The sequence below is a fragment of the Bacteroides mediterraneensis genome, assembly GCF_025993685.1.
Lineage (GTDB): Bacteria > Bacteroidota > Bacteroidia > Bacteroidales > Bacteroidaceae > Phocaeicola > Phocaeicola mediterraneensis_A.
This window is the reverse complement of sequence record NZ_DAJPEN010000001.1, coordinates 1,095,759-1,153,429: the sequence shown is the minus strand read 5'-3', so window position 1 is coordinate 1,153,429 and position 57,671 is coordinate 1,095,759. Positions and strand designations below refer to the sequence as shown.

Annotated in this window: 48 protein-coding genes, 2 tRNA genes and 3 rRNA genes (2 of these 53 cut by a window edge); 21 read left to right on the top strand and 32 right to left on the bottom strand. The window is 48.0% G+C overall.

Annotation, left to right across the window (positions count from 1 at the left end; genetic code table 11):
* The 8 genes from OIM59_RS04560 to OIM59_RS04525 all read right to left on the bottom strand — a co-directional run.
* Positions 1-342, bottom strand: the 5' end (the start) of a protein-coding gene (locus OIM59_RS04560) for a V-type ATP synthase subunit A (RefSeq protein ID WP_303895375.1). Its footprint begins 1,416 nt before the window's first position; the window shows 342 of its 1,758 coding nt (coding positions 1-342); it begins with the start codon at positions 340-342; its stop codon lies off the left edge, out of view.
* A 15-nt stretch (positions 343-357) separates the two neighbouring features.
* Complete coding sequence (locus OIM59_RS04555) at positions 358-1,197, bottom strand: DUF2764 family protein (protein WP_299169966.1); 840 nt, start codon at positions 1,195-1,197, stop codon at positions 358-360.
* A 9-nt stretch (positions 1,198-1,206) separates the two neighbouring features.
* On the bottom strand, positions 1,207-1,797 hold the full coding sequence (locus OIM59_RS04550) for a hypothetical protein (RefSeq protein ID WP_299169964.1): 591 nt from the start codon (positions 1,795-1,797) through the stop codon (positions 1,207-1,209).
* 217 nt (positions 1,798-2,014) lie between these two features.
* Positions 2,015-2,125, bottom strand: a 5S ribosomal RNA gene (gene rrf / locus OIM59_RS04545).
* A 161-nt stretch (positions 2,126-2,286) separates the two neighbouring features.
* A 23S ribosomal RNA gene (locus OIM59_RS04540) occupies positions 2,287-5,168 on the bottom strand.
* A gap of 149 nt (positions 5,169-5,317) precedes the next feature.
* Positions 5,318-5,391, bottom strand: a tRNA-Ala gene (locus OIM59_RS04535).
* Positions 5,392-5,475: 84 nt separating this feature from the next.
* Positions 5,476-5,549: transfer RNA gene (locus tag OIM59_RS04530), tRNA-Ile, on the bottom strand.
* 152 nt (positions 5,550-5,701) lie between these two features.
* A 16S ribosomal RNA gene (locus OIM59_RS04525) occupies positions 5,702-7,228 on the bottom strand.
* Together the 16S, 23S and 5S rRNA genes with 2 tRNA genes alongside form the textbook arrangement of a ribosomal RNA operon.
* A gap of 1,034 nt (positions 7,229-8,262) precedes the next feature.
* Here OIM59_RS04525 and OIM59_RS04520 point away from each other — a divergent pair.
* From OIM59_RS04520 to rpiB, 9 genes are all read left to right on the top strand, one after another.
* Complete coding sequence (locus tag OIM59_RS04520; RefSeq protein ID WP_299170957.1) at positions 8,263-9,105, top strand: OmpA family protein; 843 nt, start codon at positions 8,263-8,265, stop codon at positions 9,103-9,105.
* Between the two features lie 421 nt (positions 9,106-9,526).
* Positions 9,527-11,272 carry a sodium:solute symporter gene (locus OIM59_RS04515; RefSeq protein WP_072542935.1) on the top strand — a complete coding sequence of 582 codons (1,746 nt, stop codon included), beginning with the start codon at positions 9,527-9,529 and terminating at the stop codon, positions 11,270-11,272.
* Positions 11,273-11,452: 180 nt separating this feature from the next.
* A complete protein-coding gene (locus OIM59_RS04510) occupies positions 11,453-12,610 on the top strand; it encodes an aldose epimerase family protein (protein WP_303895367.1) in 1,158 nt (385 codons plus the stop codon).
* 50 nt (positions 12,611-12,660) lie between these two features.
* On the top strand, positions 12,661-13,338 hold the full coding sequence (locus OIM59_RS04505; protein ID WP_299170962.1) for an NUDIX domain-containing protein: 678 nt from the start codon (positions 12,661-12,663) through the stop codon (positions 13,336-13,338).
* 4 nt (positions 13,339-13,342) lie between these two features.
* Positions 13,343-14,032 (top strand): L-ribulose-5-phosphate 4-epimerase, encoded by a 690-nt coding sequence (locus tag OIM59_RS04500; protein WP_303895363.1) that lies wholly within the window; start codon positions 13,343-13,345, stop codon positions 14,030-14,032.
* 38 nt (positions 14,033-14,070) lie between these two features.
* Entirely contained in the window at positions 14,071-15,597 is a 1,527-nt protein-coding gene (araA, locus tag OIM59_RS04495) for an L-arabinose isomerase (protein ID WP_303895360.1), read from the top strand.
* Positions 15,598-15,703: 106 nt separating this feature from the next.
* Positions 15,704-17,302, top strand: a complete 1,599-nt coding sequence (locus OIM59_RS04490) for a xylulokinase (RefSeq protein ID WP_299170968.1) — start codon at positions 15,704-15,706, stop codon at positions 17,300-17,302.
* Positions 17,303-17,438: 136 nt separating this feature from the next.
* Positions 17,439-19,454: a transketolase gene (locus tag OIM59_RS04485; protein ID WP_299170970.1), complete on the top strand. Its 2,016-nt coding sequence runs from the start codon at positions 17,439-17,441 to the stop codon at positions 19,452-19,454.
* Positions 19,454-19,888: a ribose 5-phosphate isomerase B gene (gene rpiB, locus OIM59_RS04480; RefSeq protein WP_022352623.1), complete on the top strand. Its 435-nt coding sequence runs from the start codon at positions 19,454-19,456 to the stop codon at positions 19,886-19,888. Before OIM59_RS04485 ends, rpiB begins: the two co-directional genes overlap by 1 nt.
* Before the next feature lie 88 nt (positions 19,889-19,976).
* On the opposite strand, the gene OIM59_RS04475 is transcribed toward rpiB, so the two are convergent.
* Positions 19,977-20,750: an arginase family protein gene (locus OIM59_RS04475; protein ID WP_303895355.1), complete on the bottom strand. Its 774-nt coding sequence runs from the start codon at positions 20,748-20,750 to the stop codon at positions 19,977-19,979.
* A gap of 204 nt (positions 20,751-20,954) precedes the next feature.
* On the opposite strand from OIM59_RS04475, the gene OIM59_RS04470 reads away from it, so the two are divergent.
* A complete protein-coding gene (locus OIM59_RS04470; RefSeq protein WP_303895352.1) occupies positions 20,955-21,995 on the top strand; it encodes a DUF4468 domain-containing protein in 1,041 nt (346 codons plus the stop codon).
* A 138-nt stretch (positions 21,996-22,133) separates the two neighbouring features.
* On the opposite strand, the gene OIM59_RS04465 is transcribed toward OIM59_RS04470, so the two are convergent.
* Positions 22,134-24,428: a bifunctional dihydroorotate dehydrogenase B NAD binding subunit/NADPH-dependent glutamate synthase gene (locus tag OIM59_RS04465; protein WP_303895349.1), complete on the bottom strand. Its 2,295-nt coding sequence runs from the start codon at positions 24,426-24,428 to the stop codon at positions 22,134-22,136.
* A gap of 352 nt (positions 24,429-24,780) precedes the next feature.
* Between OIM59_RS04465 and OIM59_RS04460 the strand changes: the two genes are divergently transcribed.
* The 10 genes from OIM59_RS04460 (at position 24,781) to OIM59_RS04415 (ending at position 33,202) form a co-directional block, all read left to right on the top strand.
* On the top strand, positions 24,781-25,059 hold the full coding sequence (locus OIM59_RS04460; RefSeq protein WP_072542945.1) for a tol-pal system YbgF family protein: 279 nt from the start codon (positions 24,781-24,783) through the stop codon (positions 25,057-25,059).
* 14 nt (positions 25,060-25,073) lie between these two features.
* Positions 25,074-25,304: a 4Fe-4S binding protein gene (locus tag OIM59_RS04455; RefSeq protein ID WP_022354230.1), complete on the top strand. Its 231-nt coding sequence runs from the start codon at positions 25,074-25,076 to the stop codon at positions 25,302-25,304.
* A 30-nt stretch (positions 25,305-25,334) separates the two neighbouring features.
* Positions 25,335-26,414 (top strand): 3-methyl-2-oxobutanoate dehydrogenase subunit VorB, encoded by a 1,080-nt coding sequence (locus OIM59_RS04450; protein ID WP_072542946.1) that lies wholly within the window; start codon positions 25,335-25,337, stop codon positions 26,412-26,414.
* Between the two features lie 45 nt (positions 26,415-26,459).
* A complete protein-coding gene (locus OIM59_RS04445; RefSeq protein ID WP_262483167.1) occupies positions 26,460-26,588 on the top strand; it encodes a hypothetical protein in 129 nt (42 codons plus the stop codon).
* A 21-nt stretch (positions 26,589-26,609) separates the two neighbouring features.
* Positions 26,610-27,383 carry a thiamine pyrophosphate-dependent enzyme gene (locus tag OIM59_RS04440; RefSeq protein ID WP_072542947.1) on the top strand — a complete coding sequence of 258 codons (774 nt, stop codon included), beginning with the start codon at positions 26,610-26,612 and terminating at the stop codon, positions 27,381-27,383.
* A gap of 14 nt (positions 27,384-27,397) precedes the next feature.
* Positions 27,398-27,940: a 2-oxoacid:acceptor oxidoreductase family protein gene (locus OIM59_RS04435; RefSeq protein ID WP_148329728.1), complete on the top strand. Its 543-nt coding sequence runs from the start codon at positions 27,398-27,400 to the stop codon at positions 27,938-27,940.
* Between the two features lie 173 nt (positions 27,941-28,113).
* Complete coding sequence (locus OIM59_RS04430; protein ID WP_299170988.1) at positions 28,114-30,201, top strand: putative porin; 2,088 nt, start codon at positions 28,114-28,116, stop codon at positions 30,199-30,201.
* Between the two features lie 5 nt (positions 30,202-30,206).
* Positions 30,207-31,025 (top strand): transporter substrate-binding domain-containing protein, encoded by an 819-nt coding sequence (locus OIM59_RS04425; RefSeq protein ID WP_299170990.1) that lies wholly within the window; start codon positions 30,207-30,209, stop codon positions 31,023-31,025.
* A gap of 11 nt (positions 31,026-31,036) precedes the next feature.
* Positions 31,037-32,026 carry a Gfo/Idh/MocA family protein gene (locus OIM59_RS04420; protein ID WP_072542950.1) on the top strand — a complete coding sequence of 330 codons (990 nt, stop codon included), beginning with the start codon at positions 31,037-31,039 and terminating at the stop codon, positions 32,024-32,026.
* Between the two features lie 15 nt (positions 32,027-32,041).
* Positions 32,042-33,202 (top strand): DUF4421 domain-containing protein, encoded by a 1,161-nt coding sequence (locus OIM59_RS04415; RefSeq protein WP_299170994.1) that lies wholly within the window; start codon positions 32,042-32,044, stop codon positions 33,200-33,202.
* Between the two features lie 65 nt (positions 33,203-33,267).
* On the opposite strand, the gene OIM59_RS04410 is transcribed toward OIM59_RS04415, so the two are convergent.
* The 18 genes from OIM59_RS04410 to OIM59_RS04325 form a co-directional block, all read right to left on the bottom strand.
* Entirely contained in the window at positions 33,268-34,869 is a 1,602-nt protein-coding gene (locus OIM59_RS04410) for a hypothetical protein (RefSeq protein WP_299170996.1), read from the bottom strand.
* Positions 34,870-34,894: 25 nt separating this feature from the next.
* Positions 34,895-36,124: a hypothetical protein gene (locus OIM59_RS04405; protein ID WP_299171111.1), complete on the bottom strand. Its 1,230-nt coding sequence runs from the start codon at positions 36,122-36,124 to the stop codon at positions 34,895-34,897.
* 135 nt (positions 36,125-36,259) lie between these two features.
* Entirely contained in the window at positions 36,260-37,129 is an 870-nt protein-coding gene (locus OIM59_RS04400; protein WP_299170999.1) for a DMT family transporter, read from the bottom strand.
* A gap of 10 nt (positions 37,130-37,139) precedes the next feature.
* Positions 37,140-37,790, bottom strand: a complete 651-nt coding sequence (bioD, locus tag OIM59_RS04395; RefSeq protein WP_299171001.1) for a dethiobiotin synthase — start codon at positions 37,788-37,790, stop codon at positions 37,140-37,142.
* Between the two features lie 21 nt (positions 37,791-37,811).
* A complete protein-coding gene (gene bioC / locus OIM59_RS04390) occupies positions 37,812-38,561 on the bottom strand; it encodes a malonyl-ACP O-methyltransferase BioC (protein ID WP_299171004.1) in 750 nt (249 codons plus the stop codon).
* Entirely contained in the window at positions 38,546-39,214 is a 669-nt protein-coding gene (locus OIM59_RS04385) for a DUF452 family protein (RefSeq protein WP_299171007.1), read from the bottom strand. Before OIM59_RS04385 ends, bioC begins: the two co-directional genes overlap by 16 nt.
* A 19-nt stretch (positions 39,215-39,233) precedes the next feature.
* A complete protein-coding gene (locus OIM59_RS04380) occupies positions 39,234-40,409 on the bottom strand; it encodes an 8-amino-7-oxononanoate synthase (RefSeq protein ID WP_299171010.1) in 1,176 nt (391 codons plus the stop codon).
* A gap of 17 nt (positions 40,410-40,426) precedes the next feature.
* Positions 40,427-41,716, bottom strand: a complete 1,290-nt coding sequence (gene bioA, locus OIM59_RS04375) for an adenosylmethionine--8-amino-7-oxononanoate transaminase (RefSeq protein ID WP_299171012.1) — start codon at positions 41,714-41,716, stop codon at positions 40,427-40,429.
* Positions 41,706-42,668, bottom strand: coding sequence for a biotin synthase BioB (gene bioB, locus OIM59_RS04370; RefSeq protein ID WP_303895329.1), 963 nt, complete (start codon positions 42,666-42,668; stop codon positions 41,706-41,708). Before bioB ends, bioA begins: the two co-directional genes overlap by 11 nt.
* Positions 42,669-42,678: 10 nt before the next feature.
* Positions 42,679-43,107, bottom strand: coding sequence for a hypothetical protein (locus OIM59_RS04365; RefSeq protein WP_303895327.1), 429 nt, complete (start codon positions 43,105-43,107; stop codon positions 42,679-42,681).
* A gap of 106 nt (positions 43,108-43,213) precedes the next feature.
* Positions 43,214-45,106, bottom strand: a complete 1,893-nt coding sequence (locus tag OIM59_RS04360; RefSeq protein ID WP_303895324.1) for a S9 family peptidase — start codon at positions 45,104-45,106, stop codon at positions 43,214-43,216.
* A 92-nt stretch (positions 45,107-45,198) separates the two neighbouring features.
* Positions 45,199-46,407: a TlpA disulfide reductase family protein gene (locus OIM59_RS04355; protein WP_299171022.1), complete on the bottom strand. Its 1,209-nt coding sequence runs from the start codon at positions 46,405-46,407 to the stop codon at positions 45,199-45,201.
* A 115-nt stretch (positions 46,408-46,522) separates the two neighbouring features.
* Positions 46,523-47,794, bottom strand: a complete 1,272-nt coding sequence (locus tag OIM59_RS04350; RefSeq protein ID WP_303895320.1) for a M56 family metallopeptidase — start codon at positions 47,792-47,794, stop codon at positions 46,523-46,525.
* Positions 47,795-47,834: 40 nt separating this feature from the next.
* Positions 47,835-48,200, bottom strand: coding sequence for a BlaI/MecI/CopY family transcriptional regulator (locus tag OIM59_RS04345; protein WP_303895318.1), 366 nt, complete (start codon positions 48,198-48,200; stop codon positions 47,835-47,837).
* 253 nt (positions 48,201-48,453) lie between these two features.
* On the bottom strand, positions 48,454-49,587 hold the full coding sequence (locus tag OIM59_RS04340; RefSeq protein ID WP_303895316.1) for a lipopolysaccharide assembly protein LapB: 1,134 nt from the start codon (positions 49,585-49,587) through the stop codon (positions 48,454-48,456).
* A gap of 118 nt (positions 49,588-49,705) precedes the next feature.
* Positions 49,706-50,470, bottom strand: coding sequence for a hypothetical protein (locus OIM59_RS04335; protein WP_303895313.1), 765 nt, complete (start codon positions 50,468-50,470; stop codon positions 49,706-49,708).
* 921 nt (positions 50,471-51,391) lie between these two features.
* A complete protein-coding gene (locus OIM59_RS04330; protein ID WP_303895310.1) occupies positions 51,392-51,817 on the bottom strand; it encodes a hypothetical protein in 426 nt (141 codons plus the stop codon).
* Complete coding sequence (locus tag OIM59_RS04325) at positions 51,807-52,169, bottom strand: hypothetical protein (RefSeq protein WP_299171038.1); 363 nt, start codon at positions 52,167-52,169, stop codon at positions 51,807-51,809. Before OIM59_RS04325 ends, OIM59_RS04330 begins: the two co-directional genes overlap by 11 nt.
* 1,141 nt (positions 52,170-53,310) lie before the next feature.
* On the opposite strand from OIM59_RS04325, the gene tpx reads away from it, so the two are divergent.
* Complete coding sequence (gene tpx / locus OIM59_RS04320) at positions 53,311-53,916, top strand: thiol peroxidase (protein ID WP_303895306.1); 606 nt, start codon at positions 53,311-53,313, stop codon at positions 53,914-53,916.
* A 25-nt stretch (positions 53,917-53,941) separates the two neighbouring features.
* Here tpx and OIM59_RS04315 read toward each other — a convergent pair whose 3' ends face one another.
* The 4 genes from OIM59_RS04315 to OIM59_RS04300 all read right to left on the bottom strand — a co-directional run.
* Positions 53,942-55,147 (bottom strand): acyloxyacyl hydrolase, encoded by a 1,206-nt coding sequence (locus OIM59_RS04315; RefSeq protein ID WP_303898160.1) that lies wholly within the window; start codon positions 55,145-55,147, stop codon positions 53,942-53,944.
* Between the two features lie 13 nt (positions 55,148-55,160).
* Positions 55,161-56,147: a hypothetical protein gene (locus OIM59_RS04310; RefSeq protein ID WP_303895303.1), complete on the bottom strand. Its 987-nt coding sequence runs from the start codon at positions 56,145-56,147 to the stop codon at positions 55,161-55,163.
* Positions 56,148-56,316: 169 nt separating this feature from the next.
* Entirely contained in the window at positions 56,317-57,285 is a 969-nt protein-coding gene (locus tag OIM59_RS04305; RefSeq protein ID WP_299171052.1) for a sterol desaturase family protein, read from the bottom strand.
* A 23-nt stretch (positions 57,286-57,308) separates the two neighbouring features.
* On the bottom strand, positions 57,309-57,671 hold the final stretch of the coding sequence (locus OIM59_RS04300; RefSeq protein WP_303895299.1) for a TonB-dependent receptor. Its footprint extends 2,151 nt past the window's final position; the window shows 363 of its 2,514 coding nt (coding positions 2,152-2,514); its start codon lies off the right edge, out of view; the stop codon is at positions 57,309-57,311.

Here is a 57,671-nt window from a genome sequence, read left to right as displayed (position 1 = left end):
TTCCTTGTCCAACGGATAAGTGTACTGGCCACGTTTCAAGAATACCCCCTCCATTTTGTCAAGGTCATTCTGCAAGCCATCATAGTTCTTCGAAAGCATGCCTGGTCCCAATGTCACTTCCAGCATGTGGCCCGTAAATTCGGCTTCCGCACCCACTTTCAGTCCACGTGTACTTTCAAAAACCTGTACATACACATTTTTGCCCACCACTTTGATGACCTCAGCCATCAGGCGGTCGCCTCCGGTCGAAATGTAACAGATTTCATTCTGTGCTACCGGACCGTCGACTGTCAATGTAACCATATTGGCGATTACGCCTATCACAGTTCCTTTTGTTGCCATTCTATTTTATTTTTACTATTTTCTAAACTCTTCCGGAATCTGTACTTCTTCCTTCAAATGCTGAATCATCTGACGGAACAGTTCGCTTCCCTTTTCTTTATCCAGTGAAATCCAGCGTTCAATCATCTCCAGCTGTAACAAGAAAACAAACAGACGCTCTACCGTGAAATAATTGAAGAACGACTCGTCTTCCAGCCATTTCCAAGCCAGCAAATCTGTCTTCTTTTCCCGTTCCACCAGTTCATCCATTTCTGCAATACGTTGCAAGTCTTCCATATACTCCAACTGCTCGCCCAAGCCGAAATCACGCGCATTCGACGTTCTCAACAGCTCACAGACCTCGGTATCTCCCACTATCCGTGGAGCTACTTCCAGTTTATATTTACGTGAGATATAAGCAGAAAGGATATTGTTCACATTCAGACTGAACTCAAACCAGCGGCTTACAAAGCGATTACCACATTTCATGGCATACGCATAATACGCAGCCGCAAGTGCCTCCTCAGCAACGAAATGTTCTTCACCTGCATTCTGAAGATACAATGCTACAAAATCATACAAATAAGAAGGGAATTTTTTCTCACGAGCGTCCCCCTGCCGAACAGCCTCTATCAGGAGAAGCAAATCTTCAGCAGAAAAATTTCCTCGTTCGTCCACTCCCGTGTCCTTATCCTTTAATAATTTAAGTAGATTTATGTTATCAAATTTCAGGTAAAACAAATCAATCAGCTTTTTGTCCTTATCAGACAACGAAGGATAAAGTTCAGATTTAAAGTTTTCAACGGTATAGCTCAGCTTGCCATCGTCTAAAGACAAAGAAGGCAAACCGGCTACCAAGTAATAATAGCTGCTCATGCCATTGGATTAAAACAACATTTTAACTAACTGAGGACGAAGGAATTCTTTAAAATAATTTTCAAACTCTTCCTCTCCGAAATTCACTTTATAAGAGCCATCCGCAGGCGAAATAGAAAACAGCATCTTCATTCCATTCACCTGGTTAATCGTAACCCCTTTATCCAATAAAGTCTTGGCTTTCGCGGTAAAGTATTTTTTCAAACCATCCGCATCTTTTACTGAGATTTCAATGGGTTCATTGGCAGACCATTTTTCGGCTAGTGTCAGAATAAACTTATAAAGGAATTCTTTATCTGCAGTGAAACCTTTCACCGCCTCTTCCACAGTCTGGTTCGTCAACAGATTTACCACTTCAGTCTTTAACGCGTTCACTGCCTGACCTGCAAAAAGTTTCAACTCCGATTTTGTATTCTCAGTCAGTTCGTCCGCCGATTTTTTTGCATCGGCCAATATCGATTCAGCCTGTTTCTTCGCATCTTCAATCAACTTTTCTGCCTGAGTCTTAGCTTCACTCACAAGGCGCTGAGCCTCCTCATTTCCTTTTTCCACTCCTTCACGGTAGATTTTATCGGTCAGCTCTTGAATCTTGTTTTCCATGATGATTTATATTAATTAAAAGTTTACTGCTAATATAGGATTTTTTTCACAGTCCAAATATAGCAACTTTTTTATTCAAAGCAATTATATTCATCATGAATATTTGACTGAAATATCTCTAAAAAAGACCAATACAGAATATCATATCAAGACTTTGTAAAGAATTGAACAGGCACAAAAAAAGCCCCGGAGCATTTCTGCCTCGGGGCTTCATCTAAGACGGCGACTACCTACTCTCCCACTTGTACGCAGTACCATCGGCGTGGCGAAGCTTAACTTCTCTGTTCGGAATGGGAAGAGGTGGAACCTTCGCGCCATAGTCACCTTAATATCCTTTCAATTAACAATGAAAAATGAATAATGAACTTAATGACCTATCCATTCTCCTTATCAATCATATTTCATCATGACTTACAAGCAAGCAATCTCAGCACTCGGCTGAACGTATATATCATCCTTTCGATGTCTGTTCCATCCGCCCGGCGCGGATAAGGAAAGCTGACGGGCAATTAGTAATGCTCGGCTTTGCTGTCTCCAGCTTTACACCTGCATCCTATCAACGTTGTCGTCTTCAACGACCCTGAGAAATCTAATCTTGTGGCCGGCTTCGCACTTAGATGCTTTCAGCGCTTATCCGATCCCGACTTGGATACCCGGCGATGCGCCTGGCGGCACAACCGGCAAACCAGAGGTCGGTCCAACACGGTCCTCTCGTACTAGTGTCAGAGCCACGCAAATTTCATACGCCCACGATAGATAGAGACCGAACTGTCTCACGACGTTCTGAACCCAGCTCGCGTGCCACTTTAATGGGCGAACAGCCCAACCCTTGGGACCTTCTCCAGCCCCAGGATGTGACGAGCCGACATCGAGGTGCCAAACCACTCCGTCGATATGAGCTCTTGGGAGGGATCAGCCTGTTATCCCCGGAGTACCTTTTATCCTTTGAGCGATGTCCCTTCCATACGGAAACACCGGATCACTATGCTCTAGTTTCCTACCTGCTCGACCTGTCTGTCTCCCAGTCAAGCGCCCTTATGCCATTACACTCTGCGGACGGTTACCGATCGTCCTGAGGGCACCTTTAGAAGCCTCCGTTACGCTTTTGGAGGCGACCACCCCAGTCAAACTACCCACCAAGCAATGTCCTCCAACCCGGAGTTAGAACTCAAACAAACGAAGGGTCGTATTTCAACAGCGGCTCCACGAACACTGGCGTGCCCGTCTCTCAGCCTCCGACCTATCCTACACATCGCGTGCCCAAATTCAATGCTAAGCTATAGTAAAGGTTCACGGGGTCTTTTCGTCCCATCGCGGGTAATCGGCATCTTCACCGATACTACAATTTCACTGAGCTCACGGTTGAGACAGCGTCCGGATCATTACACCATTCGTGCAGGTCGGAACTTACCCGACAAGGAATTTCGCTACCTTAGGACCGTTATAGTTACGGCCGCCGTTTACTGGGGCTTCAATTCAATGCTTCTCTTGCGATGACATCTCCTCTTAACCTTCCAGCACCGGGCAGGTGTCAGGCTGTATACCTCTACTTTCATATTCGCACAGCCCTGTGTTTTTGTTAAACAGTTGCCTGGACCTATTCTCTGCGCCCTCCCATTTCTGGGTAGGGACCCTTTATCCCGAAGTTACAGGGTCAGTTTGCCTAGTTCCTTAACCGTGATTCACTCAAGCGCCTTAGTATATTCAACCCGACTACGTGTGTCCGTTTGCGGTACGGGTACCTCTGAAGTTATGTTTAGCGGATTTTCTCGGCAGTCTGCTTACCCGCGCTATCACCGCTTCCCGAAGGAGTTGGCGTACTATCAGGTTCGGCTCTTTCCGTGGATTTGCCTGCGGAAATCGGCGCCTACACCCTTCAACCGGCTATTCCGTCAGCCGGCGGCGGTGTCACTGCTGCTTCCCCACGTCACCCTCAAAGGTAGTAACGGAATATTAACCGTTTCTGCCATCGGCCTCGCCGTTCGGCTGAGCCTTAGGACCCGACTTACCCTGATCCGATTAGCGTTGATCAGGAAACCTTAGTCTTTCGGCGAGGGGGTTTCCCACCCCCTTTATCGTTACTTATACCTACATTTGCTTTTCCATACGCTCCAGAGTGGCTCACGCCACGCCTTCGACGCCGAATGGAATGCTCCCCTACCAACCATTGCTGGTTCTATAGCTTCGGCAGACAACTTGATACCCGATTATTATCCACGCCCGATTCCTCGACTAGTGAGCTGTTACGCACTCTTTAAATGAATGGCTGCTTCCAAGCCAACATCCTAGCTGTCTTAGCAATCAGACTTCGTTAGTTTAACTTAGCTGTCATTTCGGGGCCTTAGCTGATAGTCCGGATTCTTCTCCTCTCGGGCACGGACCTTAGCACCCATGCCCTCACTCCCGCGGTAGAACTGATGCGCATTCGGAGTTTGTCAGGACTTGATAGGCGGTGAAGCCCTCGCATCCAATCAGTCGCTCTACCTCACATCAGTAACCCGCGAGGCTGCACCTAAATGCATTTCGGGGAGTACGAGCTATCTCCAAGTTTGATTAGCCTTTCACCCCTACCCTCAGCTCATCCAGAAGCTTTTCAACGCTTATTGGTGCGGACCTCCATCTGGTGTTACCCAGACTTCATCCTGGCCAAGGGTAGATCACTTGGTTTCGCGTCTGCCGCATCTGACTTGACGCCCTCTTCAGACTCGCTTTCGCTTCGGCTCCGGGACTCGTGCCCCTTAACCTTGCCAGACACGGCAACTCGTAGGTTCATTATGCAAAAGGCACGCCGTCACGCTTGCGCGCTCCGACCGCTTGTAGGCGCACGGTTTCAGGTACTCTTTCACTCTTCTGTTCGAAGTGCTTTTCACCTTTCCCTCACGGTACTGGTCCACTATCGGTCTCTCGGGAGTATTTAGCCTTGCCGGATGGTCCCGGCGGATTCACGCAGGATTCCTCGTGTCCCGCGCTACTCAGGATACCGCTACGCTTCCTCTCGCTTCATGTACCGGACTCTCACCGTCTTCGGTCTGATTTTCCAAACAGTTCCATTCACGAGATGTCTTGCGATGTCGCGGTCCTACAACCCCTCAGATGCCGTAACATCTGAGGTTTGGGCTCTTCCCCGTTCGCTCGCCACTACTGGGGGAATCATTGTTATTTTCTTTTCCTGCAGGTACTAAGATGTTTCAGTTCCCTGCGTTAGCCCCTTACTAAGTAAGGTAATATCTCTTCAAGATATTGGGTTGTCCCATTCGGAAATCCGCGGATCAAAGGTTATTTGCACCTCCCCGCGGCTTATCGCAGCTTATCACGTCCTTCATCGCCTCCGAGAGCCAAGGCATCCGCCATGCGCCCTTTCCTACTTTCCTTATCACGTGCACATTCCGTCTTTCGACGGGTGCGGGATGATATATACTTTTAGCTTTCGTACTAAAATTACTTTTTGCTTGTTACATCATGTCATAGACCGTTTTTTCAATGAACAGTTAATAATGAATAATTAAAAGTTCACTGCTTGTGGAGAATAACGGATTCGAACCGTTGACCCCCTGCGTGCAAAGCAGGTGCTCTAGCCAGCTGAGCTAATCCCCCGTTTTTTTGCGGCTGCAAAGGTAAGCATTTTCCTTCGTTCCTGCAAAATTTTAAGGAAGTTTTTTTCGCTCCCTTCTTTCGAGGTAGTCCCAGGCAGAGTTGAACTGCCGACCTCTACATTATCAGTGTAGCGCTCTAACCAACTGAGCTATAGGACTGTTTCAATTAATAATTAAAAATGAATAATTAATAATTGGATGATTTCAGTTCAACCTCGTCCGTTCCGACTCGGCTTCATCTTTCTCTCTTCATATCGAAAAACAAACTCATCTGCAGCACAAGGCAAGAACCTTCGTCGGTCCCTCTCCAGAAAGGAGGTGTTCCAGCCGCACCTTCCGGTACGGCTACCTTGTTACGACTTAGCCCCAATTACCAGTTTTACCCTAGGGCGCTCCTTGCGGTTACGCACTTCAGGTACCCCCGGCTTTCATGGCTTGACGGGCGGTGTGTACAAGGCCCGGGAACGTATTCACCGCGCCGTGGCTGATGCGCGATTACTAGCGAATCCAGCTTCGTGGAGTCGGGTTGCAGACTCCAGTCCGAACTGAGAGAGGCTTTCGGGATTGGCATCCGGTCGCCCGGTAGCTGCCTTCTGTACCCCCCATTGTAACACGTGTGTAGCCCCGGACGTAAGGGCCGTGCTGATTTGACGTCATCCCCACCTTCCTCACATCTTACGATGGCAGTCTGTCCAGAGTCCTCAGCTTGCCTGCTAGTAACTGGACACGAGGGTTGCGCTCGTTATGGCACTTAAGCCGACACCTCACGGCACGAGCTGACGACAACCATGCAGCACCTTCACAGACGCCTTGCGGCTTGCCTGTTTCCAAGCAATTCGTCTGCAATTCAAGCCCGGGTAAGGTTCCTCGCGTATCATCGAATTAAACCACATGTTCCTCCGCTTGTGCGGGCCCCCGTCAATTCCTTTGAGTTTCACCGTTGCCGGCGTACTCCCCAGGTGGGATACTTAACGCTTTCGCTAAGCCGCTGACAGTCTATCGCCAACAGCGAGTATCCATCGTTTACCGTGTGGACTACCAGGGTATCTAATCCTGTTTGATACCCACACTTTCGAGCCTCAACGTCAGTCGCGGCTTAGCAGGCTGCCTTCGCAATCGGGGTTCTTCGTGATATCTAAGCATTTCACCGCTACACCACGAATTCCGCCTGCCTCAACCGTACTCAAGGACGCCAGTATCAACTGCAATTTTAAGGTTGAGCCCCAAACTTTCACAGCTGACTTAACGACCCGTCTACGCTCCCTTTAAACCCAATAAATCCGGATAACGCTCGCATCCTCCGTATTACCGCGGCTGCTGGCACGGAGTTAGCCGATGCTTATTCATAAGGTACATACAAACACCCACACGTGGGTGACTTTATTCCCTTATAAAAGAAGTTTACAATCCGTAGGACCTTCATCCTTCACGCTACTTGGCTGGTTCAGGCTCGCGCCCATTGACCAATATTCCTCACTGCTGCCTCCCGTAGGAGTTTGGACCGTGTCTCAGTTCCAATGTGGGGGACCTTCCTCTCAGAACCCCTATCCATCGTCGACTAGGTGGGCCGTTACCCCGCCTACTATCTAATGGAACGCATCCCCATCGTACACCGATGAATCTTTAATGATGTTACCATGCAATCTCATCATACCATCAGGTATTAATCTTTCTTTCGAAAGGCTATCCCTGAGTGTACGGAAGGTTGGATACGCGTTACTCACCCGTGCGCCGGTCGCCATCAAACTTAGCAAGCTAAGTTCATGCTGCCCCTCGACTTGCATGTGTTAAGCCTGTAGCTAGCGTTCATCCTGAGCCAGGATCAAACTCTTCATTGTAAAATATTTTCTTACCCTTGCGGGTACCGTTGATTCTGTTTCAGGAAACCGATTCTCTATATCCTTTTTCAGGTTATTGACGGTTCTTGTTTCATCCCATATATACATTATATATAAGACTACTTCTTGTACTACATCTTCGTTTGTTTATCTAAAGTCTTTCAAAGAACTATCTTTCTTTCGTGCTCCCGTTTCAGCGGGAAAGCGTCTGCAAAGGTAAGGCGTTTTTTCTTTCCCTCCAAATTTTTCCGAAAGTTTTTTCCGAAAAAGTTTCTCGGGATGACCTCGCCGGGCTTATCCGTTTCTCGCTCCCTTGCCGTCTTGCAAGGTAAGATACTCGGGTGCAGCGCCTTTGAAAGTCTGCCTCTCTTCACCAGTCTGTCATTCTCAGCGGCTCTCCCTCTCGAAAGCGGTTGCAAAGGTACGCACTTTTTCCGATCCTGCAACTTTTATCACACTCTTTTTTGAAGAAATTTTTGAATATTTTTATAAGTCACTGAAACAGAATGTATTGCATGACATATTTTTCCGACCCCTCCGGAAACGGACGGGAACAGCCCCACATTATGTATTCCGCGCGGGCGCATGTGCGCACGTATACATAAAACGTATACGTCTACACATGCATATAAACCGAACATCCTCCAAAGAAAGGAAGACATCTATACATAGGAAAGCACTCACAAGAAAATCCACGAAGACTTATGAAGTGTAGACTTTTGACACCCACAGAAAACGCACTTACGTTTCAACTAAAACGCCAAAGAGTTTTGATTAAAACGCACTTACGTTTCAAACCAAACGTACTTACGTTTTGAGTCAAACACAAGTACGTTTTTTTATCCTATAGGAGAAATCTTATAACAGGTTGATATACAGAATTTTCAAAAAAAATAAAATCTAAGCTCCACCGTCCGGCCACAACCAGACACTGACAATACAATAGCTTATGATGAACTCCTCTTTTCAAAAAAGGCTTTTATATTATCTGATATAGCGTAAACTCGTATATCTTTGCAGAAAAATATAAAACAATGAGAAAAGCACCCTTAATCGCACTCGCAGGTCTCTTAATAATAGGTAGCACATCCTGCGTAACCAAGAAGAAATTCCTTATCGCCGAAAACGGCAGAATAGAAGCCCTTTCCAGGGGAGATAACCTGCAAGGCCAGCTGAATGAATGCCACAATGAGATGGAAAAGATGCGCAAGCAAATAGACAAATTGCAGCAAGACACCAACCGCCAGGGAAACTCCATACGGCATTATCAGCAACTGTTGTCCAGCAACATGAACGAACAGGAAAAGCTGAATTCCCTGCTAGGAGAAAAACTGAAAGAACTGGACGAACGGGAAAAAACCATTCAGCAACTGCAAGGAATGATTGACCAGCAGAATGCCAAAGTACAAGACCTGCTCAGCAGTGTAAAAGATGCATTGCTCGGCTTCAGCAGTGACGAACTGACAGTACGGGAACAGAACGGGAAAGTGTATGTAGCCATGTCGGACAAACTGCTGTTCCAGTCCGGAAGCGCCAAACTGGATAAACGAGGTGAAGAAGCCCTGGGAAAACTGGCTGAGGTATTGAACAAACAGACGGAAATAGACGTTTACATTGAAGGACATACTGACAACAAGCCCATCCACACTGCACAATTCAAGGACAATTGGGACTTAAGCGTTATCCGAGCTACCTCCGTGGTGCGTATCCTGATTGAAAAATACCAAGTCAACCCACTTCAGATACAACCCTGCGGACGTGGTGAATTCATGCCTGTTGCCGACAACGAAAGTGCTGAAGGACGGGCAAAAAACCGCCGGACAGAAATTATCATGGCCCCGAAACTGGACAAACTGTTCCAGATGCTACAAAAATAAGACTACAAAAACATATCACTCACAAATAAGCTGAAAGTCCCGACTCCTTCCCGAGGAAGCCTGTCGGGACTTTTCAATTCTCCACATTATCATAGGCTCCTCACCTACGGGCATCACCTTTCCAATATTGCAGAAACTCTCCCCCCTGCACGCTATAAGGCAACAAGCAAATACCGGGGAAACTGCAAAAGCCCACATAAACTCCCCTCCTTCCCTCCCCTTAAAAGTTAAAAGCAGAAGAGAAACAAAAAAAACGAAGAAACATGCTCTAAAACATGAGAATTTATTAGTGTAATTTTACACTTATCCGTAATATTGCAGTCGAATTAGTGTTACTAATACACTTTGAAAAACAAATAAAATAAGAGTAACTTTTGATAGCCACGGAATCAATACACAAATCATTAAAATACTTACAATTATGAATTGGAATTCAACTGAGTTTATTTGGCTCGACTGGCTGGTTCTCGCCGTCGGGGTCATGGCTATTGTATGGGCTGTTTACCGTACAATCAAAAAAGATCATGAAAAGATGAAAGGTGCCGACAGTCAGGATTACCTTTTCGGAAAAGGAGAACCTTGGTATATCATCGGTGCTGCCATTTTTGCAGCCAATATCGGTTCTGAACATCTGGTAGGATTGGCCGGTACAGGTGCAAAAGACGGTGTGGGAATGGCACACTGGGAAATGCAAGGCTGGATGATTCTTATTCTTGGATGGCTGTTTGTACCTTTTTACCAGTTGTTGAATAATAAAATGGGGAAAATTATCACCATGCCGGACTTCCTGAAATTCCGCTATACCCAGCGTACCGGTTCATGGCTATCCATCATCACTCTGATTGCCTACGTGCTGACAAAAGTATCCGTAACAGCCTTCACCGGCGGTATCTTCTTCGAATACCTGCTCGGACTTCCATTCTGGTGGGGTGCACTCGGCCTTATCTTCATCACAGCCGTATTCACAGTTTTCGGCGGCATGAAAGGAGTCATGACACTATCTGCCATCCAGACCCCGATATTAATCATCGGCTCATTCCTCGTTTTATTCCTGGGTTTGAACATGCTCGGTGACGGCAGTATTTCGGAAGGATGGTCACAAATGATGGCCGCATGTAACGCCGCACACGACGGTTTCGGTACAACCCACATGTTCCACACCGACCCTGCCGACCCCATGTATCCGCAGTTCCCTGGCTACGTAGTATTCCTCGGAGCATCCATCATCGGTTTCTGGTACTGGTGTACTGACCAGCATATCGTACAACGTGTACTCGGACAAACCAAAGGAGAAGACAACCGCAAAGTCATGGCCCGTGCACGCCGCGGTACAATCGCAGCCGGCTATTTCAAACTGCTGCCAGTATTCATGTTCCTGATTCCGGGTATGGTGGCTTTCGCACTCTCTCAAAAGACCGGCAGCAGCATCGTCATGGATATCACCAACACACATGACACAGACGGCGCTTTCGCCATGATGGTAAAGAATATCCTGCCGGCCGGCGTGAAAGGTATCGTAACCATCGGTTTCATCTGTGCCCTTGTAGCTTCTTTGGCTGCCTTCTTCAACAGCTGCGCCACCTTGTTTACAGAAGACTTCTACAAACCGATGAAAAAAGGCATGAGTGAAAGCCACTACGTAATGGTAGGACGTATCGCTACCGTCGTAGTCGTACTCCTGGGACTGGCTTGGATGCCTATCATGATGAACATGGGTAACCTGTATTCTTATCTCCAAGATATCCAATCACTGATTGCTCCTGCCATGGTGGCTGTATTTACCCTTGGTATCTTCTCGAAGCGCATCACTCCGAAAGCCGGAGAATGGGGACTTATCGGTGGCTTCCTTATCGGTATGGTACGTTTGCTGACTAATGTAATCACCGACTCAGGCAAAGCTGTCATGGACGGTGCATTCTGGGAATATACCTCTTGGTTCTGGCAGACCAACTGGCTGATTTTCGAAGTGTGGTTACTTGTATTCATCGTCATTCTGATGTACGTAGTATCCATGTTTACTGCCAAACCGACATCTGAACAGATTGCCGCCATCACATTCACAGGCGACTACAAGAAAGCCATCCGTGAAAGCTGGAATATGTGGGATGTCATTGCCACATTGGGCGTTGTGGTCCTGTGTGCATTGTTCTATGCATATTTCTGGTAATCCAAAAACCAACAACTTATAATGGAAGAGGATATGCAGGAAATTGTATATCCTCTTCCACGTTTATAGGAAAACTATCGAAAAACATACATTCTATGTTGAAAAACATTTGAAAAAAAGAACAAGTAATTGTTTTAAGTGTTACTTTTACACCATAAATAAAAAACTTCAATAATTCACATGAAAAGCATGAATAAATCTTTACTAGGGGCAAGTATCATCCTTGCAGTATTGAGCGGTTGCGCTTCCAAGAAGACCCAGCAACCGGAACTGACATTATCAGGCTTGAACCCTGCCAACTTCGAAACTTTAGTGGAAGGTACCAAACCTGTCAAACTCTATACTTTGAAAAATCATCAGGGCATGGAAGTCTGTGTGACCAACTTCGGAGGACGTCTTGTATCCATCATGGTTCCAGACAAGAACGGCAAGATGACGGATGTGGTTCTCGGATTTGACAGTATCGCAGATTATCAAAATATTCCGAGTGATTTCGGTGCAGCCATCGGGCGTTATGCCAACCGAATCAACAAAGGCAAAATCACTCTTGACGGACAGGAAATCCAACTTCCGACAAACAACTTCGGTCACTGCCTGCACGGCGGGCCTACCGGATGGCAATATCAGGTATATGAGGCCAACCAGACGAACGACAGTACCCTTGTGCTGACCATGAAATCACCGGATGGAGACAATAACTTCCCGGGCAACGTAACGGCTCATGTAACCTATTCCCTGACAGCCGACAATGCCATCGACATCCAGTATGATGCCACTACCGACAAGACAACTGTCATCAACATGACCAACCACTCGTATTTCAACCTGAGCGGCGACCCTTCAAAACCGGCTACTGACCACGTGCTTTATGTGGCTTCCGACAGCATCACACCGGTAGACAGCACCTTCATGACCACCGGCGAAATGATGGCAGTAAAAGATACTCCGTTCGACTTCAACACACCGAAGACCATTAGTCCGGATGTCACAGACTTCAGCAACGAACAAGTGAAATTCGGTAACGGATTCGACCATAACTGGGTTTTGAAGACCAAAGGTGACATCAACCAGCTGGCAGCCAAACTGACTTGTCCAACCACAGGCATCAGCCTGGAGGTATACACCAATGAACCTGGTATCCAGGTGTATACAGGAAACTTCCTGGACGGAACGGTGAAAGGAAAGAAAGGCATCGCCTATCCACAGCGGGCTTCCGTTTGTCTGGAAACACAGCACTATCCCGACAGTCCCAACAAGCCCCAATGGCCTTCTGTTATTCTGGCTCCAGGACAAACTTACCAGAGTCACTGTATCTTCAAATTTACAGTGGAGAAATGACAGAGCCCCACAAGAAACCTAGTTGAAAAGAACAAAAAGTCAAAAATTGAATGACCACTTACTATAAGCATAATCCCAAATTCTACGTCGGCATCGACTGCATCATTTTCGGATTCGAAAAAGGAGAACTGAACTTATTGCTGCTGAAACGAAATTTTGAGCCGGCAATGGGCCAATGGTCTCTGATGGGAGGATTCATCCAGGAAAACGAAAGTGCGGACGATGCGGCCAAACGGGTACTGAGCGAGCTGACCGGTCTGGAAAATGTGTACATGGACCAGATTGGGGCATTCGGTGCCATAGACCGCGACCCGGGAGAACGCGTAATTTCACTGGCCTATTATGCGCTTATCAACATCAACGAATATGACCGGGAACTGGTGCAGCAGCACAATGCGCATTGGATAAACATCAATGAAATTCCCGACCTTATTTTCGATCACAACGAGATGGTGGAGAAAGCACGTGCCATCATGCGCCAGAAGGCATCGAGAGCCCCCATCGGCTTCAACCTGCTTCCCGAGCTGTTCACCTTGACTCAGCTGCAAAGCCTGTATGAAGCCATCTACGGCGAACCGATGGACAAGCGCAATTTCCGCAAGCGCATCGCAGAAATGGGATTTATTGAGAAAACTGATAAAATAGATAAAACAGGATCCAGAAGAGGAGCCTCTCTTTATAAATTTAATGACAAGGCATATCAGAAGGATCCGAAATTTAAACTTTAATCACATGTTAGAAGCACTAAAAGAAGAAGTTTTCCATGCAAACCTGGATTTGGTAAAGCACGGACTGGTGATTTTTACGTGGGGAAATGTGTCTGCCATCGACCGTGAAAGCGGACTGGTAGTCATCAAACCTAGCGGAGTGTCTTACGATGAAATGAAAGCTGAGGATATGGTAGTAGTCGATTTGGAAGGAAACGTAGTGGAAGGCAATTTGCGCCCTTCAAGTGACACCCCTACCCATCTGGTTCTCTACAAGGCTTTCCCTGAAATCGGCGGAGTGGTACACACCCACTCTACTTATGCCACTGCCTGGGCACAGGCCGGATGCGACATTCCGAACATCGGTACCACTCATGCAGACTATTTCCACGAGGCAATTCCCTGCACAGCCGACATGACAGAAGAGGAAGTGAAGGGTACCTACGAACTGGAAACGGGAAATGTCATCGTGAAACGCTTCGAGGGCATGAATCCGGTACATACTCCGGGAGTGCTCGTAAAGAATCACGGACCTTTCTCATGGGGTAAAGATGCACACGATGCCGTACACAATGCCGTAGTCATGGAACAAGTGGCAAAGATGGCCAGCATTGCTTACGCCATCAACCCGCACCTGACCATGAACCCGCTGCTGGTGGAAAAACACTTCAGCCGCAAACACGGTCCGAACGCTTACTACGGACAAAAGAAATAACAACAAAGCCAACCAATTAATTATAAAATACAATCACTATGAACACATTTGATCAATATGAAGTATGGTTCGTAACCGGAGCTCAGCTCCTTTACGGAGGCGATGCAGTCATCGCAGTAGACGCACACAGCAACGAAATGGTAGCAGGTTTGAACGCCAGCGGCAAACTGCCTGTGAAAGTGGTATATAAAGGAACAGCCAACTCTTCAAAAGAAGTAGAAGCCGTATTCAAAGCAGCCAACAACAACGAAAAATGTATCGGTATCATCACTTGGATGCACACTTTCTCTCCGGCCAAGATGTGGATTCACGGCTTGCAGCAATTGAAAAAACCGTTGCTCCATCTGCACACTCAGTTCAACAAAGAAATTCCATGGGACACAATGGACATGGATTTCATGAACCTGAACCAGTCTGCTCACGGCGACCGCGAATTCGGTCATATCTGCACTCGCATGCGTATCCGTCGCAAAGTGGTAGTAGGTTACTGGAAAGAAGAATCTACTCAGAAGAAGATTGCTGTCTGGATGCGTGTATGTGCTGCATGGGCTGACGCACAGGATATGCTGATTATCCGCTTCGGCGACCAGATGAACAATGTAGCCGTTACCGACGGTGACAAAGTAGAAGCTGAACAGCGCATGGGATACCATGTAGACTACTGCCCGGTAAGCGAACTGATGGAATACCACAAGGCTGTAAAAGACGAAGATGTGGATGCATTGGTAAAAACTTACTTCAACGAATACGACCATGACGCTGAACTGGAAGACAAATCTACAGAAGCCTACCAGAAAGTATGGAACTCAGCCAAAGCTGAACTGGCTCTCCGTGCCATCCTGAAAGCAAAAGGTGCCAAAGGTTTCACGACCAACTTCGACGACCTGGGTCAGACAGACGGCAGCCACTTCGACCAGATTCCGGGATTGGCTTCTCAGCGCCTGATGGCAGAAGGATATGGTTTCGGAGCAGAAGGCGACTGGAAATCAGCTGCTTTGTACCGTACCGTATGGGTAATGAATCAGGGATTGCCTAACGGATGTTCTTTCCTGGAAGACTACACACTGAACTTCGACGGTGAAAACAGTGCCATCCTGCAGGCCCACATGCTGGAAGTTTGCCCGATGATTGCTGCCAAGAAGCCTCGTCTGGAAGTACACTTCCTGGGTATCGGCGTTCGCAAGAGCCAGACTGCACGTCTTGTCTTCACTTCCAAAGTAGGTACAGGATGTACAGCTACTGTAGTAGACCTTGGCAACCGCTTCCGTCTGATTGTAAACGATGTAGAATGCATCGAACCGAAACCGCTGCCAAAATTGCCGGTTGCTTCTGCCCTCTGGAAACCGATGCCTAACTTCGAAATCGGTGCTGGTGCATGGATTCTGGCTGGTGGTACACACCACTCTTGCTTCTCATACGACCTGACTGCAGAATACTGGGAAGACTATGCTGAAATCGCCGGCATTGAAATGGTACACATCAACAAAGACACTACCATCGGTGAATTCAAGAAAGAACTTCGCATGAACGAAGTATACTACATGCTGAACAAAGCACTCTGCTAATACTTTGTCAGTCTCATTAAAAGTGCTGGACAGAAAATTTCTTTCTGGCAGCACTTTTAATTTTTAATATTGCTTTATTTCTTAACTTTAAATTGTTGATTTTGATATGAAATCAGATGCTAAGTCAACCATTGAGGCAGGCAAGGCCATTCTGGGTATTGAATTCGGTTCCACCCGAATCAAAGCTGTCTTGATTGACCAGGAAAACAAACCCATCGCACAAGGTAGCCACACGTGGGAAAACCAGCTGGTAGACGGACTCTGGACCTACAGCATTGAAGCTATCTGGGCTGGTGTACAAGATTGTTACGCCGATCTCCGCGCCAACGTAAAGAAACAATATGGCATAGAAATAGAAACGCTGGCAGCCATCGGCATCAGTGCCATGATGCACGGCTACATGGCTTTCAACAACAAGGAAGAGATTCTGGTACCTTTCCGCACCTGGAGAAATACCAACACCGGGAAAGCTGCTGCCGAACTGTCTGAACTGTTCGTCTACAACATTCCTTTGAGATGGAGTATCTCTCACCTTTATCAGGCCATCCTGAACAAGGAAGAGCACGTAAAAGACATTACGTTCCTTACCACACTTGCCGGCTACGTACACTGGCAGATTACCGGTGAAAAGGTACTGGGCATCGGCGATGCTTCCGGTATGCTTCCTATCGACCCTGCCACAAAGAACTATTCTGCCGAAATGGTAGCCAAGTTCGACAAGCTGGTAGCTCCTTACGGATTCAGCTGGAAACTGACCGACATCCTGCCCAAAGTTTTGCTGGCCGGAGAAAATGCCGGTTGCTTGACCGAAGAAGGTGCCAAGAAGCTGGATGTATCAGGCCACTTGAAAGCAGGCATACCCGTATGTCCTCCGGAAGGAGATGCCGGCACTGGAATGGTAGCTACCAATGCTGTCAAGCAACGCACGGGTAACGTATCAGCAGGTACCTCTTCTTTCTCCATGATTGTATTGGAAAAAGACCTGTCAAAACCGTATGAAATGATTGACATGGTGACTACCCCCGACGGTAGTCTGGTAGCCATGGTACATTGCAACAACTGTACCTCCGACTTGAACGCATGGGTCAACCTGTTCAAGGAATACCAGGAACTGATGGGCATGCCGGTAGACATGGACGAAATCTTCGGCAAACTGTATAACAACGCGCTGACAGGCGATGCAGATTGTGGCGGACTGATTTCCTACAACTACTTCTCAGGTGAACCTGTGACAGGACTGACAGAAGGACGCCCGCTGTTCCTGCGTACAGCCAACGACAAATTCAACCTGGCCAATTTCATGCGCGCCCATCTGTATGCTTCTGTAGGCGTACTGAAAATTGGAAATGACATCCTCTTCAACGAAGAGAAAATCAAAGTCGACCGCATTACAGGTCATGGCGGTTTGTTCCGCACCAAAGGTGTAGGACAAAGAGTGCTTGCTGCAGCCATCAATTCCCCGATTTCCGTCATGGAGACAGCCGGTGAAGGTGGCGCATGGGGTATCGCCCTGCTGGGTTCTTATCTGGTAAACAATGACAAGAAGCAGTCGCTGGCCGATTTTCTTGACGAAAAAGTTTTCGCAGGCAATGCAGGCGTAGAGGTATCACCTACACCGGAAGACGTAGCCGGATTCAACGCCTATATTGAAAAATACAAGGCTTGTCTGCCTGTAGAAGAGGCTGCTGTAAAATACAAGAAGTAAAAAAGTGTGAAATAAATTAAGTTACTTCCACTTTGTAATTTACATATAAATGTCATACCTTTGCTCATAAATTCAAGAAGCAGGCGCCAATAGCGGCGTCTGCCTTATGTAGCATACAAATTAAAAAATTAATTATATGAACAGCAAACAAGTTATGAACCACGCTGCTGATAATATTCGTATTTTAGCTGCTTCAATGGTTGAAAAAGCCAAATCCGGTCACCCCGGAGGCGCAATGGGCGGAGCCGATTTCATTAATGTATTGTATGCAGAATACCTGCAGTACGACCCACAAAATCCGAAATGGGAAGGACGCGACCGTTTCTTCCTCGACCCGGGTCACATGTCTCCGATGTTGTATTCACAACTGGCACTCATCGGAAAATTCACATTGGAAGAATTACAGCAACTGCGCCAGTGGGGTTCTCCGACTCCGGGACATCCGGAAGTGGACGTGATGCGTGGCATTGAAAACACATCCGGTCCGCTGGGACAAGGTCACACTTTTGCCGTAGGTGCCGCTATCGCAGCCAAATTCCTGGCAGCCCGCACAGGCAATCCTACCTTTGCAAAAGAAACCATCTATGCATATATTTCAGACGGAGGTATTCAGGAAGAAATCTCTCAGGGCAGCGGACGTATTGCCGGATGCCTGGGACTGGACAACCTGATTATGTTCTACGACTCCAATGAAATCCAGCTGTCTACTGAGACTAAGGATGTAACCACGGAAGATACAGCCATGAAATACCGTGCATGGGGATGGAACGTCATCGAAATCAACGGTAACGACTGTGAAGAAATCCGCACAGCCTTGAACGCTGCCAAAGCAGAAAGCAAACGCCCGACTCTGATCATCGGTAAATGTATCATGGGTAAGGGTGCCCGCAAGGCAGACAACACTTCTTACGAGCACAACTGCAAGACTCACGGAGCTCCGTTGGGTGGCGATGCTTACAAGAATACCATCCTCAACCTGGGAGGTGACCCGGAAAATCCGTTCGTTATCTTCGACGACGTAAAAGAAATCTATGCCAAACGTGCAGAAGAACTGAAAGCCATCACAGCTGCCCGTCACGAAGAAGAAGCTGCATGGGCCGCCGCCAATCCGGAAAAAGCCGCACAGCTGAAAGAATGGTTCAGCGGTGCCGCACCGAAAGTGGACTGGGCTCACATCCAGCAAAAGGCTAACGATGCAACCCGCAACGCTTCAGCTACCGTATTGGGCGCACTGGCACAGCAGGTTCCCAACATGATTTGTGCATCTGCCGACTTGTCAAACTCTGACAAGACCGACGGTTTCCTGAAACAGACTCACGCCTTTACCAACGGTGACTTCAGCGGTGCCTTCTTCCAGGCCGGAGTAGCCGAGCTGACCATGGCTTGCTGCTGCATCGGTATGGCTTTGCATGGCGGTGTGATTGCTGCTTGCGGTACCTTCTTCGTATTCTCCGACTACATGAAACCGGCTGTACGTATGGCTGCCCTCATGCAGCTGCCAGTGAAATTCATCTGGACACACGATGCATTCCGCGTAGGGGAAGACGGACCGACACACGAACCGGTGGAACAGGAAGCACAAATCCGTTTGATGGAAAAACTGAAAAACCATCACGGCAAGAACTCCATGCTGGTTCTCCGTCCGGCCGATGCCGAAGAAACGACTGTATGCTGGAAACTGGCTATGGAAAATACCGACACTCCGTCTGCCCTGATTCTGTCTCGCCAGAACATCAACATGCTGCCGGAAGGCACAGACTACGCACAGGCTGCCAAAGGAGCCTACATCGTAGCCGGTTCTGATGAAAATCCGGATGTCATCATGGTAGCTTCCGGTTCTGAAGTTTCTACCTTGGTAGCCGGAGCCGAACTGCTGCACAAAGACGGCATCAAGACACGCATCGTATCTGTTCCGTCGGAAGGTCTGTTCCGCAGCCAGAGCAAGGAATATCAGGAAAGCATCCTTCCTGCCGGAGCCAAAGTATTCGGTCTGACCGCCGGTCTGCCGGTGAACTTGCTCGGATTGGTAGGTGCCAACGGCAAAATCTGGGGTCTGGAATCATTCGGTTTCTCTGCTCCTTACAAAGTGCTGGATGAAAAATTGGGATTCACCGCAGAAAATGTGTATAACCAAGTAAAAGAAATGCTCTGATGAAAACGATAGGACTTGCATCCGACCATGCCGGATTTGAATTGAAACAATACGTAAAAAAATGGCTGGAAGCTAAGGGGTGGGAATACAAGGATTTTGGTACTTACTCTACTGAAAGCTGCGACTATCCCGATTATGCACATCCATTGGCTCTGGCTGTAGAAAAAGGCGAATGCTATCCGGGAATTGCCATCTGCGGAAGCGGAGAAGGCATCAGCATGACGCTGAACAAACACCAAGGTATCCGTGCGGCACTTTGCTGGATTCCGGAAATCGCCCATCTGGCCCGTCAGCACAATGATGCCAACGTATTGGTCATGCCGGGACGTTTCATCGATGAAGCCACTGCCGACAAGATTATGACGGAATTCTTTACGACCGACTTTGAAGGCGGACGTCATCAGGCAAGGATTGACAAGATGCCGGTTCGGTAATTCTTTCCCTAAGCACATTCAGGGAAACCTTATTCATTGAGATGAAATAGAAAATCCCGTTTCCACAAGGTTGGAAGCGGGATTTTTTTCATTCTGCCTGCTTGTTACGCCAAAAGAAATCCAGCAGTTCCTGGTTGGCTTTGCTGTCGAGGGCCACTTCCTGCTTTTCTTTGAAAATATCCAAGGTGGTAGGGCATTCTCCACAAATATCAATTCCAATCACTTGTTCATGGTGCAATACCACCGACAGCAGTTGCTCCAGTTCCGGAAGTGAAAGCGTCCCCTGGTCCCAGTTGGTCGCAGCAGATTGCGCATCCAATACATCCTTATCAATTGACAAGTATACAGGTCCTTCCACATGCTGCACAGAAAACTGTTTCCAAGCCTCTTCATGCGAAAGCTCCTTCTCGCCATAGAAAATCACCCGCTCCCGACAGGCCTCCGGAATAACCTCCTTCAATTTTTCCGATACTCCTGCCAGAATCACATTCCGTACGTAAGGATTGGTGTCCATCACGTCCTTCACCCATCCTCCACAAGAGATCACACCCTCAAACAGCGGAGGCTGCATGTCAGGATGATGGTCAAACACCACCAGTGAAAAAGGCTGCCGAATCTTGTCGGTCCAGAATTTTGTCAGATAATGATAATTGCCGGAATCGATAAAGTGAATCCCCCGGGCCGGATAACCGGCTATCAACCGCTTCAAAGCGCCGGCCCCTTCTTTGTCACAATAACATTCCGTACCCTTCAGATGCGTGCAATCCAGCCACGTGTAATTCCGCTCATGGGAAAAACGTTCCCAGTCGTACACACCCGTGAAATTCATAATCACCACTCGTCCGTTGTTTGCTGTATCCATATCACTCCAGTACTTTTATTCTGAACAATTCCCGCAAATATCATACCTTCCACACAAATGACAGAATGACAGCGACCCGCAAAAAAATGATAAGAAATCCGATTCCTGCATGCAGGAGAAAAAAAATGGCTATCTTTACAAGCAATATGGCGGAAATCGCTATCTTCACTCCAGAAAATTAAATTGTAAACCATTATACGAATTATGAAAAAACTGTTATTCATTCTATTGGCCTGTCTGCCTTTGTTCGGCATGGCCAAGGATAAAAAAGAAAACTCCGACCCGAAGTATCTGGCAGGAGCCATCACCCTGGAAGACGGGAAAGTGACTTTCAATCATGAAATCAAGGCTCCTTCTCTCTCCAAAGAACAACTGTACCAGCAAATGCTTGACTGGGCCAACAACCGCTTCAAACCCGATGGAAAGCTGCAGAGCCGGGTGGTTTATACGAGTGAAGAAGAAGGTGACATTGCCGCTTCGGCTGAGGAATACATTGTCTTCTCCTCCTCCGCCCTTTCACTGGACCGCACCCGTATCTACTACCAGTATCTTATCCATGTGACCGACGGCGTATGCCAGATGACCATGACCCGCATCCGCTACTGGTATGACGAAAACCGTGACGGAGGACAGAAATACACAGCCGAAGAATGGATTACCGATGACATGGCACTGAACAAGAAGAAAACGAAACTTGCCCCCATCTGCGGAAAGTTCCGCCGCGAAACCATCGACCTGAAAGACCAGCTTTTCCAGTCGGCTACCGATGCGCTGGGACAAAAGGTGCTGGCTAACGAGGCAACTCCTGCCGCAACCGTACCTGCCACCCCACTGGCTCCGGCACTGACCGGCGAACTGAAAGATGTGGATGTGACAAAACTTACTGACAACTGGAACAGCCAGCTGCAGAACGGACGCATCACTCTGACGGCCAATGAGGAAGAAATCGAAATCAAACCGGAAAACTGGGGAGGCTTCGGAAAAATGTTCAACAAGAACGTGGCCTACCTGCTGATTGCACAAGACCGCATCGCCCTCAGCGCCCTGATGGAACAGTGCACGGAATATAAGATTACCTTCTACGCACAGGGAAGCACCCAACCGGCTGCAGTGATTGAGTGCAAGAAGTCCATGAGCCAGAAAATGACGGCAGACGACCTGAAATCACTTAACATCCAAGCAGATAGCAGCAAATCGTACACCATGTACACCGGTGAAATCACACGTACGCTGCTCCGCCAGTAACCCCATAAAAAACGTCCTTACGTTTTACTCAAAACACAAGGACATTTTATCTAAAACGCAAGGACGTTTTAAAGGAAACGCAAAGACGTTTTTTCCCAAACGTCCTTGCGTTTTTTTATGCTATTTCCCCGCAAAGGTTCATGCTTTCTGAAGCTGACGGTTCATGGCGGCTGCCGCACGGCGTCCGTCGCCCATGGCCAGAATCACAGTAGCTCCACCGCGTACGATATCCCCTCCGGCATAGATGGTCGGGATGGACGACTGCATGTCCTCGTTCACTGCGATGGTACCCTTACGTCCCAGTTCCAAACCCGGAATGGAATGAGGTACAATCGGATTCGGCGACACACCCACACTGACGATGGCCATGTCAATGTCCAAGGTCACCGTAGCCCCCGGGATGGGTACCGGACTGCGACGACCGGAGGCGTCGGGCTCGCCCAACTCCATTTTCTGCAACACCACTTGTTTCACCCGACCCTTCTCGTCGGCAATGTATTCAATCGGATTGTGCAGGGTCAGGAATTCCACACCTTCCTCCTTGGCATGTTTCACTTCCTCCAGACGGGCCGGCATTTCTGCTTCCGAACGACGGTAAATAATCATCGCCTTCTCCGCTCCCAGACGGCGGGCCGTACGCACAGAATCCATGGCCGTATTTCCACCTCCAATCACAGCGACTCGCTTACCGAAGGTCACCGGAGTGTCGGCGTCCTCACTGGCCGCATCCATCAGATTCACACGGGTCAGGTATTCATTGGACGACATGATGTTGATGGAGTTCTCGCCCGGAATGTTCATGAAATTAGGCAATCCGGCACCCGAAGCTACAAAGATTCCCTTGTAACCTTCGTTCTCCAAATCTTCCACACTGAGGGTCTTCCCGATGATGCAGTCCTTCACAAAAGTGACACCCATCTTCGACAGGTTATCGATTTCCACGTCCACAATCTTGTTGGGCAGACGGAACTCCGGAATACCATATTTCAACACACCGCCAATTTCGTGCAGGGCCTCGAACACGGTCACATCGTACCCCATCTTGGCCATGTCGCCCGCAAACGACAATCCCGCGGGTCCCGAACCGACCACCGCCACCTTGATGCCGTTCTTGGCCGCAATTTCCGGGACCAAAACCTGTCCGCTTTCCCGCTCGTAATCGGCTGCAAAACGTTCCAAGTAACCGATGGCCACTGCTTCGTGCCCCATCTTCAAGTGGATACACTTCGACTCACACTGCTTTTCCTGCGGACAGACACGTCCGCACACAGCCGGAAGTGCACTGGTTTTCTTCAACGTACGCGCCGCTTCCAAAAATTCTCCACGCTCAATGTTCTTGATGAAGCCCGGAATATCAATGCCCACCGGACAACCTTCCATACAGGAAGGATTGGCACAGTCCAGACATCGCTTGGCCTCCGTCAGCGCCTGTTCTTCGTTCAGTCCCAAGTTCACTTCCTCCTTGCGGCTGTGTGAGCGGTATTCCGGGTCCAGTTCGTTCATCTTCACCCGAGGAATCAGGGTACGCTCTTTCGGCTTCATCCGCTTGCGCAACGCTTCGCGCCACTCCGCATTCCGGCCCGAAGCAGCCTGTTCCGCTTCACATGCCGCAGGATGCTCGTCCAGCTTATGGATTTCCTCCCGTTCGATGTCCTTGAAAGCACCCATACGCTTGAGCATCTCGTCAAAGTCCACCTGGTGGCCGTCGAATTCCGGACCATCCACACACACGAACTTCGTCTTTCCTCCCACGGTGATACGGCAGGCACCACACATACCCGTTCCATCCACCATGATGGTGTTCAGAGACACATCGGTCGGGATGTCGTATTTCTTTGTCAGCAGGCAGACAAACTTCATCATGACAGCCGGACCGATGGCAAAGCATTTGTCCACCTTCTCGCGCTTGATGACCGCTTCCACTCCTTCCGTCACCAGTCCTTTCTGTCCGTAAGAACCATCGTCGGTCATGATAATCACTTCGTCAGAACTTTCCCGCATTTCCTTTTCCAGGATAATCAGTTCCTTTGTACGTCCGGCCAATACGGTAATCACCCGGTTGCCGGCAGCTTTCAATGCCTGCACGATGGGGAGCATCGGAGCCACCCCCACTCCTCCTCCGGCACAGACTACCGTACCGAAATTCTCAATATGAGTGGCTTTTCCCAACGGACCAACCACATCTGTAATATAATCGCCTACGTTCAATTCGCATAAACGGGTGGACGAAAGCCCCACCTCCTGTACCACCAGCGTGATGGTTCCTTTCACCGGGTCGGCCGCAGCAATGGTCAGCGGCATGCGTTCTCCCTTTTCTCCCACACGGACAATCACAAAATGCCCGGCCTTGCGCGATTTCGCAATCAAGGGAGCCTCAATGACCAGCTTAAAAACTTTTTCGGAAAAATGTTCCTTCTGAAGAATTCTGTTCATAGTTTTATCTGATAAAGTTAATTATTAGTTGTTTCTTTATGAATAAATTGCCACAAAGTTAAAAGAAATAACGACACTTTCAAAGATTTTTCAACCTTTCGGCAGGATTCTGACAAGAAGTCACAAGAATCCCCCCATCGGTTTCCAGGTATCCATTGGCCCGCAGATAGTTAACGATGCATCTTTTTCAAATGAAACGAAAAGAGATGCACTATAAGAGACTAATAGACAATGAATTATACACACTTCCAAAAAAGTTTTTTCGGAGAAAAATGCTATTTATTCCGCAAAAATGACTCTTATACCAAATTAAAGACTATCTTTGTAAGGTTACAATATGATATAAAAGCTCATGAATGAACGACTGAATCACATCAGACAACTGATAAATGAAGGGAATGTAGATACCGCTATATCCTGCCTGAATGATTTACTCCTCACGGCTTCCTCCCCCCTTCCGGAAGCTTATTATCTTCTGGGGAACGCCTTTCGGAAAAAAGGCGACTGGCAGGGTGCGCTGAACAATTATCAGGAAGCAATCTCTTTGGACCCGGAGAGTCCGGCATCCGAAGCCAGAGCGATGATGATGGATATACTCAATTTTTATAACAAAGATATGTTTAATCAATAAGATATAATAGAACTATGGCTAAAATGAAAGGTGTGGTTGTAGTAAATACAGAACGCTGCAAAGGATGCAACCTGTGCGTGGTAGCTTGTCCGTTGCACGTGCTGTCGCTCACCCCAAAAGTAAATCAAAAAGGATATAATTTCGTGCAGCAGGTAGTGGAAGATACCTGCAACGGATGCTCTTCGTGCGCCATCGTGTGCCCGGACGGATGTCTCACCGTATACAGAGCAAAATGTGAAGAATAAAAAATGCCCAACAAGCAAAAATTAAGAATTATGGCAGAAGAAGTTGTTCTTATGAAAGGTAACGAAGCTATAGCCCATGCCGCCATCCGTTTCGGCGTGGATGGTTACTTCGGTTACCCTATCACTCCCCAATCTGAAGTATTGGAAACGCTTGCCGAACAGAAACCTTGGGAAACCACCGGAATGGTAGTGCTTCAGGCCGAAAGTGAGGTAGCGGCAATTAATATGGTGTATGGAGGCGCCGGTAGCGGAAAAATGGTCATGACATCCTCATCCAGCCCGGGTGTCAGTCTGAAGCAGGAGGGTATCTCCTACATTGCAGGAGCCGAACTGCCTTGTCTGGTGGTGAACGTCATGCGAGGCGGTCCGGGATTGGGTACCATCCAGCCGAGTCAGGCCGATTATTTCCAGACCACCAAAGGTGGCGGACACGGTGACTATCACCTCATCGCACTGGCTCCGGCTTCCGTACAGGAAATGGCCGACTTTGTAGGTCTGGCTTTCGACCTGGCATTCAAATACCGCAACCCGGCCATGATTCTGGCCGACGGAGTCATCGGTCAGATGATGGAAAAAGTGGTGCTTCCGGAATTCCGCCCCCGACGGACAGAAGAGGAAATTCTGGCACAATGTCCATGGGCTACCACCGGCTGCAAAGGACGCAAGCCAAACATCATCACTTCGCTGGAACTTGACCCGGCGGTAATGGAACAGCGTAACCTGCACCTGCAAGCCAAATATGCGGAAATCGAAGAGAAAGAAACGCGCTATGAAGAGCTGGACGCAGAAGATGCGGAATACCTGATTGTAGCCTTCGGTTCGTGTGCCCGTATCGCCCAGAAAGCCATGGAACATGCCCGCGAAGAGGGAATCAAGGTCGGTCTGTTCCGCCCGATTACCCTGTGGCCTTTCCCCAGCAAGGCTTTGAAAGAAAGAGCCAAACAAGTGAAAGGTATCCTGACCGTGGAACTGAACAGCGGACAGATGATTGAAGACGTCCGTCTGGCCGTAGAATGCAAAGTACCGGTAGAGCACTTCGGACGCTTGGGCGGTATCGTTCCCGATCCGGATGAAGTAATCGAAGCCATTAAAGAAAAACTGATTAAATAAGTTATGGATACCGACAGAATAAGAGCCGTCTTAAACGTGTTGTTTATGATTGGTGCACTGATTTCCGTAATTCTCTATTTCACTTTGGGCGACGACAAGACCGTATTCTTCTACGTGTGCGGTGCCTCTCTTTTCCTGAAGATGATGGAGTTCGTGTTCCGTTTCTTTCTATGATAAACTACAGGAGAACCAATTATGACAAAAGAAGATATAATCAAACCTGAAAATCTGGTTTATCAGAAGCCTCGATTGCTGAACGATAACCCGATGCACTACTGTCCGGGATGCAGCCACGGAGTAGTCCACAAACTGATTGCCGAAGTCATCGACGAAATGGGTATGGCCGAGAAAGCCGTCGGAGTAAGTCCGGTGGGATGCGCCGTATTCATGTATAACTACCTGGACATCGACTGCCAGGAAGCCGCACACGGACGTGCGCCTGCCTTGGCCACCGCCATCAAACGCCTCTGGCCCGACCGTCTGGTATTCACATACCAAGGCGACGGTGACTTGGCCTGCATTGGTACGGCAGAAACCATCCACGCATTGAACCGTGGCGAACACATTACAATTATTTTCATCAACAACGCCATCTACGGTATGACCGGTGGACAGATGGCCCCGACCACGCTGGTGGGAATGAAGACCTCCACCTGCCCTTACGGACGTGTGCCGGAAATCCACGGCTACCCGCTGAAGATGACAGAAATCGCTGCCACCCTGCAGGGAACCGCCTACGTCACCCGCCAGTCCGTACAGTCAGTGGCTGCCATCCGCAAGGCCAAGAAAGCCATCCGCAAAGCCTTTGAATGCTCCATGCAGAAAAAAGGCTCCAGCCTGGTAGAAATTGTGTCTACCTGCAACTCCGGATGGAAAATGTCACCCGAAGCCGCCAACAAATGGATGGAAGAGAACATGTTCCCGTTCTACCCGCTGGGCGACCTGAAAGATACTACAGATATTAAATAATCATTCGCATACCTATGAAAGAAGAAATTATCATCGCAGGATTTGGAGGTCAAGGGGTACTTTCCATGGGAAAAATCCTGGCATACTCCGGGTTGATGGAAAACAAGGAAGTGACCTGGATGCCTGCCTACGGTCCCGAACAGCGCGGAGGTACGGCCAACGTCACCGTCATCGTCAGCGACGAACGTATCTCTTCCCCGATTCTCAGCAAATACGATACAGCCATCATCTTGAACCAGCCTTCGCTTGCCAAGTTTGAGAACAAGGTAAAACCGGGTGGAGTACTGATTTACGACGGCTACGGCATCATCAATCCCCCGACCCGCAAGGACATCCATGTGTACCGCATCGATGCCATGGACGAAGCCAACGAACGGAAAATGGCCAAGACCTTCAACATGATTGTGCTGGGTGGCCTGCTCAAGATACGCCCTATCGTATCCATTGACAGTGTGGTAAAGGCATTGCATAAGACCTTACCCGAACGTCACCACCACTTGATTCCGATGAATGAAGAAGCCATCAAAATCGGCATGGAAATCATCAAGGAAGTCTGATTTCCCTCGGAAACCGATATATCTCTGAAACCAAAAGGCCGCAAGGAAATTCTACAGATAAATTCCCTTGCGGCCTTTTGGTTACCCTGCACCTTCAGAATCCATCCGACCGCCCTACTTTTTGAAAGGTACAACCGTCCGTTTTCGCTTTTTTATTGTATCTTTGCCCCATTATGAAGAAAATACTTTTTACAGCCATACTCCTGTTTCTGTGCGGCACATTGTTCGCTCAGAACACCATTTCACAATACGGACAAGGAATGTCTGCCACAGGAATGGACAACAACAGGTATGACCGGAATGGAAACCCGATAGATACAACCTCCGTCATCGACGCCAATACGGTACCGGTGGGACTGAATGCCTGGAAAATCGACACACGCTTTGGCGAAATGACTCCGGTTCCGGTGGATACGTTGCAACATGGATTCCAGAACTCCAACGACACGGGAGGCCCTACCGGACATTACACTTATCTGGGGAACTTGGGCTCTCCACGTATCTCGCATGTATTCTTTGAGCGGAAAGAAAGCAGTCAGTTTTTCTTTACCGACCCATACGATTTCACCGTAAGGAAGCCAAACGACGTAATTTATACCAACACCAAATCGCCATTCACCAACCTGACCTATTTCAAGCAAGGCGACGGCCGCTATGGAGAAGAACGTTTCAAGGCGTATTTTGCCGTCAATGTCAACAAACGGATGGGATTCGGCTTCGACATCGACTATACTTACGGACGTGGTAAATATGCCAGCCAGTCAACTGCCTTGTTCAACGGCAACCTCTTTGCCTATTACCACGGCGACAAGTACGACATGCATTTCAGTTTCATCAATGACAACCTGAAAGTGGCCGAAAACGGAGGTATCACAGACGACCGTTACATCACCAATCCGCTGGAGATGGCAGAAGGAAACCGTACGTATGAAACTTACTCCATCCCGACCAACCTTTCGGACATCTGGAACCATAATACGGGATATCACGCCTTCCTGACCCATCGCTACAACTTAGGGTTCTATCGTGACGTGACTACCGAAAACGATACCATCACCAAAACAGAGTTTGTACCGGTCACCAGCTTCATCCATACCGTCAATGTGGACATCAACCGGAGAAAATACATTTCTTACAATACCACTCAGAACGAGGCGTATTTCGAGCACAACTATCTGGGAAAGGATTCACTGGATGTCACCAAGAACTTCTCTATCAAAAACACCGTGGGTATCGCCCTTCGGGAAGGATTCAACAAATGGGCCAAGGCCGGACTGACAGTGTTTGCCAGCTTTGAGCACCGCAACTTCACCTTGACGGATACCATTACGGGAACAGCAGGCCGACGTATCCCTACCAGCCACAAGGAAAACGTGCTCTCCATCGGAGGCCAGCTTATCAAGTCGCAGGGAAAGACGCTCCACTATAATGTGCTGGGTGAAATCGCCATGATTGGCGAGGATGCCGGACAGTTCAGTGTGGAAGGACAGGGCGACCTGAACTTCCGCCTGTTCAATGATACGGTACGCCTGGAGGCCAATGCCTACATCAAGAACCTGAACCCGACTTTCTACTATCGCCATTTCCACTCCAAACACTATTGGTGGGACAATGACCTGAGCAAAATCATGCGTACCCGCATTGAAGGAAAACTGAGTATCGACCGCTGGCGGACCCAACTGAAGGCCGGAGTGGAAAACATCACCAATTACACTTATCTGGACAATACATCGGTGAAATACACCAACTCCAATGAGGTGACCAGTTATAAGAACAACATGGCTGTAAGCCAATATTCCGGAAGCATTCAGGTGTTCAGCGCCACCTTGCGGCAGGATTTCAAACTGGGTATTCTCCATCTGGACAATGAAATCACCTACCAGAAAACCAGCAACGAAACCGTATTGCCTTTGCCGGAGCTCGTGCTTTACCACGACCTGTATATCCGGTTCGGACTGGCCAAGAAAGTGCTCCAGATTGAAATGGGAGCCGACATGCGCTACTTCACACAATACTATGCTCCCGACTATGCACCGGCTATCGGACAGTTCTACCTGCAGAATCCGGATACACGTTACAAGGTGGGAGGCTATCCGCTCATCAACGGATACATCAACCTGCACCTGAAACGTACGCGTATCTTCGTGCAAATGTACAACATCCTGCAACGTACCGGCGAGAAGAGTTATTTCCTCGCCCCTCACTATCCGCTTAACCCTCGTATCCTGAAGGTGGGTATTTCATGGAACTTCTTTGATTAATGCCCATGAAGAGAAGCAAACTTGTTTACCTGTCTGCCGGAGTCGCCATCTTGCTGGTCCTGATTCGTCTCTGTTCGCACCACGAGCCTCATCCGGAGTTCACTCCCCGTGATTATCCCGACATTGTCCATTCAGGCATCCTACGTGCGGTAACGGAGTATAACTCCATCAGCTACCATGCCGACCAAGACAGCATCTCCGGCTTCGACTACGAACTCCTGAATGCCTTTGCACAAGCCAAGCACCTCCGGCTGGAGGTTACCCCTGAAATGAGTTTTGAAGAACGCCTGCAAGGTATCTGCGTAGGAAAATACGACCTGATAGCTACAGGCACCGTCATCACCACCCGCTCGAAGGATAGTCTGCTCTTCTCCCATCCCCTGCTGCTGAGCAAACAAATCCTGGTGCAGCGCAAGCAAGAAGAAGGGAAAGACAGCCTGTATATCCACAACCAACTGGAACTGGGAGGAAAGACGCTACACGTAGTGAAAGGTTCTCCGGCCTTACTACGTATTCACAACCTCATCAATGAAATAGCCGATACCATCTATATACAGGAAATCGACCAGTACGGCCCCGAACAGCTCATGGCGATGGTTTCGGGAGGAGACATCGACTATGCCGTATGCGATGAGAATATCGCCAAAGCCAACATCGAACTGTATCCCAATCTGGACATTGACACCGATATCAGCTTCACTCAGTTTTATGCCTGGGGAGTGGCCAAACACGCCCCACTCCTGCTCGACAGCCTGAACGTATGGCTCGACCAGTACATGAAAAGTGAAGACTACCGGAAACTATATAAAAAGTATTTTCATTAAAACACTCATCTATGATCAAACTGGATAAAGTAAACTGGGGATTCATCGGATGCGGTGAAGTCACCGAAAAGAAAAGCGGCCCGGCTTTCAATATGATTGAAGGCTCCAAAGTGGTAGCGGTCATGAGCCGTGAAGAAGAGAAAGTGAAATCCTACGCCATACGCCACCAGATTCCCCGGTGGTACACCGATGCGCAAGAACTGATTGGAGATGAAGATGTGAATGCCATCTACATTGCCACACCTCCCTCTTCGCACGCCACTTTTGCCATCATGGCCATGAAAGCCGGAAAACCGGTCTACATCGAGAAACCGATGGCCGCCAGTTACGAAGACTGTGCCCGCATCAACCGTATCTCCAAGGAAACAGGTGTGCCTTGTTTCGTAGCCTACTACCGCCGCTACCTGCCTTATTTCCAGAAAGTACGGCAACTGGTCGATGAAGGAGAAATCGGTAACGTCATCAACGTACAGATTCGTTTCGCACAACCGCCTCGGGCGCTGGATTACAACAGCAAGAACCTGCCGTGGCGTGTGCAGCCCGATATTGCCGGTGGAGGGTACTTCTATGACCTGGCACCTCATCAGCTGGATTTGCTGCAAGACATGTTCGGCTGTATCCTCGAAGCGGAGGGCTACAAAAGCAACCGCGGCGGACTGTATGAGGCGGAAGACACCATCAGTGCCTGTTTCAAGTTCGACTCCGGCCTGCCCGGTTCCGGTTCCTGGTGCTTCGTGGCACACGAGTCGGCTAAAGAAGACCGCATCGAAATTATCGGAGATAAAGGCATGATTTGTTTCTCTGTCTTCACCTACGACCCGATAGCCTTGCACACTGAACGTGGACGCGAAGAGATTCTTCCTCCCAATCCTCCTCACGTACAGCTTCCACTGATTAAAGCTGTAGTGGAACATCTGCAAGGCAAAGCCGTCTGCACCTGCGACGGAATCAGTGCCACTCCCACCAACTGGGTCATGGACCGTATCCTGAACAAACTGTAAAAACAAACTTATAGAGTGAAACAACTCTCCTTGTTGACCATACTGCTTGCCTTTCTTCTCTACCCGGCCCAAGGTTCGGCTCAAGTAGAGAAGCAAGACAGTGTGGGCTCCACTGAACCTGCTCCGGTATCCTATCCGCGTCTTCTGCTGAGCAGTCTGACCGATGGCATTGTCCGTTCCATCCAATTCACCGGACAAGGCATCAAGAAAGTCGGCGTCAAACTGAATACGGTAGATACTACCTATATTTCCCCCAACAAATACAACCTGGCTTTCATGCTGGAACAGAGTTCCTGGTATGAGCATTACCGCCTGGGAAGCAACGACGGACAAAGTTTGAGCTTCGCGCCCCATATCAATACCAAACTGGGGGTATATTTCGGCTGGAGATGGATTTTTCTAGGGGTCTCTTTCGACATCAGAGACCTCCTCGGAAAAGGAAAGAACAAGGCTCCCAGAAAAGAAATCGTATTCAATCTGTACAGCGCAAAATTTGGTGTCGATCTCTACTACCGGAAGACAGGCAGTGATTTCAAGATTTCTTCGTATGAGAATTTCAATCTCAACAAGGACTATACCAACACTCCGTTCAACGGCTTTCAAAGCAACATCAAGGGACTGAATGCCTACTGGATTTTCAATCACAAACATTTTTCCTATCCGGCAGCCTACAGCCAGTCAACCAACCAGCGCAAAAGTTGTGGCTCCCTGCTGGCCGGATTCTCTTACTCACAGCATAACATTTCTTTCGACTATACCCAGCTTCCCGACGAAATGCGGCAACAGCTCAGCCCTTCCCTGCAATTCCACAGCCTGCGCTATACGGACTACAACCTCAGTGTGGGCTATGGTTACAACTGGGTTTTTGCCAAGAACTGTCTGCTGAATGTGTCCCTACTTCCGGCTGTGGCTTACAAGAAGTCACGCATCAACGACCAGCCCACCCAGAGCGGTACCAGCTGGGCGCAATGGATCAGGGACATCAACTTCGACCTGATTACCCGTGCTGGCATCACCTGGAACAACAGCAAATATTATGTGGGAGCCTCCCTCGTGCTCCACACTTATGACTATCGGAAACCCACCTTTTCCATGACCAATTCCTTTGGCAGCCTGCGTATCTATATGGGATTCAATTTCTGGAAAAAGAAAGAATATCGCGACAAAAAAGAATAAAAAAAGGAGCTGCCCCAGTGAATAAAAGCAACTCCCTATTAAAATAAAACAAACACAATGAACGCTTAGAAGTGAACGCCTAGCGTAAGCAACAGCTGATGACGTTCGTTGGTGACCTTTGTGACAGGCAAAGCCTCATCACTGAAGGCGTAAAAATCAGACTTGTACAAGTCATATTTATAGGCCAAGTCGGTATAGAAGCATTTCCCTCTATATCCTAAGCCCACGGTTACCGTGTGGCGGGCCAAATCATTCATATATTCCGTATCCGTACGCATATCGTTTGCATTCAGCGACTTATATGCTCCATCCTTAAAGGCCGATGTAGAATAATTATAACCTGCTCTCACACTGAAAGCAGAAGAAATACGTGTTTCCATACCGACACGCAATGTATGTTGTCCTTTCAGGATGGACTTGGTGTAGTGATTCTGGTTCTCCATCTGAGTCCCATCATTGTAATACAGCCGAGACGTATTATAACCTGCATATTCATATTCTGCACCTAAAGCCATAATTCCTCCCAAAGTGGTTCCTGCACTGACATTGAATTTCCACGGAGTCACCAAACGGTAATCCTGTAAAGACTCTCCGGCATAATCTATCGTCCGTTCATCAGCCTTGAACTGTGTATTGTCAGCTTCATTCGCGAACTTGTAATTCAATTCTGAATAAATCTCTGCAGAATACTTGTCGGTCAGTGAATACCAGGTAGGCGTATGAATGGCCAGACCAAAGCGGAACGGAGAATCTTCTATCGGACGGAAAATAGCTCCGAATTTCAAGTTCAATCCAGTACCTTCCGTACGGTAAGCATTCCGCAACTCATAATAACCAGAATGATTGCCATCGTACACGTCTTCCGTATAATAGGTGCTGCGTGTATAATTCACGTCATTCACGCCCAAAGTGATACCGAAATACATCCGGTCTTCCACATTAAACGCCACGTTGAAGTCATACTGGTTAATGCCACCTTCTTCCCGGCTGCGGAAACCGTTCGCATTTCCATTCCAGCCCATCGGTGCTTGCTTCCCATTAGCCAATGTTCCCACACCCACCAGTTCCGTACGGATACCCATTACACCCAGATACGGATAATTGGTATTGTAGTAAGGATTTGAAAGCCCGCTGTGCCCTTCTGTTCCATAATTGTAGATGTCATCTATTTCACTGATGGAATAGACAGAACCACCTACCATATTGGCCAGCTGCTGTGTCTGGGATAAGCCATTCAGCATACCACCTGCAGCGAACTGCCGGTTGAAGTTCCGGCTCTTATGATAGTTGAATCCAAAATTCAGATAACGCAATGTCGTGCGGTTACCAATCTTTGTGGAATACACGAAGCCTATCTGATCGAACGAAGCTTTCGTCCGTTTGTCATTCATCACATTTCCATTAAAATCACTTTCTGCCTTTGTGGCATTCATGCCAAAAGACGTGGATACATCATGCCCTCTGAACAAGCCGATGCCTGCCGGATTGGTACCGATAACCGAAATATCTGCACCCAAAGCACCCATGGCACCCCCCATTCCGACAAAACGGGCTGTACCGTTCAATTCATCACCTGCATAGCGGGCCGCATCATACGCAGTCTGCGCCATGGCCTGCGCACCACACAGTACTGAGCAGGCCACTGCATACATATATTTCTTTTTCATCCTCAATATCATTTTGTTTACATATTTATCTTCTGCGAGCACCACCGCCGCCACCAGTACTTACTCCTCTGGAAGAACCGCCGCTCCCTGTAGTAGAACGATAGCTGCTTCCACCAAAGTTACTGTAACTTCTGACAGAAGAATTGGAATTTGTCCGTGAGTTATTGAATCCATTCGTCCGGTTCGAATTCTGGTTCATCCGGTTGAACACATCCGTATTCCGATAGGAATTCGGGCGTGTACTGCTGGGACGAGAATAAGTGGACTCACCCAGTCCTTGCGACGGGCGTGTGTATCTTGTACCCGTACTACGCACTCTGGAAGCACCATCCGGACGGATAGAACGTATTCCATCGGTGCCGGTCACGACACGGCCTCCAGTTCTGCCATTACGGTCCAATCCACTCATTACACGGCCTCCGGTTCTACCGTTTCGGTCGAACGCAGAACCCACCGTACCTCTCCGTTCCATACCCTCTGCACGACGGTTGTTGTAGGTATAAGAGTGCCCTTGATAAGCGCCTCCCCATCCATAATACGGATAATGGTGATGCCAGCCGGGGCCCCAATAACCACCCCAGTAACCTCCCCAATAGCTTCCCCAGTAGCCACCCCAGTAGCCACCGTACCAATAAGGAGAATACCATGGAGAATACCAGCTGCTATAATACCATGGAGAGTACCAGCCGAATCGCGGTCCGGCAATGCTCCAGTTCCATCTCCAGTCCCACCACAGCGGATTGCTGTAAGTAGGGAACACGTATGCATACAATCCGTCGTCATATACGTTCCAGTCCCAGGAAGGGAAGGCTCCGTACACCACGTCCCAATACAACGGGCTGCTCACAGGAATGGCATAGCGCGGACTCCGGAAACGGACGATGCGCATGGCATACTCATAATCATCTTGTGAACCTTCAAAGCCGTTCACCCATTCTCCCCGCTCTCCATACGGTTTTTCCTGTATGTAGAGTGTATCGTTCTGCATGGAGAACGTGTTTTCCCGCGATGTATACCGACGGTTGTACTCGTCCACATCACGTGTATTTCCTGCCGCATCTTTCACCACCACCGGAGTGGAAGCGGACGATGTGGAATATACCGCTGTCCCCTGATTCTGCTTCGGGGCTACTACGGTCTCCTTCTTCGTCTCCGCTTTCTTCTTGGGAACGAAGTAAAGGTCGTCGTTACTCTGGGCCGCCACAAAAAACGGCAAACTTACCCACATCAACGAAGCAAATACTTTCAACTTCATCATAGTCATATCTTTTAACGGTTTTACCTTTTTATTCTGGTACAAAAATAGGAAGATATTTCTCCCCATCAAGCAGGAAATCCCTATTTCAAGGTAGGGATTTCCCTAAACTTGTCTATTCAGGGGTTGAAATATTCAATGCTTTTTTTCCGCCCAATACACCCCGCACAAAATACAAACAGCTCCCAGTGCCGAAGTGAGCGTCAGTACTTCCCCTAAAATCAGCATGGAAGCACCCAACGTGACCAGCGGACTCAGGTAAATATAATTGGAGGTATGCATCACCCCAATCTTTTTCAGTGCGACATTCCAAGCCACAAAACAGACCAGCGAGGCTACCAGCGCCAGAAACAGCAGATTCATCCACACAGCCGGTTGTGACAATATCCTCACATTGCCACGGAACGGAAAGATAACGAACAACGGCAAGATGGTGACCAGTCCGTAGAAAAACACTTTCCGGGTGATGAACGACACCGGATAATGCGACAGCCGGCGAATCACCAAACTGTAGCAGGCCCATGAAAAAGCCGCCGACAGCGTCAACAAATCCCCCCAAGGAGACACTTTCAATCCTTCTTTTCCTCCGAAAACAATCAGACCGACCCCACACAAGGCCAGTACCGAACCAGCCAACAGGTGTACTCCCAGACACATCTCTTTGTAACAGGCCGCCGAGAGAAATGCCGTCAGCAAAGGAGCCGTACACAGCAAAAAAGCCACATTCGATGCCTGTGTCATTCCCAACGCCGTATTCTCCGTATAAAAATAAAGCGACCCGCCAAAAAAACCGGCCAATGCCAGAAACCCCTCCTCCTTCCAGCTGTTAGCCAGCAACCGGCGAGGAGCAATCAGCCAGATACCTGCATACGCCACCAGAAAACGGTAGAAAAAGATTTCATGCGGATGCAGCCCATGCTGAATCAGTACCTTGGTCGAGATATAGGTCAGCCCCCATACCACCACCACAGCAATAGCCAGTAAATGATAATACCCCTGTTTCACTTTCTTCCTTTTATTTATTACCTAAAAACGGAATCACCACGAACTCTGCTTCCGGATATTCCCGTTTCAGCAAATCGCGCATGTATTCCTCCGTATCCCGACGGATAATTTCATCGTCTTCCTCCGGGAAAAGATTGTAGGCCAGCGTATGCAGACGGATACCCCGGCGGCTCATCGCCTCCAGGCTCAGCAACGTATGGTTGATGCTTCCCAGTCGTCCGGAAGTCACGAACACCAGCGGATACTGTTTCTGCGCCACGTAGTCAATGGTCAGCAGGTCGCGCGTCAAAGGCACCATCAGTCCCCCGGCCCCTTCCAGCAGCACCGCATCGTAACGCTCACTCAACGTCTGCGTAGCCTGTTCAATCTTGTCGAAGTCAATCGGACGCTTGTCAATCTCTGCAGCCAGGTGCGGAGAGCAGGGATAAGAAAAAATCTCCGGCATCGTCAGCCGTTCCTTGTCCTCCGGCAACAAGCCTGTACCCATAATCCGACGGTGCAGTTCGATGTCTTCCGACAAGTCCGTATTGCCCGTCTGAATCAGTTTCTCCGTAATGGTACGGATACCCCGCTCGTTCCATGTCTTGGCCAGATAGGCCGTAGCATAACTCTTTCCGATGTTCGTGTCGATGCCACTCACAAAATATACATTTTTTTTCATTTCCGTATCGTTTTTAGTATTTTATTTTCTACATATCATATAAATGGGATGAAAAGTCAGGTACACCCTGCCCCGCTCATCCGAAAACCTCTCCGTATAATTCCGGCAAAACTCCTGCAGCCTGCCCCGCGTCCAGGCCTGTGCCGCCGTACCCGTCACTCCCGTCTCTTTCAGGTGCCGCAACACTTCCAGCGGAGAAGCGAACGACAGACGCAACTGTTCCTCATGGGCATACACCACCTCGTAACGGGCAGCCAGCATCTTCCGCAGTGCCTCCAACGACGGATACGAAAGCCCCGCCGAAGCCAGCGTCGCCACCTCCTCCGTGTTGTGAGGGCCGAAAGTACTGAAAGCCAGGTAGCCCCCCTCGTGCAGCAGCCTTCGGCACCCTGAAAAAAAACGCGGCAGGTCGTCAAACCACTGCACCGCCGAGCACGACACAATCAGGTCCTGCCCTTCCGGGAAAGCCAGCGTCTCCGCATCCTTCGCCACGAAATGCACCTTCTCGCCCAGCACATCGGCCAGATAGGGTTTCACCTCCGGACAGAGGTCGTTCAGCCACATCTCTTCCGGAGCCGCCTGTTTCAGGTACATCCGCGTGAACATACCCGTGCCGCAACCAATCTCCAGCACCCGTTCCTGTACGTCTGCCGGAACATAACGGCCCGTCAGTTCCGCCATCCGCGACGCCACGTAGCGCTGCACGTCAGCCTTGTCCAGGTAAGTACCCACGGCCTTCGCAAAACGCCGACTGATCAGGGTCTTGTCCATAAACTACTTTCTCCGCTCAGCAGCTGCCGGAACAGCTCCTCGTCATAGTGTTCCACATCTTTCTCTTCCACCGGTACGCCTTGCCAGGCTTCCCGCTGGTTCTGCGGCGGGAAGATCTTGTCCGAGGTCCCGACAATCGCCTTGTCCCAGTCCCACTCCCACGCCGGAAGGGCCTTCACCATCGTCCACTCGTCGGCCAGTTCCTGATGCAAGTCGTCCAACGTCCGGTAAGGGTGATGCGCCAAAAACAGTTTCACCTGCGCCGCCGACCCGCAAATGCGCCGACGGAAACGCACCAGCACCGGTTCCGAGAAATTCTCCAGCGTTCCCCGGAAAATAGCTTCCGGAATCCCTTTGGTATTGTGGATGGGATAAGGGGTCCCGTTCACGGCCAGCCTCATCCCGTAGGGATAATCCTTCCCTGTCAATGTCTGACAGGCCACCCATACGCCCATGGACCAGGCCAGGACCCGTATCTCCTGATAGCCGTCCAGCAAGCTGTAGTCAAAGTCCATATTCTTGTAATCAAAACACAGCAAGTAGTCGCACCCTTCCGGCACCGGACTGCCAAACAGGTTTTCGTCCGAACCCCAGCCCGCAAAGAAAAGCAGCAACACCGGGGTTCCTTCCTTCTTGATAAACAGTTGTTTCATTCCTTCAATTCTTTCCGATTCATTCCTTCAATTCGTGACACAAACGCGCCACTTCATCCTCTTCAATCAACGCGGTCAGCGAGAAACGTAACCGTGCCGTCCCTTCGGGCACCGTAGGCGGACGCACGGGCAATACATAAAAGCCGTGTTCCTGCATCTGCATGGCCTTCCAGATGGCCTTCTCGTTGGCTCCTACCACCAAGGGAATGATGTGGCTTTCCGACGGGCAATCGGCTCCGCTTTCACGGACAGCCGCCCGCAAACGAGCCGAAATCTGTGACAGGTGCTCCCGACGTACCTGCATCTCCTCCAACCGCGACAAGACAAAACGCGTCCAGGCTACGTTGAGAGGAGGCAATGCCGTAGTGAAAATCAACGTCCGCATCCGGTTCACCAGGTAATCCCGAATCACCTTCCGGCACACCACATACGCCCCGACGGAAGCCATCGCCTTGCCGAAGGTGCCGCACAGGAAATCAATGTCCTTCAGGCAGCCTTGTTCCTCGGCTACCCCCAGTCCGTGCATCCCCCGCACCGCAATGCCATGCGCTTCGTCCACATACAGCATCACGTGGTCGTAGCGGCGCTTCAGTGCCACCAAACGGTCGAGCGAAGCCACGTCACCGTCCATGCTGAACACACTTTCCGTCACGATGATAATCCGGTGATACGCCCCGTGGTACTTGGCCAGCAGATTCTCCAGCTGTGCATAGTCCTGATGGCGGTAGCGGATGCACTTGGCCGCCGACAGGCGGATACCGTCAATCAGGCTCGCATGCACCAGTTTATCGGCCAAAATCAAGGTATTCGCATCGGTCACCGCCGGCAGAATCCCCGTATTCATGTGATACCCGCTGCTGAACACCAGTGCACTCTCCGCCCCGAAGAGCGAAGCCAGCAATGTTTCCAATTCCCGATAAGCCGGGAAGTTGCCCGTCAGCAACCGTGAGGACGAGGAAGAAAAGCACAAGTCCCTCTCCTTCACCGTCCGCAGAAATTCCTCGCGCAACGCCTTGTCCGAAGCCAGTCCCAGGTAATCGTTCGACGACAGGTTCAGCATCCGCCGTCCGCAGGCTTCAATCCATTTCCCGTCACAGCAGGTTTCCGGCAACACACGCAAGTTGCCGCACGCCTCCAGCTGTTCCAGTTCCTGCTGGAAATCCCTGTCCGGTCCGGGTTGTATTTCATTTTCCATGATGTTTCTCCTTGTTTTTATTCCGGCATTTCGCCCACAATCTTACACAAACCGCTCGTCAGCTTGGTCAGCTGCTCCGGACGGATGATGAAAGGCGGCATAATGTAGGCCAGCCGTCCGAACGGACGTACCCAGATACCTTCTTCCACAAACCGCCGCTGCATCCAACCCATGTCGACCGGCTTCTTGGTCTCAATCACCCCGATGGCTCCCAGTACCCGGACGTCAGCCACCTGTGGCAACGCAGCCGCCGGCGCCAGTTCCTCTTTCAACTGTGTCTCGATGCGGCGCACCTTCTCCTGCCAGCCAGACGACAACAACAGCCGGACAGAAGCCAGTGCCACGGCACACGCCAGCGGATTACCCATGAACGTTGGCCCATGCATGAAGGCACGCGGTTCCTTGGAAGAAATGCAGTCGGCCACCTTCGCCGAAGCCAGCACCGCCGAGAAGGTCATGTACCCTCCAGTCAGTGCCTTGCCGATACACATGATGTCCGGTTCTACCTGCGCATGTTCCCACGCAAAGAGCTTGCCCGTACGCCCGAAGCCCGTGGCAATCTCGTCAAAAATCAGGAGCATACCGTGCTCCCGGCAGAGGCGTGCCGCCTCCCGCAAATACTGCGGATGGTAGAAACGCATCCCTCCGGCTCCCTGTACGATTGGTTCCAAAATCAGGGCCGCCAGCTCGCCGTGGTGCTGCGTGATGATTTCCCGCAACGGCTCAATGTCTTTCTCGTCCCATTCCGCGCCGAAACGGCACTGCGGAGCCGGCACGAAATAGCGTACCGGAAGGGCCGAACCGAACAGGCTGTGCATGCCCGTCACCGGGTCGCATACCGACATGGCGTTCCACGTATCGCCATGGTACCCCGAACGGATGGTCACGAAATTGTTCTTCTCCGGATGGCCGGCTGCAAACTGATACTGTACCGCCATCTTCAAGGCCACCTCCACGGCTACCGACCCACTGTCGGCATAAAAAATATACTCCATGCTGGGAGGTACGATTTTCAGCAGTTCCTTTCCCAGTTCAATGGCCGGTTCATGGGTCAGTCCCCCGAACATCACATGCGACATCCGGTGGAGCTGTTCCTCCACCGCCCGGTTCAATACCGGATGATTGTATCCATGCACGGCACACCACCACGACGACATACCATCAATCAGCTCCGTGCCGTCGGCCAGGGTCAGCGTACAGCCCTCTGCCCGCTCTACCTTGTACGTCGGCAGCGGATTCGAGGTCGAAGTGTACGGATGCCACAAGTGGTCCCGGTCAAATTCGTCAAACAGTTTCTCACAATTCATATCCTGCTCCTTTTATACGTTCTTTGTCTTTTGATACTTTGGAACCGAGGGTAGTCAGCAAATCGCCCACAATGGCCGAATTGATGCCCACATACAAGGCACGGTCTACCGTCTCCTCGCTCAGCTGCGAACGTCCTCCGGCAAAACGGAGGAAAGCCGTCGGGTTCACCATGCGGAACATGGCTACCGTACGCAACACCTCTTCCGCCGTCAGCGGTTTCGCATGTTCCAGCGGTGTTCCCTTGATGGGCTGCAACAGGTTCAGCGGGATGGACTGCACCTCCAGTTCCCGCAAGGTCAGCGCCAGTTCCACCCGCTGGGCCGGCGTTTCTCCCATGCCGATGATGCCTCCGCTACACACGTCCATACCCACCCGGCGGGCTGCCTGCAACGTGTCTATCTTCTGGGATTGGGTATGCGTGGAGCACAGGTTCGGGAAAAACGAAGGCGCCGTCTCCAGGTTACAATGATAACGGCTCACTCCCGCACGGTGCAGCGCCGCAAGCTGTTCCTCCGTGGCCAGTCCCAAAGATGCACACAACTTGATGCCGCTATGCGCCCGCACATACTCAAAATGCGCACACAATTTCTCCAACTCTCCTGCCGAAGGTCGGCGTCCGCTGGTCACCAGCGAGAAGCGCGATACCCCCTGGTTTTCGTTCATCTGTGCCTGACGTAAACATTCTTCTTCGCTCACCAGTCCGTATTCCTCCACGCCCGTGTGATGATGTACCGACTGGGCACACCATTTGCAGTTTTCCGGGCAACGTCCCGACTTGGCATTGATAATGGAACACATGTCAAACTTCCGGGAAGCGTATGCCACCGTGATGCGATGGGCCGTTTCACACAATGCGTCAAAAGGTGCTTCCTCCAACAGCCACAAGGCCTCTTCTGCGGTCAGCACCTGTCCTTCTTTTATTTTCTCTTCCAGTTTCTGTAATTTCTCCATACGTATTGTATTAAAAAAGAAAGGGTGTATCCGTTTCGGCTGTCTCTTTCAGATTCAGCTCGAAACGGGTACACCCCATCCGGTTATTTATTATCTTATTTATTCTGTCTACAAGCGGCGCAGTCACTTCTTCCCTTTGCGGCACCAGCAGACACCACAATCCTTTCCGGTCCATCTCGAATAAACTTCCTCCAAGTCCCGGTCCTCCGCTTCCAAAGAGTACCTCTTCTTCTGAGAGGATACTCCATAATGCAACCTCTGCCTTCTTCCCTTCGCACACCGCCGTTTTCTGCTTGCCCAATGAGGCATCAGCAATTCCCCGTCCCACCTGTCCGATGGTGACGTGGCGATGCAGGCTCACGAATGCAGCATATTCCTTCCGGCTCCAACGGCGGAACCGAAGCATGACTTTGCGTGAATAGGAAGCGATACGATGCATCTGTTTTTCTCTTTGTTTAAATGTACGGCTGCAAATGTATATAAAAATCTACAGAAAATGCAAGGATTTTGGAGAATCCGGTTTGATAACAATCAGGCTGAAGTGTTTATTTCAGATGCTTGTCAAGGAATTTCTCCATGGCACGGTAGAAGTCGAACTTATTCTCTTCATTATAGAATCCGTGTCCTTCATTTTCCTTTACCATGTATTCCACTTCCACACCTCGTTTCTTCAAGGCTTCTACCATCTGGTCAGATTCGGCTTTGTTGACGCGCGGGTCGTTTGCACCCTGGGCGATGAACAGTGGAGCCTTGATCTGGTCTACATGGAATACAGGCGAGTATTTTTCCATCATTTCTTTGTCGGTTTCGGGGTCGCCTATCATTTCGTGCATCATGTCGAGCAACGGTTTCCAGTAGGGAGGAATCGTATTCATGAACGTGAACAGGTTGGACACTCCTACGTAATCGACGGCGCAGGCATACAGGTCGGGAGTAAAGGTCACTCCTGCCAGGGTAGCGTAACCTCCATAGCTTGCTCCATAGATGGCCACCCGCTTCGGATCGGCTATACCTTTCTTGATCAGCCATTCTACTCCGTCGGTAATGTCATTCTGCATGGTCTGTCCCCATTGCTTGTAGCCCAGTTCGGTAAACTTGCGGCCGTATCCGGTTGAGGCACGGAAGTTCATCTGCAGTACGGCATAGCCACGGCTGGCAAGGAACTGTACTTCCGGATTGTATCCCCAGGTGTCGCGTGCCCACGGTCCTCCATGCGGATTGACCACAACCGGCAGGTTCTTTGCATTTTCCATGGTATAACCTTTCGGCAGAGTCAGGTAACCTTCTATGGTCAGTCCGTCACGGCTGGTATAGGTAATCGGGTTCATGGCGCACATTTCCTCTTCTTTGATCCAGGGCGCTATGTCGGCCACCTTGGTGAGCTTGTTTTCCTTTACATTATAGAGGTAGTAGGTTCCGTATGTGCGGTCATTGCCGGCATGGATCAGACGGATATTCTCGTCTCTGCTCTGGCTGGTGATACTGACGTTATAGCCCGGAAGCAGGGCTTCCAGTTTCTTACGTATCCCTTCTTCTTCTTTGTCGAAATAGTGGCGGATCATGTCCTTGTGCCCTTCACAGGCTACTACTGTCAGTCGGTTCTTTTTTTCGGAGTAGCTGAGGTCCGAGATGTCGTACTTGTCGTTCATGTACAGGACCTCCTTCTCTTCGCAGGTTTTCGGATCCATCAGGACCAGTGCGGTCTTGTCACGTCCGATGTTGGTCAGCGCGTAGACCATCTTGTTGTCGGGCGTAAAGACGGCGAAACCGACGGTTTCCTTGAAGTTGGTGGTCAATACCGGTTGGAACGGCTGGGCTTCCGTTTCACGGTATAGTATCTGGGTATTGACCCCGTCTACTATGGCAATGGCTACACGCAGCTTGCCGTCGTGGTCGGTCATCCATCCCTGTATATTGCCCGGGTTCTCGGCCAGCAGGGTCAGTTCTCCTGTGTTCAGGTTCAGACGATACGGGTCGAATACCTGAGGGTTACGCTTGTTCATGCCGATGATGACCAGTGAATCGATTTTTTCCAGCGGGTCGATAATGTTGGTTCTGACTTTCGGGAAATTGGTGTACGATTTCAGGTCAGAACCGTCGATGTTCACGCCATAGAGCTGGTAGTTCTCGTCGCCTCCCGTATCCTTGACGAAAAGGATGCGGTTATTGCCGGCCCACATGCTTGCGGCGATGTCACGTTCCGTTTCAGATGTGATGCGGATGGTAGTGTCCGATCCGATTTTCTGTACAAAAAGGTTCATGCGGTTCTCGTAGGGAGCCATGAATGAGAAATAGGTCCCGTCGGGCGATACCTGATAGTCTATCTTTTCCGGGTTCTTGAAAAAGTTTTCCAGCGGGATCTGTGTCTGTGCGCCGGCGGTAAAGCAAATTGCGGCCATGAACAGACCGGCCGCCAGCATGTTTCTTAGATTTTTCATTGTGTCTTATTTTTGTTTATAAATGTACGGCTGCAAATGTATAGAAAAATCTACAGAAAATGCAAGGTATTGGAAGAATACGTTTTTTCGGTCTACAAGTTCGCTTTTATCTTCTTTTCAATCTCTGCATCTGTTGTCTTTTCTGCATAGCCTTGAAACTTTGCAATTATCATGCGGTCTTCACCTATCAAATAAAACTGCGGAACTCCACTACCGGCCTGATAATCATTTATAAGTTTAGCAATTATATCCTTATCGGCAGTCAGAAAACGGTATTCTATTCCCTGGTTTTTCACATACGCTTCACAAGATGATTTCGACCTTCCCCACGTTTCTACAGCCAGCACTTCAAGCTCGTTCACCGCATATTCTTTTCTCAACCTGTTCAAGAAAGGAATCGAAATCTTGCATGGTCCACAGCCTATCCCCGTGAACTGCAACAAGATGACCTTCGACTTTATACTACTTAAAGAAACCTTCTGACCGTTCATGTCAGTAAGCGTCCAGTCTGGAGCTTTTTTACCCGTCATATCCACTGTCGCCTTCTGAGACTTCTCTCCTTTTATACGCCGCACATAATCTGCCGGATAATAATCTTCCGCTACAATTTTTCCCTTTCCTGCAGGATTATACACAAAATCGGAACAAATATTCTCACTGATGCTATGCTGCATCTCCCTGCGATAACGATAAGGCATGTCATCTTCTTTTGAAATCCAGATTTTGTAAATAGATGTCGGATCATATATATACGGATTCTGCGGCATGTAACAAGCCTTACCAAAGAACTCCACCTGATACGGTGTATGGATACTTAATTCCATCAGATAATCTTTCCCCTCATCCTTCAAGCTAAGGACTATGCTATCCTGAGTATTCAATGCATACTCAAGAATGGATTTCATGCAACCAAAAGCTTGCGGCATAATAACTCTGAACGGAAGGGGACTTTTCTGAGTGAAATCATCTATCCGTACTTCTTTTTCCTCTTTCTCTATATAAGCAAACACAGTTCCGTCATATACCCAAAGCGGTTGCCTGAATTCCTTATCCGAGGCACACAAGAAAGAATACCCCACAGCCGTATCCTGCGGATTCACATGCTCATAAATTTCTCTTGGCACACTGTACACCGGCTCTGTGTCTCCCGGCTCCCATGCCTTTATCACACAATGATAGGTTACCGATTCTACGGCATTCATTTTCTCCAGCACATGCGACAGATAGTCCGTCTCTCTATTTTGTCCGTAACCCGGCAGGGCCAATAAGATAGAGGAAAATAATATTGCGGTAATTTTCATGGTATTATATTTTTATAAAAATGAGTCCGCTTTCAAATGCGGTTTCTTTCAACTTCTCTCAGAAGTACATAAAGCATACGTAAAACCCATTTGAAAGCGGACTTCAAAAAACTAATTACTGAAGTCTGAACGTAACAGGCACGGTGAACTTCACTCTCACGACCTCTCCCTTCTGCATGCCCGGCTTCCACTTAGGCATGGTCTTCAGCACGCGCAAAGCTTCCGCATCCAAATCCGGGTCCACAGAACGAACCACATTGAACTCGGTAGGGGTTCCGTCTTTTTCTACCACAAACTGCACGATTACCCGTCCCTGCACATTGTTCTTCATGGCACTTTCCGGATATTTCACATTGTCTTGAAAGAATTTCAACATTTCCTTCATTCCTCCCGGAAATTCAGGCATCTGTTCCACTACGTCATACGCTTTTTCTTTTGCCACACTGTCAATAGGAACCGCTACCACGGAATCCGGTGCGACGGTTTCTTCTTTGGCATCCTGTTTTTCGGATGCTCCCTGCGAGCAGGAGGTGTTTCCGGCAACGAGTAGAGCAAAGGCCGGAAGCATGAACAGTGCATATTTAATACGCCCTGTTCCGTTTGATTTTTTCTTGTTCATCATAATGATACGTTTTTTAAGATGAGAGAAATTGAAATTATTGGATAATCCATACTTGTGGCTATAGGCCAACCCAAGCAGGTGATATTGATAACTCTTGGTGGCGAATCCCGCTTCCACGACTCTCTTGTCGGCCAGGAACTCCAGATTGAGCCGGACTTCCCGTTTCAGCAGCCAGGCAAAAGGGTTCATCCAGCAGCAGATGCTGGCCATCTCGGCAAGAAGCACATCGACGGAATGTCGCTGCTTTACGTGCGCCATCTCGTGCGTCAGGATTTCGTCCAGTTCGTCTTCCTTCACTATTGCCGGATTCAGGAAAATCCACCCGAAGAAAGAGAAGGGTCCGGACGAGCCATTCAGGCATTTCACACGGATGCCGTTTATCGTCTTCTCCGGCGTACGCAAAATCAGGTGCCACAAGCTGCACGTCTGCACGAGAAACCGGACAGACAGCACCAGCACTCCGGCAAGGTACAGGTATTTCACCCAATCGGACAACACCCACACGCCGTTTCCCGCTTCCGCCGTTTCACTTCCCACCACTATTTCCGGCAACACGAACGAATAGTCGAAATGCGTGAGCATAATCAGGCTGTCACGACTTTCCAGCCATTCCCGCACGTCGACCAGCGGCAACACAAAAGGCAGCACCAGCGCCAGCAGCAGAATGAATCTTCTGGAACGGAAGAACGTGTCCCGCGTACATACCAGCTTGTACAAGGCGTAAAACAGGACCAGTCCGAGATTGACTTGAAGAAGATATAACATAGTAAAAAAAGATTTAAAAGGTAAGTAAATCTAAAATGTTCTATTTGTCTTTCCGTTTCTCAATCAGGTCGATAATCTCGTTCAGCTCGTCCTTGGAAATTTTCTGCTCCTTGGCGAAGAACGACACCATCTCCTTGTAAGAGTCGGCAAAATAGTTGCGCACGAGGTTGCCCACCGAATTGCGGGTATATTCCTCCTGCGCTACCAGCGGCGTATAGCGGTAAGTGTTCCCAAACTTTTCGGCCTTCAGGTAGCCTTTCCGCTTCAGGTTGTTCACAATCGAGGCCACCGTGGTATAAGGCGGCTTCGGCTCGTCATAACATGCCACGATTTCTTTCACGAAACACGGGCCCAAATGCCAGATGAAACGCATGGTCTCTTCTTCCTGATAAGTTAGCTTTTCCATATCGAATCTGTTTTTCTACGAACTTTTCGCAAATCTACGAAGTTATCGTAATAACTATTCAAACAAACAGTTAATTAATTTAAAAGGAAAGATTATTTTTTCTTATCTCACCCATACACAGCCAAAATCGTACCGCGGATTCAGATTTTCCACAGACAATCCCTCCTGTTTGATTCCAATAATACGCCCACATTTTTAAGCCTTGAATACTACAGGAATATGACAATTTGGAAATCATCAAATTCATATAACATTATTTAGGAATCCCATATTTGAAGAATTCTTCTTCTTTGATTGCTTGCAGACGATTCTGAGCCTCTTTATATGAACGTTTTATAACTTCTGTCACACCATTATCTAAGAGGTCTACAGAATTCACAAAACGTTGGTAATATAGTTTTTCTTTTTTTGTATCCTTCAAAATGCCATATATGCGCGCTATTTTATAAATTGAAAAAAGAGAGGAAGGGACAATCTCAAGGCAGCGGTTCAAATAGCATATACTTTCTCGGTACTTGTGTCTGCTAAAATATGCGTCGGAAACAGCTTCATTCAAGGCAAACATTAAAGTTGTGTCTGGTTGCAATAAGGTTATGGCTTTTTGTATGTATTTTATGCCCTCGTCCTTAAAACCTATTTTAATGCCTATTAATCCTAATTGTGAAAGGATATATGGATTTTCCCTTTTCTTTTGATTTGCTTTGACAAAGTTATCGTATGCCTGATTCAGACTATCTATTTTAGCATAACATAATCCCGTATAATAATATGTCTCACCGCTATTGTCTTGTGACAATAATAGTTTCCTATATAGGGATAATGCCTTTTCATATTCATTTTTGAGATAAAAAGAGAAAGCCCGCTGTCTGTTGATGAATACATTAGTTGAATCATTGGAAACATATTTTTCAGTTACAGACAGAGCTGAATCCGGTTGCTCCTGTATGTTGTATGCAGATGCAAGACTTGCTATAATTTCACTGTCAAATGGATATTCATCAATGATTCTTTTACCGACCAATAGCATGGAATCTCTTTCTGACATCTGCTTATGTAGGTTATATTTGAATCTCAAATCCATTTGAGTCAAACTGTCTGCTGGTATCTTATTCAAGAAAAGCTTAGAAAGACCATATTGCCCCCTTTTCATATAACATTGTGCTATTTTTCTGATATAAAGGAGTCTATAATCAGTTTCAAGGCTTTTTTTATACCAACGAAGCGCACCATAATAATCGAAATTTTTCTCCAGACTATCTCCTTTTTGATAATATTCAGCAGATAGTTTATAAAATTGAATTACATCCGTATCATTGTTTGTCGATTGGGCAGCAAGGGTATGAGAACATAGTAAAACAGTCATTAAAAACAAAATATTAGTTTTCATTATTTCTTGGATTAAAGGGTTATAACTGTCTAGGCCAGTTTGATGTGAAAGTACCGGCTGTTTATCTTGAAACCTTCGTCTAAATACCACGTGTTGAGTTTACACTTGCATACAGTTTCTACTTTGTATAGAATTTCTGTTTTTCAAAATCAAACACAGATACAGCCCCTTCGAAGAATTTCAGCCCGACACTTCCTTCCACCGTAAATTTAGGCAATGCAGAAGTTATGGCAACAACCTGCTTTTCAAAACCTCGGTTGCACAGACTGGCCTTTTCTGTGACGATTGCTTCTGCTACAAGTACTCCTTTTTTGTTGTATGCTTTCTTCAACTCAATATCCTGATTATCATGAAGGAATCCCTGCACAACCTGACTTTGCTTCATCAGGAAAACAAAAGACGCGTTACCCAAGTCAAGCAAATAATTACCGGGGAGAGAATAGTTCTTACCATCCTTCTCAAAGTCAAGATGTGTCTTGACGGCAGGCATTCCCATATAACTGTTGTAGTTGATGGCTGTAGCTGCATAATCTCCAACCTCCGATTGGAATTGTTTTCTGCTCATTGAGCAAAATTCCAGTTTTTCCATATCAAGTTTAATAATTCTGCTGCCATCCTCTGTATTATATATATTCTGTATCGGGATAGCGATTCCGCTGTAGGTGTTATAACCTGACAGAATAAAAATCTCACCGCAGTATTCCACATTGTTCCCTAATTGGACCTTTCCTTTTGCCTTGTGGGTGATATCATAGACTTTTCCACCGAGATTCATGTTCTCATTTCCCTGTGTCCGAGTATAATCAAGATTGATGGCTTCCTTGTTTTCAAACGCATAAAGAGAATCCATCACCATGACAAAAATGCCGGATTCCAACATCATTTTAGCCGGAGCTTTTTCATTAATTAGGGTTTCAAAATAATAATGACCATTCTCTTTCTTCAATGCAAAAGAGCCATCACTATTTGACTGAGCAAAGATAGTATTGCAACTAAACAATACTATTGATAAAAATGACACAAAACTTTTCATATAAATATCTCCTATATATTATACTTTCAGTAATTCATAATAAAAATTAAAGGCTTATGAACAAAGAATTCAGCTCGTCATAATGGACCACAGTTTCTTTCACGAAATACGGGCCCGAATGCCAGATGAAACGCATAATCTCTTCTCCTGATAAGTTAGCTTTTCCATATCGAACCATGTCTTCTACGAACTTTTCGCAAATCTACGAAATTATCGTAATTACTGCTTAAACAGATAGTTAATTAATTTAAAAGGAAGGATTATTTTTTCTTATCTCACCCATACACCCAAAATCGCAGCACGGATTCAGATTTTCCAACAGACAATTATACCAAACACTCCTGTTTGTTTCCAACAATGCGCCCACATTTTGAGAAGAGTATCTTATCGTTTTTTACGTTTCTCTGCCCAGAAACGTACGTCTTTCCTGGCGGAAACGTAGGTTTCCTTGCCGCAAAACGTACGTTTCCCGTAAGGAAAACGTAGAAAATGCCTTGACAGGTGGTTGTTTGCTCAAAGAGGTTTTCTATTTAAATACTCTACCATATATAGCCAAACTCTATTTGGCAAAGCCGATTTTTCCGGAACAGATATTTGCATGAATACAACTCGGTAGAACTGCTTGGAAAGAAGAAACCCGCCATTGACATGAAGTTCATCAATGACGGGCAACTTGCTATCTTCCGATTTTTATCTCGAATTCACGTTAAATACAAAACTTAAAGGACATAGATGTTTTGCTATCTCTTCCATCTCTACCTTGCCATATCTTCATCCATTGATAGGCAAATCATTTTTTATTAACTCCATCACATTTATCGGGGGGAGTATTATACCAGCTAATAAAGTTCCTTCTGATTTTGCATGGATGATACCACGTGCCGTACCGGTTACTATCGTGGCCATATAACGCAAAAAATCAATCGGTACTTTTTTTAATTGCTTAAGTTCCGATGTTCCGTCAGGGCTTATATCGAATGTACATTGTATTTCTGAAATCATCAACACATTCTCATCCTGCAAATATTCAAAATTTGAAATACACCGAATACTGTCCAGACCTTCATTATATCCGAAAGAAAATGATGTCTGTACAGTTATATCTTTGCCGTTAACGAATTTTTCCGGGAACAATGCAAACTGAGTGGTTTTTATTCCACTAATTCTATATGGTATTGTTGTCATTTTATGCGGCATCTTCTATTATTTTATTTGATAATGGCAATGTTGAAAACATATACTCTTTAGAAACCACAATGGTATTCTTATAAGATTGTGTCTCATCCTGAATATATTCATCCACATCTGTAAAACAGAATTCCGGAATTTTTCCAATAGCTAATGACAATTGTATGAATTTACTTAGTTTATGGTCAAAATCTCCTGACAATAGCTGAGTAATATATCCCTTAGAACAACCTAAATATTCAGCCAACTGAGTCTTATTGAAATTCTTTTCTTTCATAAAAGCCTCAATCTGACGATATAATTCCATTTGGATTGATGCCGTCCAGTACTCCGGACTTTTCAATAATTCTTTTCTGTCCATTTGATTATCCTTTTGTTGAGTCTATATATTCTTTCTTGATTCTCCTAAAAATAGTTGTATCATCTTTTTGATTGGATTTCGTTCCGCCCAAAATTATAAGTTTACCTTCATTTATCACTATACCATAAACCCTTAAATGCTTGCTTTTAAACTCAAACTCCCTATAACCTCCTTTATCTTTATTATAGAAATGAAATTTATTTTAGGCAAGGACTTCAGATTGGCCACCTGATCCATATACGCATATATAGTTTTTAATTCTGACTTATACTCCTCTTCCACATCATTCTCAAACTCGTCCATTTGGCAAGTACCATCTTTAATGAGTTTGTAGAATTTCTGTATTCCTTTGACCGCGTCTATGTTTCTAATTTCAAAGTTAGGCATAAAAGTTTAGTTACAACTAATCAATTGCTTTTTATATTTTTTATATCACATATAATCCATTCTACAAATATTGTAATTCCAAAGAAGTCTTTCAAGGGATTCTATTTGCTACTCGCAGCTATCCTCCATACTCTACATATCCAATCAGACAGACATAACAGTCCACCATTCTGTATAAGATTATTCACAATAATAGGTTTTATTCATTACATAATCAAATTATGAGTTTTTAAGTTTCAGACAAAAGTATAAATAAAATTAATATTGTAACTACGCAACTTAAATCCATTTTATAATAGCCGCATCAACCCTGTGGTCGAACAAATCCTTGCTATATGCAGCATGCCTTCCGCAAGAACCTAAAAGCACGATGCTACAAATCAATGCCAAAATCAGCCCTGTTGTATGATGTCCTGTAACCGTGCAACGCCAATGTACAATTCATTATGTTCAAGCCATTAGATACATTTATCAGAAGAATGAGTGACTTCCAAACGGGAAAACCGCATCAACCATTTTTCTAATTCCTTCTTATCCATGATTATTCTTTTATTTAAGGTTCAATAAAGTGATGAATAATCACTATTCATAAATCTAAAAAATTTTTGTCCTAATCTCCCAACATTCATCCTACTATCTTCATCGATTCCTCCCGAACCAGTCCATAACCAAATCCGGAAAGAATTCCCATTCCATTTGGAGAATCGAAAAATCTCCGTATCTTTAGCGCCCTAACCCTTAATTGTTTTTTGATATGAGAAAAATCAGTAACATCTTAGGAATGACGGCGGTATGCCTGCTCTGCCTGTCACTGAATGCGGCAGCCAGCCCATCTGCCAGCAACTCACCGCAGGAAAAAAGAGAGACTGTTGTTTGCCGGGGAGTGGAAGCACACACTTCCGGACCGATGGTCAAAGTGGGAGAAACGGCCCCCGACTTCCGGGCAGTCAATGCAAAAATGGAAGAGGTCAGCTTGTCGGACTACAAAGGAAAAAAAGTGATTCTGAACATTTTCCCCAGTCTGGACACACCGACGTGTGCGCTGTCTGTCCGACAGTTCAATGCCAAGGCGGCAGGATTGGCAAATACTGTGGTGTTATGCCTTTCCATGGACCTGCCTTTCGCACAGTCACGCTTCTGTTCTACCGAAGGACTCGACAACGTGGTGCCGTTGTCGGTGTTCCGCAGCCGGGATTTTGTGGCCCATTACGGTCTGCAACTGACTGACGGACCGTTGGAAGGACTGATGGCACGGGCGGTCATCGTGGTAGACGAAAATGGAAAGGTATGCTATACGCAGCTGGTGAAAGACATCTCCCACGAACCTGACTACGAGGCTGCACTGAAAGCCGTGCAATAACCAATCTCCAAAGTGAAGGGAATCCTTATTCCCTTCCTTTGGCATTGAAACGGAACCCTACTCCCAGCATCAGATTGTTGGGGTCCTTGAAATCACGAAGCTGGTAGCCCACATGCAGGAAGAGGTTCTTGGTGATATCCGTTTTCAAGGCCAATACCTGATAAAAAGCGTCGGTGTCAGCTCCCTGACAAATGACATTCCGCCCTATTCCCAGATTGATGGAAAAAATGGGCATCACAATTTCAGCACGCAACGAAAGTCCGACGGCAAACTGTTCCCGGAACGGAGGACGATAGAACTTGATGGTCTCTGCATCGGGAGTTGTCACACTGTTGGCGATATGACGGGAAATGTTCGCACTTTCATCGTACTGGGCATCCAATGACACACCGGCCCGGAAATAGCGGCTGAAATTATACATCGGTGTAAAATTCAGCCCCAGAATGCCAAAGGAACCGGGCACCAGAATAGGGGTACCGTCTTCCAGAAACACCCCTTTCTTCCGGGTAGAGCCATACACAATCAAATCGTAACTGAGATAGGGTTTGAAAGCCAGACGACGAAAGGTACAGGACGAAGCCGCAGGACGCTCCACTTCAGTGCTTCCACCGAAATAGCGGGTGATGCCGATAGTGGCTCCCACCGTATTTACCCCCGCATTGGGATAGCCCGTATTCCCGTTCGAGAAATGGGTAGCGGCAATCCCGGCCCGCAGACTGGTCTGCGCATCCAGCTGCCAGTTCAACAAAAATCCCAGATGAATATAAGCGTTCACCTTAGAGCCGACCACCCGGTTGTAGGGATTCGATTCGGCATCAAACTTTTTCCACCCGAAAGAGGCCCCGAAATTCCATTCATAATCAAAGGACAAACGAGGAGTGATACTCGCAATACGGGAAGTCTGGAACACATAAACAGACCAGGGATTCCCCACTTCGGCCGAATTGGAAAAGGTGTGATACCCCACTCCGATACCTTGCAGGGCATGAGGATACATCCGGCCGAAATATGAATCGGGGGCAAACTTGAATCCGTATTTCAGGTTGACCGACAGGTTTTTCCGAATGGGAGCAGAAGCCGCATTGTTCCCGGCAAAAAACTCATGGGTAGGAAACACATAGGCCGGCTTCAGGTCAAAGCCTACCGCATGTACCATCTTATGGGAAAGGCTGTCACGGTCGCCTGCATACAACGACAGGGCGCAAGTGCACAAGGCTGCACCTACGTACATCCTGACTGTGAATCTATTCATCTTCATTGGTAATGTCAAAAGGTATTATCAAATAATCGAACGGAGTTGAACTGGAAAGGGTCCCGGAAAATATCATTTTCTTTCCGGTAAACGAATTGGAAAGATAAACCTTATAAGGTACATTATACTTCTTCATTCCGGTAAAGACTTCCAAGCGTACTTTCCTACCGGGTTCCACTTTCTTCACAACCCCCAGATTCTTATCCAGTCCCGCATCCAGTCTTTGCTCCTGAACACAGAAAGGCACCTTCGTGCCATATAATCCTGGCACGCCATTCACCACATCCGGAATCTCAATCTGGGAAAGAGAATCTTCCAACAATTGCTGTACAGCTTCTCTCTCTATATTTTCACTGTTATTCCACATGTAAAATTCTACTGTACGAACTGAATTGCGGTAGGGATAAAAACACACTGTCACGGGCTGGGTACTGTTCAAGGTATTCACTACCATTTCGCCTACCGGCTCCAACATATTGTCATAAAAAGAAAACTGACTCCAGTCGTATGCCACACTGTCTACCTGATATTTCCTTGTCGGTGCAAAAGAAATTTGAATCATCTTTTCCTCGTAACGGTTGCCTACCCTGATTACGGCCTCAAACGGCCAGTCATAAAGGTTCTCTCCGGCAATCAGATGCAATTCGCGACTGTTCCTTTTTTCCACCTGAAAATCCAGAAAGGAATTCCGGCAATGCACAATACCGGTTTCGCCTTCTTCAAGCGGAAGCGATTTTCTGTTTTTCCCTTCCAGGTCGGTGACAAACACCGACAAGTCTTCCCGCAGATTATCCAAACTCACAATTTCCCAATTATCGGTTTCGAAACGGACAGTCACGTCTGTCTCATCCTCCGAAAGGGAAACAGTCGGACAATCCGTCAAAAATTCATCAATAAAGACCTCGCTGTTGCATCCGGCCAACACCGACATCAAACTTAGGACACTGCATTGCAGCATACGGAGAGTGCTTTTCATCATACTTTTGTTCATTACATTCAAACATGGTGCATCTTGTCGGCAAACAGGCTGCCGGCCTTGGGCGTGTAAAATTAGAGCTTTTTTGGAAATGACAAATAGATTCTCATAAAAAAGCCCGCCATTGAACTATTTTTAGCAATGACGGACTCCCGGTCTTCTTCTACTTTGCCTACCTACGCCGTATCCGGCAACCAGAACCCCGAAGAAGAGCGACACATCCCTTGAAAGGAGAAAGCAAATTTCCGGCGATGGTATTCGAAGCATGAAGTCCCCGACCCGGCAAACCAAAGTGCAGGTCTTTTTCCGGACAATCGGCAGAACGTACCCAGGTGCGGCACCAGTAATCCCAGATGGCCAGGCGGGAACCGAAGTTGCTATGGCAGAACCGGGCCTCGTCACTGTGATGAATCTGGTGCTGATAAGGGCTCATCAACACCACTTCCAGCCGCCGCGGATATTTCAACGGCACAGAAGAATGGCGGAGATTGGCACCGGCCATGAAGAACAGGAAACTGAACGAGTTGACACCCCAGATGGTGGCGCGGGCCACCAGATGATTGTTGAAATAAAAGAAAAGTCCGGTCACCAACACGAAAGCCGCCATTCCTTGCAGGTTCTGCAACAGAATCTCCACGGGATGCATGCGATAAAGCGTAAACGGATTCATGACCGTGGCCGAATGATGCACCTTGTGAAACTCCCATAAATAGCGGTTGCGGTGCAGGTAGTAATGAGTGACAAAGACAAAAAAGTCTTTCACGAGAAACAAAGCCACGGGATAGCAGAATGCCACCCACAGACTGGAAGAAGCGTCCGGACGGGACCCCAGCCAATCGGTCAGCTGCATGGACAAGGCGTAGGCCAGCATGGAGCCGACCGACAAATAGGGTACGATGCATACCGCCTTGAAGCACAAACCAATGAAAAACAGTCCGTAGTCCGTACGGGCTGAACCGCTCCACCAGTTACGCTTGGCAAACAATTCCCGCCAGCTTTCCGCAAACGATTTTCCATGTACAAAATAAAAAAGGCAAAGCCCTATCAGTCCGGACATCAGAAGATAGCCGATAAAGACTCTTCGTGCCGGGTCGAACAAATATGCCACCGGCAGCCAGACTGCTTCTTTAAATAATTCCATCCAATTCATTTTTCATTATTAATTTAAAAATGTAATTCCAGAGTCAGCATCATGTTGAACGGAGCCGAGGGAATGATGCCCGGCCCCGGATAGCCTGTAGCCCTGCGGGTCATATAAATCTCGTTCCCGATGTTCTGCAAAGAGAGTACCAGTCCCACATAACGGGTGGCTTGGTAGCTGACACTTGCATCGACCACACAGAAACCGGGGATAGCTCCATAGATACCATACACTCCGTCGTTGGGGTCCATCGGTTCATTGGAAGCGTCGGTGTACTGGAAAGAGGAACCGCTCACCTGCACGGCTGCCGAAAAGCGCCGGAAACTCACATTGAGTCCTCCTTTCAGGTTATACAACGGCACAAACTCTATCTGCTTCCGGGACTG

What these genes read in the sequence shown, in the direction of transcription:
- tpx (WP_303895306.1), top strand. Translation starts at nt 53,311, where the DNA reads ATGAGAAAAATCAGTAACATCTTAGGAATGACGGCGGTATGCCTGCTC.
- OIM59_RS04410 (WP_299170996.1), bottom strand. Translation starts at nt 34,869, where the DNA reads ATGAAAAAGAAATATATGTATGCAGTGGCCTGCTCAGTACTGTGTGGT.
- OIM59_RS04345 (WP_303895318.1), bottom strand. Translation starts at nt 48,200, where the DNA reads ATGGAAAAGCTAACTTATCAGGAAGAAGAGACCATGCGTTTCATCTGG.
- OIM59_RS04325 (WP_299171038.1), bottom strand. Translation starts at nt 52,169, where the DNA reads ATGGACAGAAAAGAATTATTGAAAAGTCCGGAGTACTGGACGGCATCA.
- OIM59_RS04355 (WP_299171022.1), bottom strand. Translation starts at nt 46,407, where the DNA reads ATGAAAATTACCGCAATATTATTTTCCTCTATCTTATTGGCCCTGCCG.
- OIM59_RS04440 (WP_072542947.1), top strand. Translation starts at nt 26,610, where the DNA reads ATGACAAAAGAAGATATAATCAAACCTGAAAATCTGGTTTATCAGAAG.
- OIM59_RS04430 (WP_299170988.1), top strand. Translation starts at nt 28,114, where the DNA reads ATGAAGAAAATACTTTTTACAGCCATACTCCTGTTTCTGTGCGGCACA.
- rpiB (WP_022352623.1), top strand. Translation starts at nt 19,454, where the DNA reads ATGAAAACGATAGGACTTGCATCCGACCATGCCGGATTTGAATTGAAA.
- OIM59_RS04310 (WP_303895303.1), bottom strand. Translation starts at nt 56,147, where the DNA reads ATGATGAAAAGCACTCTCCGTATGCTGCAATGCAGTGTCCTAAGTTTG.
- bioA (WP_299171012.1), bottom strand. Translation starts at nt 41,716, where the DNA reads ATGAATTGTGAGAAACTGTTTGACGAATTTGACCGGGACCACTTGTGG.
- OIM59_RS04490 (WP_299170968.1), top strand. Translation starts at nt 15,704, where the DNA reads ATGAAATCAGATGCTAAGTCAACCATTGAGGCAGGCAAGGCCATTCTG.
- OIM59_RS04555 (WP_299169966.1), bottom strand. Translation starts at nt 1,197, where the DNA reads ATGAGCAGCTATTATTACTTGGTAGCCGGTTTGCCTTCTTTGTCTTTA.
- OIM59_RS04500 (WP_303895363.1), top strand. Translation starts at nt 13,343, where the DNA reads ATGTTAGAAGCACTAAAAGAAGAAGTTTTCCATGCAAACCTGGATTTG.
- OIM59_RS04520 (WP_299170957.1), top strand. Translation starts at nt 8,263, where the DNA reads ATGAGAAAAGCACCCTTAATCGCACTCGCAGGTCTCTTAATAATAGGT.
- OIM59_RS04340 (WP_303895316.1), bottom strand. Translation starts at nt 49,587, where the DNA reads ATGAAAACTAATATTTTGTTTTTAATGACTGTTTTACTATGTTCTCAT.
- OIM59_RS04330 (WP_303895310.1), bottom strand. Translation starts at nt 51,817, where the DNA reads ATGCCGCATAAAATGACAACAATACCATATAGAATTAGTGGAATAAAA.
- OIM59_RS04350 (WP_303895320.1), bottom strand. Translation starts at nt 47,794, where the DNA reads ATGTTATATCTTCTTCAAGTCAATCTCGGACTGGTCCTGTTTTACGCC.
- OIM59_RS04470 (WP_303895352.1), top strand. Translation starts at nt 20,955, where the DNA reads ATGAAAAAACTGTTATTCATTCTATTGGCCTGTCTGCCTTTGTTCGGC.
- OIM59_RS04475 (WP_303895355.1), bottom strand. Translation starts at nt 20,750, where the DNA reads ATGGATACAGCAAACAACGGACGAGTGGTGATTATGAATTTCACGGGT.
- OIM59_RS04315 (WP_303898160.1), bottom strand. Translation starts at nt 55,147, where the DNA reads ATGTACGTAGGTGCAGCCTTGTGCACTTGCGCCCTGTCGTTGTATGCA.
- bioD (WP_299171001.1), bottom strand. Translation starts at nt 37,790, where the DNA reads ATGAAAAAAAATGTATATTTTGTGAGTGGCATCGACACGAACATCGGA.
- OIM59_RS04460 (WP_072542945.1), top strand. Translation starts at nt 24,781, where the DNA reads ATGAATGAACGACTGAATCACATCAGACAACTGATAAATGAAGGGAAT.
- OIM59_RS04335 (WP_303895313.1), bottom strand. Translation starts at nt 50,470, where the DNA reads ATGATGTTGGAATCCGGCATTTTTGTCATGGTGATGGATTCTCTTTAT.
- OIM59_RS04405 (WP_299171111.1), bottom strand. Translation starts at nt 36,124, where the DNA reads ATGAAGTTGAAAGTATTTGCTTCGTTGATGTGGGTAAGTTTGCCGTTT.
- OIM59_RS04365 (WP_303895327.1), bottom strand. Translation starts at nt 43,107, where the DNA reads ATGCATCGTATCGCTTCCTATTCACGCAAAGTCATGCTTCGGTTCCGC.
- OIM59_RS04485 (WP_299170970.1), top strand. Translation starts at nt 17,439, where the DNA reads ATGAACAGCAAACAAGTTATGAACCACGCTGCTGATAATATTCGTATT.
- OIM59_RS04515 (WP_072542935.1), top strand. Translation starts at nt 9,527, where the DNA reads ATGAATTGGAATTCAACTGAGTTTATTTGGCTCGACTGGCTGGTTCTC.
- OIM59_RS04305 (WP_299171052.1), bottom strand. Translation starts at nt 57,285, where the DNA reads ATGGAATTATTTAAAGAAGCAGTCTGGCTGCCGGTGGCATATTTGTTC.
- OIM59_RS04385 (WP_299171007.1), bottom strand. Translation starts at nt 39,214, where the DNA reads ATGAAACAACTGTTTATCAAGAAGGAAGGAACCCCGGTGTTGCTGCTT.
- OIM59_RS04550 (WP_299169964.1), bottom strand. Translation starts at nt 1,797, where the DNA reads ATGGAAAACAAGATTCAAGAGCTGACCGATAAAATCTACCGTGAAGGA.
- OIM59_RS04450 (WP_072542946.1), top strand. Translation starts at nt 25,335, where the DNA reads ATGGCAGAAGAAGTTGTTCTTATGAAAGGTAACGAAGCTATAGCCCAT.
- OIM59_RS04455 (WP_022354230.1), top strand. Translation starts at nt 25,074, where the DNA reads ATGGCTAAAATGAAAGGTGTGGTTGTAGTAAATACAGAACGCTGCAAA.
- OIM59_RS04425 (WP_299170990.1), top strand. Translation starts at nt 30,207, where the DNA reads ATGAAGAGAAGCAAACTTGTTTACCTGTCTGCCGGAGTCGCCATCTTG.
- OIM59_RS04420 (WP_072542950.1), top strand. Translation starts at nt 31,037, where the DNA reads ATGATCAAACTGGATAAAGTAAACTGGGGATTCATCGGATGCGGTGAA.
- OIM59_RS04445 (WP_262483167.1), top strand. Translation starts at nt 26,460, where the DNA reads ATGATTGGTGCACTGATTTCCGTAATTCTCTATTTCACTTTGGGCGAC.
- bioC (WP_299171004.1), bottom strand. Translation starts at nt 38,561, where the DNA reads ATGGACAAGACCCTGATCAGTCGGCGTTTTGCGAAGGCCGTGGGTACT.
- OIM59_RS04360 (WP_303895324.1), bottom strand. Translation starts at nt 45,106, where the DNA reads ATGAAAAATCTAAGAAACATGCTGGCGGCCGGTCTGTTCATGGCCGCA.
- bioB (WP_303895329.1), bottom strand. Translation starts at nt 42,668, where the DNA reads ATGGAGAAATTACAGAAACTGGAAGAGAAAATAAAAGAAGGACAGGTG.
- araA (WP_303895360.1), top strand. Translation starts at nt 14,071, where the DNA reads ATGAACACATTTGATCAATATGAAGTATGGTTCGTAACCGGAGCTCAG.
- OIM59_RS04510 (WP_303895367.1), top strand. Translation starts at nt 11,453, where the DNA reads ATGAAAAGCATGAATAAATCTTTACTAGGGGCAAGTATCATCCTTGCA.
- OIM59_RS04505 (WP_299170962.1), top strand. Translation starts at nt 12,661, where the DNA reads ATGACCACTTACTATAAGCATAATCCCAAATTCTACGTCGGCATCGAC.
- OIM59_RS04435 (WP_148329728.1), top strand. Translation starts at nt 27,398, where the DNA reads ATGAAAGAAGAAATTATCATCGCAGGATTTGGAGGTCAAGGGGTACTT.
- OIM59_RS04380 (WP_299171010.1), bottom strand. Translation starts at nt 40,409, where the DNA reads ATGGAAAATGAAATACAACCCGGACCGGACAGGGATTTCCAGCAGGAA.
- OIM59_RS04465 (WP_303895349.1), bottom strand. Translation starts at nt 24,428, where the DNA reads ATGAACAGAATTCTTCAGAAGGAACATTTTTCCGAAAAAGTTTTTAAG.